The 45048-nt window shown below is 63.2% G+C and carries 45 protein-coding genes and 1 tRNA gene; 12 read left to right on the forward strand and 34 right to left on the reverse strand.

Annotation, left to right across the window (positions count from 1 at the left end; all coding sequences use genetic code 11):
- Positions 1–225 precede the first annotated feature (225 nt).
- The 4 genes from VGL01_RS10190 (at position 226) to VGL01_RS10205 (ending at position 3929) form a co-directional block, all read left to right on the forward strand.
- Positions 226–1431 (forward strand): DUF2863 family protein, encoded by a 1206-nt coding sequence (locus tag VGL01_RS10190; RefSeq protein WP_173256606.1) that lies wholly within the window; start codon positions 226–228, stop codon positions 1429–1431.
- A 188-nt stretch (positions 1432–1619) separates the two neighbouring features.
- Entirely contained in the window at positions 1620–2471 is an 852-nt protein-coding gene (locus VGL01_RS10195; RefSeq protein ID WP_331568881.1) for a response regulator transcription factor, read from the forward strand.
- Positions 2472–2537: 66 nt separating this feature from the next.
- On the forward strand, positions 2538–3212 hold the full coding sequence (locus VGL01_RS10200; protein WP_331568954.1) for an energy-coupling factor ABC transporter permease: 675 nt from the start codon (positions 2538–2540) through the stop codon (positions 3210–3212).
- Between the two features lie 177 nt (positions 3213–3389).
- Positions 3390–3929 carry a BspC domain-containing protein gene (locus VGL01_RS10205; protein ID WP_331568883.1) on the forward strand — a complete coding sequence of 180 codons (540 nt, stop codon included), beginning with the start codon at positions 3390–3392 and terminating at the stop codon, positions 3927–3929.
- 93 nt (positions 3930–4022) lie between these two features.
- On the opposite strand, the gene VGL01_RS10210 is transcribed toward VGL01_RS10205, so the two are convergent.
- Complete coding sequence (locus tag VGL01_RS10210; RefSeq protein WP_331568885.1) at positions 4023–5183, reverse strand: M14 family metallopeptidase; 1161 nt, start codon at positions 5181–5183, stop codon at positions 4023–4025.
- Between the two features lie 72 nt (positions 5184–5255).
- Positions 5256–6038 (reverse strand): peroxide stress protein YaaA, encoded by a 783-nt coding sequence (gene yaaA / locus VGL01_RS10215; RefSeq protein WP_331568887.1) that lies wholly within the window; start codon positions 6036–6038, stop codon positions 5256–5258.
- A 57-nt stretch (positions 6039–6095) separates the two neighbouring features.
- Between yaaA and VGL01_RS10220 the strand changes: the two genes are divergently transcribed.
- The 6 genes from VGL01_RS10220 to VGL01_RS10245 all read left to right on the forward strand — a co-directional run bounded on the left by VGL01_RS10220 (position 6096) and on the right by VGL01_RS10245 (position 11906).
- A complete protein-coding gene (locus tag VGL01_RS10220; RefSeq protein ID WP_331568889.1) occupies positions 6096–6587 on the forward strand; it encodes a putative toxin-antitoxin system toxin component, PIN family in 492 nt (163 codons plus the stop codon).
- Positions 6588–6677: 90 nt separating this feature from the next.
- Positions 6678–7856 (forward strand): pyridoxal phosphate-dependent aminotransferase, encoded by a 1179-nt coding sequence (locus VGL01_RS10225; RefSeq protein WP_331568891.1) that lies wholly within the window; start codon positions 6678–6680, stop codon positions 7854–7856.
- A 27-nt stretch (positions 7857–7883) separates the two neighbouring features.
- Positions 7884–8672 carry an oxepin-CoA hydrolase, alternative type gene (locus tag VGL01_RS10230; RefSeq protein ID WP_331568893.1) on the forward strand — a complete coding sequence of 263 codons (789 nt, stop codon included), beginning with the start codon at positions 7884–7886 and terminating at the stop codon, positions 8670–8672.
- Between the two features lie 47 nt (positions 8673–8719).
- A complete protein-coding gene (locus VGL01_RS10235; RefSeq protein WP_331568895.1) occupies positions 8720–9829 on the forward strand; it encodes a phosphotransferase in 1110 nt (369 codons plus the stop codon).
- Positions 9830–9849: 20 nt separating this feature from the next.
- Positions 9850–11091 (forward strand): acyl-CoA dehydrogenase family protein, encoded by a 1242-nt coding sequence (locus VGL01_RS10240; protein ID WP_331568897.1) that lies wholly within the window; start codon positions 9850–9852, stop codon positions 11089–11091.
- 122 nt (positions 11092–11213) lie between these two features.
- Positions 11214–11906 carry a glutathione binding-like protein gene (locus VGL01_RS10245; RefSeq protein WP_331568899.1) on the forward strand — a complete coding sequence of 231 codons (693 nt, stop codon included), beginning with the start codon at positions 11214–11216 and terminating at the stop codon, positions 11904–11906.
- A gap of 51 nt (positions 11907–11957) precedes the next feature.
- Here VGL01_RS10245 and VGL01_RS10250 read toward each other — a convergent pair whose 3' ends face one another.
- The 26 genes from VGL01_RS10250 to VGL01_RS10375 all read right to left on the reverse strand — a co-directional run bounded on the left by VGL01_RS10250 (position 11958) and on the right by VGL01_RS10375 (position 36697).
- On the reverse strand, positions 11958–12470 hold the full coding sequence (locus VGL01_RS10250) for a MaoC family dehydratase (RefSeq protein ID WP_331568901.1): 513 nt from the start codon (positions 12468–12470) through the stop codon (positions 11958–11960).
- Positions 12467–12940: a MaoC family dehydratase gene (locus VGL01_RS10255; protein ID WP_331568903.1), complete on the reverse strand. Its 474-nt coding sequence runs from the start codon at positions 12938–12940 to the stop codon at positions 12467–12469. The genes VGL01_RS10250 and VGL01_RS10255 overlap by 4 nt, the downstream gene beginning before the upstream one ends.
- A gap of 120 nt (positions 12941–13060) precedes the next feature.
- Positions 13061–13540: a DUF1178 family protein gene (locus VGL01_RS10260; protein ID WP_331568905.1), complete on the reverse strand. Its 480-nt coding sequence runs from the start codon at positions 13538–13540 to the stop codon at positions 13061–13063.
- A gap of 98 nt (positions 13541–13638) precedes the next feature.
- Entirely contained in the window at positions 13639–14253 is a 615-nt protein-coding gene (locus VGL01_RS10265; protein WP_331568907.1) for an NUDIX hydrolase, read from the reverse strand.
- 43 nt (positions 14254–14296) lie between these two features.
- Positions 14297–14593 carry a DUF2818 family protein gene (locus VGL01_RS10270; protein WP_331568909.1) on the reverse strand — a complete coding sequence of 99 codons (297 nt, stop codon included), beginning with the start codon at positions 14591–14593 and terminating at the stop codon, positions 14297–14299.
- A 102-nt stretch (positions 14594–14695) separates the two neighbouring features.
- Positions 14696–16177 carry an NADH-quinone oxidoreductase subunit NuoN gene (gene nuoN / locus VGL01_RS10275; RefSeq protein WP_331568911.1) on the reverse strand — a complete coding sequence of 494 codons (1482 nt, stop codon included), beginning with the start codon at positions 16175–16177 and terminating at the stop codon, positions 14696–14698.
- Positions 16178–16202: 25 nt separating this feature from the next.
- On the reverse strand, positions 16203–17693 hold the full coding sequence (locus VGL01_RS10280) for an NADH-quinone oxidoreductase subunit M (RefSeq protein WP_331568912.1): 1491 nt from the start codon (positions 17691–17693) through the stop codon (positions 16203–16205).
- A 15-nt stretch (positions 17694–17708) separates the two neighbouring features.
- The gene (gene nuoL / locus VGL01_RS10285; protein ID WP_331568914.1) at positions 17709–19775 is read right to left on the reverse strand and encodes an NADH-quinone oxidoreductase subunit L; all 2067 of its coding nucleotides are present in this window, start codon (positions 19773–19775) and stop codon (positions 17709–17711) included.
- Positions 19776–19792: 17 nt separating this feature from the next.
- The gene (gene nuoK, locus VGL01_RS10290; RefSeq protein WP_173256587.1) at positions 19793–20098 is read right to left on the reverse strand and encodes an NADH-quinone oxidoreductase subunit NuoK; all 306 of its coding nucleotides are present in this window, start codon (positions 20096–20098) and stop codon (positions 19793–19795) included.
- A 17-nt stretch (positions 20099–20115) separates the two neighbouring features.
- Positions 20116–20823: an NADH-quinone oxidoreductase subunit J gene (locus tag VGL01_RS10295; RefSeq protein WP_331568916.1), complete on the reverse strand. Its 708-nt coding sequence runs from the start codon at positions 20821–20823 to the stop codon at positions 20116–20118.
- A 119-nt stretch (positions 20824–20942) separates the two neighbouring features.
- Positions 20943–21431, reverse strand: coding sequence for an NADH-quinone oxidoreductase subunit NuoI (gene nuoI, locus VGL01_RS10300; RefSeq protein WP_331568918.1), 489 nt, complete (start codon positions 21429–21431; stop codon positions 20943–20945).
- Between the two features lie 14 nt (positions 21432–21445).
- Entirely contained in the window at positions 21446–22510 is a 1065-nt protein-coding gene (nuoH, locus tag VGL01_RS10305; protein WP_331568920.1) for an NADH-quinone oxidoreductase subunit NuoH, read from the reverse strand.
- Complete coding sequence (gene nuoG / locus VGL01_RS10310) at positions 22511–24850, reverse strand: NADH-quinone oxidoreductase subunit NuoG (protein ID WP_331568922.1); 2340 nt, start codon at positions 24848–24850, stop codon at positions 22511–22513.
- Between the two features lie 55 nt (positions 24851–24905).
- Positions 24906–26234, reverse strand: a complete 1329-nt coding sequence (nuoF, locus tag VGL01_RS10315) for an NADH-quinone oxidoreductase subunit NuoF (protein ID WP_331568924.1) — start codon at positions 26232–26234, stop codon at positions 24906–24908.
- A complete protein-coding gene (nuoE, locus tag VGL01_RS10320; protein ID WP_331568926.1) occupies positions 26231–26716 on the reverse strand; it encodes an NADH-quinone oxidoreductase subunit NuoE in 486 nt (161 codons plus the stop codon). Before nuoE ends, nuoF begins: the two co-directional genes overlap by 4 nt.
- Before the next feature lie 154 nt (positions 26717–26870).
- A complete protein-coding gene (locus tag VGL01_RS10325) occupies positions 26871–28124 on the reverse strand; it encodes an NADH-quinone oxidoreductase subunit D (RefSeq protein ID WP_331568928.1) in 1254 nt (417 codons plus the stop codon).
- Between the two features lie 9 nt (positions 28125–28133).
- A complete protein-coding gene (locus VGL01_RS10330) occupies positions 28134–28736 on the reverse strand; it encodes an NADH-quinone oxidoreductase subunit C (protein ID WP_331568930.1) in 603 nt (200 codons plus the stop codon).
- Between the two features lie 19 nt (positions 28737–28755).
- Positions 28756–29235, reverse strand: a complete 480-nt coding sequence (locus VGL01_RS10335; protein WP_027819582.1) for a NuoB/complex I 20 kDa subunit family protein — start codon at positions 29233–29235, stop codon at positions 28756–28758.
- A gap of 65 nt (positions 29236–29300) precedes the next feature.
- Positions 29301–29660: an NADH-quinone oxidoreductase subunit A gene (locus VGL01_RS10340; protein ID WP_331568932.1), complete on the reverse strand. Its 360-nt coding sequence runs from the start codon at positions 29658–29660 to the stop codon at positions 29301–29303.
- A gap of 156 nt (positions 29661–29816) precedes the next feature.
- Positions 29817–29901, reverse strand: a tRNA-Leu gene (locus tag VGL01_RS10345).
- Between the two features lie 123 nt (positions 29902–30024).
- Positions 30025–30390, reverse strand: a complete 366-nt coding sequence (gene secG / locus VGL01_RS10350; protein WP_331568934.1) for a preprotein translocase subunit SecG — start codon at positions 30388–30390, stop codon at positions 30025–30027.
- Between the two features lie 66 nt (positions 30391–30456).
- A complete protein-coding gene (gene tpiA, locus VGL01_RS10355) occupies positions 30457–31239 on the reverse strand; it encodes a triose-phosphate isomerase (protein WP_331568936.1) in 783 nt (260 codons plus the stop codon).
- 95 nt (positions 31240–31334) lie between these two features.
- The gene (locus tag VGL01_RS10360; protein ID WP_331568938.1) at positions 31335–32351 is read right to left on the reverse strand and encodes an NAD(P)H-quinone oxidoreductase; all 1017 of its coding nucleotides are present in this window, start codon (positions 32349–32351) and stop codon (positions 31335–31337) included.
- A gap of 185 nt (positions 32352–32536) precedes the next feature.
- On the reverse strand, positions 32537–34687 hold the full coding sequence (gene pnp / locus VGL01_RS10365; protein WP_331568940.1) for a polyribonucleotide nucleotidyltransferase: 2151 nt from the start codon (positions 34685–34687) through the stop codon (positions 32537–32539).
- Positions 34688–34976: 289 nt separating this feature from the next.
- Complete coding sequence (rpsO, locus tag VGL01_RS10370; RefSeq protein ID WP_173256573.1) at positions 34977–35246, reverse strand: 30S ribosomal protein S15; 270 nt, start codon at positions 35244–35246, stop codon at positions 34977–34979.
- A 143-nt stretch (positions 35247–35389) separates the two neighbouring features.
- Positions 35390–36697, reverse strand: coding sequence for a branched-chain amino acid ABC transporter substrate-binding protein (locus VGL01_RS10375; RefSeq protein WP_331568942.1), 1308 nt, complete (start codon positions 36695–36697; stop codon positions 35390–35392).
- Between the two features lie 189 nt (positions 36698–36886).
- Here VGL01_RS10375 and VGL01_RS10380 point away from each other — a divergent pair, with 189 nt between their 5' ends.
- The gene (locus VGL01_RS10380) at positions 36887–37387 is read left to right on the forward strand and encodes a hypothetical protein (RefSeq protein WP_331568956.1); all 501 of its coding nucleotides are present in this window, start codon (positions 36887–36889) and stop codon (positions 37385–37387) included.
- 103 nt (positions 37388–37490) lie between these two features.
- On the forward strand, positions 37491–37862 hold the full coding sequence (locus VGL01_RS10385; protein ID WP_331568944.1) for a hypothetical protein: 372 nt from the start codon (positions 37491–37493) through the stop codon (positions 37860–37862).
- A 90-nt stretch (positions 37863–37952) separates the two neighbouring features.
- Here the strand turns inward: VGL01_RS10385 and VGL01_RS10390 are convergent, their stop codons facing one another.
- From VGL01_RS10390 to VGL01_RS10415, 6 genes are all read right to left on the reverse strand, one after another.
- Entirely contained in the window at positions 37953–39503 is a 1551-nt protein-coding gene (locus VGL01_RS10390) for a 2-isopropylmalate synthase (protein ID WP_331568946.1), read from the reverse strand.
- Between the two features lie 276 nt (positions 39504–39779).
- Positions 39780–40694, reverse strand: coding sequence for a CDP-diacylglycerol--serine O-phosphatidyltransferase (pssA, locus tag VGL01_RS10395; protein ID WP_331568948.1), 915 nt, complete (start codon positions 40692–40694; stop codon positions 39780–39782).
- A gap of 21 nt (positions 40695–40715) precedes the next feature.
- Positions 40716–41354: a phosphatidylserine decarboxylase gene (locus VGL01_RS10400; protein WP_331568950.1), complete on the reverse strand. Its 639-nt coding sequence runs from the start codon at positions 41352–41354 to the stop codon at positions 40716–40718.
- Between the two features lie 150 nt (positions 41355–41504).
- Positions 41505–42521, reverse strand: a complete 1017-nt coding sequence (gene ilvC / locus VGL01_RS10405) for a ketol-acid reductoisomerase (protein ID WP_331568952.1) — start codon at positions 42519–42521, stop codon at positions 41505–41507.
- 93 nt (positions 42522–42614) lie between these two features.
- Entirely contained in the window at positions 42615–43106 is a 492-nt protein-coding gene (gene ilvN, locus VGL01_RS10410) for an acetolactate synthase small subunit (protein ID WP_173256566.1), read from the reverse strand.
- Between the two features lie 121 nt (positions 43107–43227).
- Positions 43228–44940, reverse strand: a complete 1713-nt coding sequence (locus tag VGL01_RS10415; RefSeq protein ID WP_331568958.1) for an acetolactate synthase 3 catalytic subunit — start codon at positions 44938–44940, stop codon at positions 43228–43230.
- Between the last annotated feature and the right edge of the window lie 108 nt (positions 44941–45048).

Below are 45048 nucleotides of genomic sequence, written 5' to 3' on the forward strand. Positions count from 1 at the left end.
TCAACTGGTTTTTGGCGCCACCTTGCTGCTATCCCAAAACCGGCCAGACCCGCGCTGCACATCGACTTCCCAAGCTCCGCGCCTCGTTGCCGAATGCGCGAAAGGGCGCAATTCTAGGCCCCTTCCGCGCACCTTGCAAGCACTACGCGCAGGCATGATTAAAAGCCGCGCGCAAGGGACTCGACTAGAATGGAGGGTTCATCGAATCCAACCTCACTCTCTCCTATGCGCTCGCGAATCGCCAAACGCCTCCCTCCCGATGCCGATAAGCTCGTCGGCTTGTCTCTGGCACTCTTTGCGTCGGGTAGCCGTGTCGAAGATCGCTTCTGGGAGGCCAAGCTCGATGCCTTGCTCGCGAAGATCGTCCGCAACGGCAATCAGACGACGCTCGACGCGGCGCTCGATCACCTTCAGCAAAACCACCCCGACGCCTATGGGGCGCTCGCCGACATGGCCGAAACGCACAGCGAATCGTTCGTCGTCGAACACGAAGGCGTCGCATACGAAGCGCTGCTCGTTGCGGCCCCTGTGCTCGCCTGGACGCGCTACGTCATCCCGTCGGGCCCGCTCAAGGCCGATTCGGTCGAGGCGTTGCGCGCGCACCTCCAGGCACACGTCCTTGCCGGCGAGACACGCGTCGCTCTCGCGCCGTTTCTTTACAGCATCGATCAGTTGCCGAGGCACCATGTGGAGACCTATCGCGTCGCCCAGCAACTCATCCAGGCCGCATTGAACAGCACGCCGGCAAAGATCAATTCAGGCGATCTGCCCGAAACCTCGCCCATCCTCGCCGATCCCCGCTTCTTGCTGGCGGTGGTCGCGGCCCCGGTCGGCGCGCCGCTCTTTCGCTGGCAGGAAGAGGAGAACGGCGTGCGCATCGAGCGCGGTCAGTGTCTGGAACAGTGGGCCACCCAGGGCGGCGCCAATCTCGCCCTCGTGCTGCCCGGCTGCGAATTCGAGTGCCTGTTGCCCGACGCCTACTACTCGGCCTGCCGCGATGCCGACGAGCGCGTACGTCCGCACACGGTGCGCACCGCGATCCGCTATCTGTTCGACACCACGGGCGCGGCACCGCAGGAGTTGCGCGCCGTCGTGGCCGGCTTCGGCGAAAGACGTATCGATGAATACCGCATCGGCTTCACGCGGCGTGGCAGCAACGACGTCGTCTACGGCGTCGTCTGGCCGCTCTACGGGCGCGAAAACGGCGAGCTTTCCGGCGACGAGGAAGCCGAGGATACGGACGGCCCGCTCGAGGAAATCATCGCGCTGCTCAAGGAAGCCGGCGTCAGCGACATCCGTCGGCACGCCGGACGCTTCGAACCCGAATACTGCGACGATTGCGGCGTGCCGCTTTACGCGGACCCGCTCGGTGAAATCGTTCACGCCGAAATGCCCGAGGACGCCGAGCCCGCTCAACCGCACTTTCACTGATCCGCACGCGGGACGGTGGCCGGGGGGCCATCGTCCCGCCATCGTCCGTACCCGTCCTATGCCGTCCGGCTAGCCGCCTCGCTGTAAGGAATTTGTCATTATTGCGTCGGCGGTGCATGAAGCCCGGCCGGCCCGCTCCCGGCTCGTTCCGACCCGCACCGCCTGATTGGACTACCCAGGAGGCAAGTATGCGGTTCGCAGTTCTCAGTACAGAAGCAGAACGACGCGACGGTCTGAAGGCGCTGTTGCGGCAAATCAACCGGCAGGCCCGCTTTTGCGAGGCCAGGGATTGGACGCAAATCTATCGGGCGCTGAGGCGCGCCCCCGTGGAGCTGCTCGTCGTCGACTGGCACGATGCCATGCGCGCGTTCGAAGTGCGCGCCGCGCTTGCCGAGCATCCAGGCCTGCGCGTCGCGGTACTCATCGACGATGCCTCGGCCGCGCGTGTACGTCCTTTGATGGACGAAGGTGGCGTGCACGGTGTCGTCCCGCGCACGACGAACCCGAAGCTGATCGTGCGGCTGCTGGAACTCGTACTGGCCGGCGGACATTACGCACCTCATTCCGCGTTTCTGCCCGACAACAAGACGCCCGCCGACCTCCCTGTTCCGATGGCGCGCATTCGCGAACTCGCCGCGCCGGCGCGCCGCACCCGATTCACGCCCATGCTTTCACCGCGTCAGGAGCAAATCATGCGGTGCGTTCATATGGGCAGCACGAACAAAATGATTGCGCGCACGCTCGGCATCAGCGAAGGCACCGTCAAGATCCATCTGGCCAGCATTTTCCAGCAACTGGGGGCGCCTAACCGCGCCGCGGCCGTCGCGATCTACAACGGCTGGCTCACGCCGCAGTTGCAAGTGTTGCGGCCGGAATGCGAGGGCGCGCGCAAACCCACGCTGGGACAAGCCGGGCCGATTCCGCTGCGTGCGGGCGGAGGATACAAATATCCTCTGCTCGCCAACGAGGACCCGCACGGACTGCCGATGGCGGCTGAGCCCGAAGTGCCGTTTCGCAAGACGATATCGCGTACCGGCTGACGGCAAAGCCCTACGCCCGCGCGCGGCGCTCGCACGATCGGCATTCCAACGAGTAATATGGACGATATGGGTTTCCTTTATACGCCGCTTCAGCCGTGGGTCGTCATCGGTGCGTGGGTCGCCGCGGTGGCGCTCGTCGCGCTCGCCCTGGCATGCAAGCCGTTCAAGCGCCTGCAGGATGCGACGCTGCAGCACGTGTGGCTCGCTGTCGTCGTGGCGATCTCGGTGCTATGGGCGACGAACGCATGGCTGGACGACGGTACGGTCATGCATCTGCTCGGGGCGACCCTTTTCGTCACCCTCTTCGACTGGGCGCTGGCGCTCGTGGCCATGGCAGCGGTCTCGGGAATCGCCGCCGTTGTCTTCGACGCGACCTGGCAAGGCGTCGCCCTGACCTTTCTCGTCTATGGCGCCGTACCCGTAGGCATCTCGGCGCTCATGCAGCGCGCAACCACGGCCTGGCTGCCGCGCAACCTTTTCGTCTTCATCGGCGTACAGGGCTTCATCTCGCCGGCCGTCGCCGTTGCCCTCGCCGCGGGCGCGGCCGTGGGCGTGCAGGTCGCGCTTGCCGGTGGCTCGCTCCTGGTGGTGCCGGCCGGATACGCGTTCGGCGTGCTGCTGCTCGCGCTCGGCGAAGCGTGGTTCACGGGGATGGCGACGGCACTCATCGCCGTCTACCGCCCCGCATGGGTCACGACCAACGATGTCAGACGCTACCGCCTCGGCGGACCGCGCACGTGAGCCACATCGCGGCTCGTTGCGGTGGACCGTCGCGCAACTTGCCGAGCGGATATGCGACGCGTCCTGCCTGTGTGAGCATTTCACGATCGATCATCGGCCGAAATATTCGCTCGCCGATTGAACTCCGTCAGCGAGTACGGCATCTTACGTGCCTGATGTCTCAATTCGATCGATTGGATGGATAGCTCCCTCACCTCGCGCCGCCTGCGCCAGCTCATTCGTTGGCTGACGGCAGCGGCCGCCAGCGTCACCGTCGTCACTGCAATGCCCGCGCGCGCCGATCTCATCGACGAGCGCAACGAGATGGTCGCCAAGTTCATCAACGACATGCATGCGGACCCGCTCGTCGCAGATTGCGCGGCGCATGGCGCATTCGTCGCCAGCACCTCGAACGTCATCGATCGTGTCGTCTTCCCGCCCGAGTCTTTCGACAACAGCCATGCGTCGATCAAACCGTGGAACGATTCGTTCGACGAAGGCAAGCAGCGGGTGAAGGTGGACAATATCGTGACGGTGACGGGACAAGGCATCGCCAAGGACAAGGATCACGCGCCGTACGCGTTGTCGTTCCGGTGCGGCTATGTCGGCCCGCAGATGCTGGCCTTCAGTTGGAACGATCCCGTGCCGGCCGCCAAGCCGCGGTCCGAACATTCGACGAGAAAAGGCAAGTCCAAGCACGGTGCGAAGAAATCGACGAGGAAATCCGCCGCGCAGTAAGCCGTGCGATGTGGAATCGTCCGGCGCCCGCATGGCGCGGCGCCCGGCATCTGGCCGGGAAGCGATGCGGGCGGCCGGCTCGTTACCGGAACGCTACCGGAACGCCTCGATGTGATGCAGCACAGCGCCGAGCATCGCCGCACCCAATGCAGCGCTGCGCTCGCCGTTCCAGCCCACGCGCTCGTCCGGTAAGTTCGCGTTGTCCTTGAAGGGCATCTCGAGCGTCAGAGAAAGGCAGCCGAACGCATTGCCGACGTACTTCGACGCAAGCTTGAGCGCATCCTCCTGATACTTCCCGGCCTCGTAACCGTGCTGGTCCTGGAAATCGGGGCTCGCCAGCTTGAACGCTTCGATGAATGCCGCCTGCTCGGTCGCTTGACTGGCCGTGAAGCCAGGCAGCATTTCGCAACCCGCGACGAAGACGTAAGGCAACGCCTCATCGCCATGGATATCGAAAAACATGTCGCACCCGATGGCATGCAGCGCATCGCGCACGGCGAACACTTCGGGGCTGCGCTCGGGATCCGGCTCCATCCATTCGCGGTTCAGGTTCGCACCTGCGGCGTTGGTCCGCAAATTACCGTGCACGCTGCCGTCGGGATTCATGTTCGGCACGATATAGAACACGGCATGTTCGTAAAGCTTGCGCGCAACCGGGTCGCCGGCCCAATCGCCCCATCCCGCGAGCCGCTTGACGAGTCCCTCGACGAACCACTCCGCCATCGTTTCGCCGGGATGCTGACGCGCGATGATCCAGACACGCTTCTTGGGCGGCGCTCCGCTCTCTTGCTCGGGCGTGCCCAATACCAAAAGCGACATCGGCCGTCCCTCGACCGTCCTGCCGAGCTCGGCCAACGTCGCATGCGGCATCTGCTGGATCGTACCGAGCAATTCCGCGTGCCGCTCTTGCGTGTATGGCTCGAAGTACGCGTAGTAGATCGAGTCGAATTCGGGGGTGTGATCGATCGTCAGCACGCGGCCGTCGTACGAGGTGGGTACGCGAAACCAATGGACGCGATCGTAGCTCGCCACGGCGCGATAGCCGGGCCACCCGTGGGGGAACGCGCATTGCGCCGCATTTTCGAACGTCATCACGCAGCGTTCGCCGCGTGCGCCGCTCAACCGGAAATAAAACCATTGCGCGAAGTCGGCACGATTGTCGGGCCTCACACGCAAGCGGATGTCCGCGGCATCGCGACAGGCCAGGACCTCGATCGCACCACCGTCAAAATTGCTCGTAATCGAAAGCGTCATGATGTTCCCTGGCCCAAGCCATAAGAGCGAATGAAAGTGCCGTCGCATGCGGCCGCGTGAGCGCGCCGCGCTTCAGTCGCCGGCGCGACGGCGGAAAACGTACGTGTTGTCGTTCGAAGCACCCGCGTCGAAGCGATAGCCTTCGGCCGAGAACGCCTTGAGCGCCTCGGGCGCTTCGAGGCGGCTTTCGACCACGAAGCGGGCCATCATGCCGCGCGCCCGTTTCGCGTGGAAGCTGATCACCTTGTAGCGTCCGCCTTTCCAGTCTTCGAAGACGGGCGTGATCACCGGCGCGTCGAGCCGTTTCGCTTTCACCGACTTGAAGTACTCCTCCGACGCGCAATTCACGAGTACGCGCGCGCCATGCGGCTTTTTGCGAAGCTGGACGTTGAGCGCCTCGGTGATGCGTTCGCCCCAGAAGGCGTATAGATCCTTGCCGCGTGCGTTGGGCAAACGCGTGCCCATCTCGAGCCGGTACGGCTGCAATAAATCGAGCGGCCGCAGCAGGCCGTAAAGTCCCGAAAGCACGCGCACATGCTGCTGCGCGTAGTCCAGATCGGCGGCCGAGAGCGATCGCGCGTCGAATCCTTCATAAACGTCGCCATTGAAGGCGAGAACCGCCTGCTTCGCGTTGCGTTTCGAAAAACGCGGCGACCAGTCCGCATAACGCTGGAAGTTCAGCGTCGCGAGCGCATCGGAAATGCTCATCAGCGAGGCGAGCTGCTGGGCAGACAAGCGGCGCAGGTCGTCGACGAGCAGTGCCGCATCGGCGGCAAACTCGGGAATCGTATGACGTGCAACGTGAGGCGGCGTCTCGTAGTCGAGCGACTTCGCCGGAGACAAAACAATTATCATGGAGCCTTGCCGGCACGCCGTGCCGAGCCGTGAATGCGAAAAGCCCGATTGTAGCGAATGCCTGCTCCTACCGATTCAGATGCCGTGTCCGGCACGCCGCGCGTGGTTCTCGATTCGAACGTCTGGATCGATATCCTCGTATTCGACGATGTCGCAACGCGCCCCATCCACGCCGCGCTCGCGAACGGCGCGCTCAATGCCGTAATCGATGCCCGATGCCTGGCCGAGCTCGCGCACGTGCTCGATTACCCGCATCTCGCGCGCCGCGCGTTCGACAAGGCCGCGGCACTCGCCGCAGTGGCGCGGCTCACCGTCATGAACGACGGCGTTGGCGAGGCGCCGAATGCGCCGCCGCTGCCCAAGTGCAAGGATCGCGACGATCAGAAATTCCTCGAGTTGGCGCACGCCGCCCGAGCCGACTGGCTCGTGTCGAAGGATCGCGCCCTGCTCAAGCTCGACAAGCGCACGTCCCGCGATTTCGGCTTCCGGATCGCCCAGCCGGCGCCGTTCGCGGCCGCCTGCGGTTTGGCGGCGCCCGCGCCCGCATAGCAGGGGCTCCGCGATTCGCCGCCGCACAAGCACCATGCTCAACGGAAACGGAACTCCCACGCAACCCTTATCGCCAAGACGCACCGCGCCATGAATGCCACGCCCGACCTGACGAATTCCGCGCCTTTTGCACTCGTCTCGCGTCTGCCCGATGTCGGCACGACGATCTTCACCGTCATGAGCGCGCTCGCCGCTCAACATGGCGCCGTCAATCTCGGCCAGGGGTTTCCCGATTTCGATTGCGATCCGCGCGTGATCGACGCCGTCGCGCATGCCATGCGCGCCGGGCACAACCAATATCCGCCGATGGCCGGCGTGCCCGCGTTGCGCGAGGCGATCGCGGGCAAGATCGCGCGCATGCACGAGCACCGCTACGATCCGGACACGGAGATCACGGTGACGGCCGGCGCCACGCAGGCGCTGCTCACCGCCATCCTTGCGACGGTGCATCCCGGCGATGAAGTGGTGGTGCTCGAACCGACTTACGACAGCTATCTCCCGTCGATCGAACTCGCGGGCGGCAAGCCCGTCTTCGTGACGCTCGAGGCACCCGAGTACGCGATTCCGTTCGACCGGCTCGCGGCGGCCATCACGCCGCGCACGCGGCTCATCGTCGTCAATACGCCGCACAATCCGACAGGCACAGTCTGGCATGCCGACGATATGCGCAAACTGGAGGCCATCGTGCGCGACACGAACGCGTTGATCGTGTCGGACGAAGTCTACGAACACATGGTCTACGACGGCGCGCCGCACGAGAGCGTGGCCCGCTATCCGGGGCTTGCCGAGCGCAGCTTCGTCGTCTCGAGCTTCGGCAAAACGTTTCATGTGACGGGCTGGAAGGTCGGTTACGTCGCGGCGCCGGCCGCGCTCACCGCCGAATTCCGGAAGGTGCATCAGTTCAACGTGTTCACGGTCAACACACCGATGCAGGTCGGACTGGCCGACTATCTGAAAGACCCCGCGCCGTATCTCGACTTGCCGGCCTTCTATCAGCGCAAGCGCGATTTTTTCCGCGACGGTCTGCAAAGCTCCCGTTTCAAGCTGTTGCCGTGCGAAGGCACCTACTTTCAATGTGTCGATTACTCAGCGATCAGCGACCTGCCCGAGGCCGAATTTTCGACGTGGCTGACGCGCGAGATCGGCGTTGCGGCCATTCCGGTATCGGCGTTCTACCATGAACCGCACGAGTCGGGCATCGTGCGCTTTTGCTTCGCCAAGCGCGAGGAGACGCTCGCGACGGCGCTCGAACGGCTCGCGCGCCTCTGATACCGAGACAATGAACCTGGAGACTCCATGAGCGCAGAACTGCTGGCGGCACGTCCGCCCGATAGCGACTCGACACTGGTTCTCACGCTGTCGAACCCCGGCGCTCGCAATGCGCTGCACCCCGACATGTATGCCGCCGCGATCGTGGCGCTCGAGACCGCCGAGCGCGATCCGTCCATTCGGGCAGTCGTATTGACAGGCGCCGACGACTTTTTCTGCGCGGGCGGCAACCTCAACCGGTTGCTCGAAAATCGCGCAAAGGACGCTTCGGTGCAGGCGCAAAGCATCGATTTGCTCGCGCAATGGATTCTGGCGCTGCGTACCTCGACCAAGCCCGTAATCGCTGCCGTCGAGGGCGCGGCGGCGGGGGCCGGATTTTCGCTTGCGCTCGCCTGCGACATGATCGTCGCGGCGCAAGACGCGAAGTTCGTCATGTCGTACGCCCGTGTCGGGCTGACCCCGGACGGCGGCGGCTCCTGGTTCCTCAGTCAGGCATTGCCGCGGCAGCTCGCAACCGAGTTGCTGCTCGATGCGAAGCCCATTACGGCCGAGCGGCTCCATCAGCTCGGTGTCGTCAATCGGTTGGTCAAGCCAGGGCAGGCACGCGAGGCCGCCATCGGCTGGGCCGATGAGTTGGGCCGCGGCTCGCCGAACGCATTCGCGCGGATCAAGACGCTCGTCGCGACGGCGCGCGAGGCGCCGCTCGCGGATCACCTGAGCACGGAGCGCGAGCACTTCGTGGCATCGTTGCATCATCGGGATGCGCTCGAAGGCATCACCGCCTTTCTGGACAAGCGCAGCCCCCACTATCGATAGACGAGTCCGGGACGCCGCCGCGCCGCCGGCTCGATTGGAGCGAAGAGATGACGCAGCGCGCAGCGCACGGCCCCCACTCGCACCAGGACTATTCGACGTTCATCGGAACGCGCGCTGTATCGGAGCGTCAACGCTTCGACACGGACGCGCTGTCGGTCTGGCTGCGCGAACACATCGACGGATTTGCCGGCCCGCTTACCGTCGAACAGTTCGCCGGCGGCCAGTCGAACCCTACGTTCAAGCTCGTTACACCGCGACGCTGCTATGTCATGCGCGCGAAGCCCGGCCCGAAGGCCGAGCTGCTGCCCTCCGCGCATGCCATCGAGCGCGAATATCGCGTCATGGATGCGCTCGCGGCGAGCGCTGTCCCCGTTGCGCGCATGCTGGCGCTGTGCGAAGACGAGACAGTGATCGGCCGCGCCTTCTATGTGATGGAGCATGTCGAGGGACGTGTCCTTTGGGATCCTTCGTTGCCGGACATGACACCGGCACAACGGGCATCGGTCTACGACGAGATGAACCGCGTCATCGCGGCCCTGCACCGAATCGACGTCGGCACGATCGGTCTCGCGGACTTCGGCAAACCGGGCCATTACCTCGCGCGCCAGATCGCGCGGTGGAGCAGGCAGTACGAAGCATCGGAGACTGAACCGATCGACGCCATGCATCGGCTCATCGAATGGCTGCCGGCACACCTGCCGGCAAGTGCCGAAACGGAGCAACGGGTGGCTGTCGTCCATGGCGACTATCGACTCGACAACCTCATTTTCCATCCGAGCGAGCCACGCGTATTGGCCGTGCTCGACTGGGAGCTGTCCACGCTCGGCGACCCTATCGTCGATTTCGCATATCACGTCATGGCGTGGCACGTCGAACCCCGAGCGTTTCGCGGCATAGCGGGCCTCGATCTCGCGGCGCTCGGTATTCCAGACGAGCGACGCTACATCGAACGGTATTGCGAACGCACGGGATACACAATCGGCGGCGATTGGAACTTCTACCTCGCGTTCAACATGTTCCGCATTGCCGCCATCCTCCAAGGCATCATGAAGCGCGTCACGGTGGGTACGGCAGCGAGCGCACAGGCCGTCGACGCCGGTCGGTGTGCGCGACCGATGGCGGAGCTCGCCTGGTCGTATGCACAGAAGGTCCGATAACTCCTTCCCGCGAGGTTCACATGAATTTCGACTACGCTCCGAACGTTCAAGCGCTGCGCGCGCGGCTTCTCGCGTTCTTCGATCAATACATCTATCCCAACGAGCGTGCATTTGCCGAGGAAGTGGCCCGAAATCGCCGCGACGGTAATCCATGGGTGCCGACGACGCTCGTGGAAACACTGAAAGCGCAAGCGCGCGACGAAGGCCTGTGGAATCTCTTTCTGCCCGATTCAACGCGGGGCGCGGGGCTGACGAATCTTGAATACGCGCCGCTTGCCGAGATCATGGGACGGGTGCCGTGGGCCCCCGAAGTATTCAATTGCAATGCGCCCGATACAGGCAACATGGAAACGCTGGAACGGTACGGCAGCGACGCTCACAAGCGAGCGTGGCTCGAGCCGTTGCTGGCTGGCGAGATCCGCTCGGCGTTCCTCATGACCGAGCCCGAAGTGGCATCGTCGGATGCGACCAATATCCGCACGCGGATCGAACGTGACGGGGACGACTATATCGTCAACGGACGTAAATGGTGGTCCTCCGGTGCGGGCGATCCGCGCTGCAAGCTCTACATCGTCATGGGCAAGACGAATCCCGACGCTCCGAAGCACGCCCAGCAATCGATGATCCTCGTGCCGGCCGAGACGCCAGGCGTCACCGTTCATCGTCCGCTCAATGTGTTCGGCTACGACGATGCGCCGCACGGCCATATGGAGATCACGCTAGAGAACGTGCGCGTCCCCGCGGCCAACCTGTTGCTGGGCGAAGGCCGCGGTTTCGAGATCGCACAGGGCAGGCTCGGCCCGGGCCGCATCCATCACTGCATGCGGCTCGTTGGATTGGCCGAGCGGGCGCTCGAGCTGATGTGCAGGCGTGCGTCCGAGCGTGTCGCGTTCGGCAAGCCCATCGCCGCGCAAACCGTCACGCAGGAACGCATCGCCGAGGCGCGCTGCGCCATCGAGCAGGCGCGCTTGCTCACGCTGAAGGCGGCTTACATGATGGATACCGTCGGCAACAAGGGCGCGCGCGCCGAAATTGCGATGATCAAGGTGGTCGCACCGAACATGGCATGCCAAGTCATCGATTGGGCGATACAAGCGCATGGTGGCGCAGGCGTCAGCGACGATTTTCCGCTCGCTTACGCGTACGCGTGTGCGCGCATGTTGCGCTTCGCCGACGGACCGGACGAAGTGCATCGCAATGCGATCGCCAAGCTCGAGCTTGCGCGCCATGCGCCGCTATCGGACACGACCGGACCGGCTTGAACGATGGTGTCCGTATCGTCGTCATGGCCTTTGCGCGGCCCTCTGCGAGCACGAAGCTTCTATGCTAATTTGCGACTCGATCGGTGCCCAACGTTCCGGCACCGGCCTTCCGAGGAGCTGCCATGATCGACGCTTACAGCTGGGCAACGCCGAACGGCCACAAAGTTCATATCATGCTCGAGGAGACGGGCCTCGAATATCGCGTACATCCCGTCGATATCGGCGCCGGCGACCAATTCAAGCCCGAGTTTCTTGCCATCAGTCCGAACAACAAGATTCCCGCCATCGTCGATTCGGACGGCCCCGAAGGCAAGCCGCTATCGGTGTTCGAGTCCGGGGCCATCCTCATGTATCTGGCTGAGAAAACGGGTCGATTCCTGCCGCAGGCGCCGGCCGCACGCTATGCGACGCTTCAGTGGCTGATGTTCCAGATGGGCGGCCTCGGTCCGATGCTGGGGCAGGCCCACCACTTCCGCATCTACGCGCCCGAGAAGATCGAATACGCGGTCAACCGCTATACGAACGAAGCGAAACGTCTCTACTGCGTCATGGATAAGCAACTCGGCAAGACGCAGTACTTGGCCAGCGACGAGTACACGATTGCCGATATCGCGAGCTTTCCATGGACGCGTTCATGGCAAAACCAGGGCATCGAACTGGCGGAGTTCCCGAACGTCAAGCGCTGGCACGAAGCGATCGCCGCGCGCCCGGCCGTGCAACGCGGGGTGGAAGTACTGGCATCCGCACGGCGAGCGTTGACCGACGACAAAGCGAGAGACATCCTGTTCGGCGCGACGCAATACGCCAAGCACTGACGCGAGGGCGGGCGCGCTTGAGCCGGAGCCGGAGCCCGAGCGAAACCGCGATCAGAAGTAATGCCGCGTGAGGAGTTGAGCGACGCACGCGGGTTTCGGCTCGCCCAGCGCCTCGACGGCGACATCCCAGGTGATTTGAAGTGCGCCGTCGGGCAGATCGCTTGCATCGACGACGGCGAAACGGGCCTTGAGCCGCGCACCGACACGCACCGCCGACGGAAACCGCACGCGATTGAGCCCATAGTTCACGCCCATGCGATGCGCGATGTGAACCGTTTGCATCAACAACGCCGGAATCAACGACAGGGTCAAGAAGCCATGGGCAATCGTGCCGCCGAAAGGCGACTCGCGCCGGGCGCGCTCGGCGTCGACGTGAATCCATTGGCGATCGCCGGTCACATCGGCGAACGCGTCGATCTGCGCCTGCTCGATCGTCACCGCGGCGCTCGCGATCGGCTCGGCGCCGATCAGCGCGCGCAATTGGGCCGCGCTGGCAATCAGGACCGGCCGGTTGGCGCCGTCGCCCTCGCTCTCGCCCCCGCCCACTCGCGCGGCGGTGCTCATGCGGGCGCTCCCGAGGCGCCGGGCTCCTCACCGCGCAACCCGAAGATCACTTTCGATCGCACGCTGACAGCGATTTCACCGGCCTGATTGACGCCTTCCCACAACATCGACGCAATGCCGCGGTCGGGACGGCTTGCAAGCACACGCTTATCGAGTACGGAGATGAAAAGATGGATCGTGTCGCCCGGCCGCACGGGCTTCACCCAGCGGATCTCGTCGACACCCGGCGAGCCCATCGAAGTCGAGCCTTCGAGCATCTTGTGCACGAAAATGCTCATGAGCACCGAGCAGGTATGCCAGCCGCTTGCAATCAGCCCGCAATAGGGTGAAGCATGCGCCGCGATTTCATCGACATGGAAGGGCTGCGGATCGTACCGGGTGGCAAATTCGACGATCTCTTCACGCGTGAACGTATGCGCGCCGATTTCCTTGCGCGCGCCGACTTCGAGGTCCTCAAAGCTCACACCCATCTCGCTGTCTCCCGTTGAATGCGACCCGCATCGCAAAAACCCGCGGTGTCTTCAAAAAGGTACACGAAGAGTATGGAGACGGCTCGAAAACTGCGCAAGACGCCGAACGGTCTTACCGAGCTATTGAAGTGTTTCCTTGGGCACCCAGGCACCGGGCACAGGCAGGACGTCGATGCCCTCTTCCACGAGCGAGCGCGCATCTTCGGGCGTGGCGACGCCGCGAATATTGCGGGCCGGCGCCTCGTTGTAATGGATACGGCGCGCTTCCTCGGCGAAGCGCTCGCCGACGTTCTCGGTTTTCCCGAGCACTTCGCGCAATGCACGCATCGCTTGCGCCTCGATCTCGCGTATGCGCTCCGGCACAGAACCGCCGCGCTCCTCGTCCCGCGAGCCTGCGGCATGGCGGGCGGCATCGTTCTGCGCATTCGTCGCGCCGGACAGATTCAGCCGCGGCGCCGACGGTAAACGGCTCACCTCAGTCGCGGCGCACATCGGGCATTCGACCAATTTGCGCGACAACTGGGATTCGAAATCATCGCCGGAAGCGAACCAGCCTTCGAACCGATGACCCTGCGAGCACTGTAAATCGAGGACCTTCATGGTGGATTGGGAGCAAACGTGCAGCCAAGTGTAGCGCGAAATCGTTTTTGGCGAGCGGGTTTGCCGAAAACCGGGCACGAGCGCGAGTGCGCGGCGCTTCAAGCGTCCGAGGCGGGCGTCGATTGCTGCGCGTCGGCCGGCCGCCAAGCGCCGGACAGCAGCTTCTCGAGCCACATCGTGCCAATGATCGTCTTCACGTCGCTGATTGCGCCGGTGCGGATCCATTCGAGCATCTGCGGCACATCCGTGATGAATGTATCGAGAAATTCGCCGTCGTCGAGCGCCGGTTCGCCTTCGATCAGGCCGCGCGCCAGAAAGAGATCGATAAACTCGGTCGAATAGGAAATGATCGGATGGATGCGAGTGAGAAAGAGGAATTCGCGCGCCGTATAGCCCGTTTCCTCCTGCAATTCGCGCTTGGCGCAAGCCAGTGCGCCTTCATCCGCATCGAGCTTGCCCGCCGGGTATTCGATCATCACGCGCCCGATCGGATACCGGTACTGGCGCTCGAGCAGCACGCGCCCATCGTCGAACATCGGAATCACCATGACGGCGCCCGGATGCTGCACGTACTCACGCGTGGCAAGCTTGCCGTCGGGCAGGCGCACGGTATCGCGTTTGACGTGAAGAAACGAGCCCTCATGGACCGTCTCGCTACCGATGCGCGTTTCCGTCAACGACGCGTCGTGATCGTGATCGGGCAATTGAGCCATCTGCTGCTCTCCGGTAAACGAGCCGTGTGACGGCACCCGGCCGTCAACGGCGCTTGACGAGATATTGGAACGTGAACCCGGGAAACGCGAACACCACGAACAGACAGAACGTGATGGCATAGAACTGCCAGCCCTGGTCGAATCGATTGCCCGCACGCGCTTCCAGCATAAAGCCAAGCGCGCCCACGACAAAATACAGCACGATCAATTCGCCAATTCGAATCCAGGCGCTTTTTTTTGCGGCGCCGAGCGGCGCGAGCGCAAAAAGCCGTTGATTCACGAACGGCAAGTTGGCGGCCACGACCGCCAACAACACGATGAACCAGCCCGCCGCGGACATCTCAGCCTCCTGTCCCCGAAAGGGACTTCCTTCGGTCGCCGGTTCCGGCCCAAGGGAGGCTGACGCCCCCTTCCTGGGCAGCGAACGATAGTGAGCGCCTCATCAAATTGCGGGCAGCGAGTGTGCGACTGCGTTCAGGCAAAGCTGCATCAGCGGGCCCGGCACGATGCCGAGCACGAGCACCGCAACGCCGTTGGCGGCGAGCAGCCAACGGTTGGCAGCCGGGCTCGCGATCGGGCTGGCGTCTTGCGGCGCGTCGAAGTACATGAGCTTGACGATGCGCAGATAGTAGAACGCGCCGAACAGCGAGGTGATCACCGCCAGCACGGTCAACCACGTGAGGCCTGCGTTCATCGCGGCCTCCAGCACGGCGAGCTTCGCGTAGAAGCCGACCGTCGGCGGGATGCCGGCGAGCGAGAACATCATTGCCATCATCACGAACGCGAACACAGGGCTGCGCTTGTTCAAGCCCTTGAAGTCGTCGAGCGTTTCGGCCTCGAAGTCGCGGCGGGCGAGCAACATCACGATACCGAACGAACCGAGCGTCGTGAGGAAGTAGATGATGCTGTAGAACATCGCCGAGCTATAGGCGTTGGCCATGCCTTCCGCCTTGCCGTCGACGACGCCGGCCAGCAGGCCGAGCAGCACGAAGCCCATGTTCGAGATGGCCGAGTACGCGAGCATCCGCTTGACGTTGCGCTGCGCGATACCGGTGATGTTGCCGACGATGAGCGAAAGCGCCGCGAGAATCACGAGCATTTCCTGCCAGTCGACCGCAAGCGGCAGCAGCCCCATCACGAGAAAGCGCAGGCCCCATGCGAACGCCGCCACCTTCGGTCCACCGCCGACGAGCAGCGTCATCGCGGTAGGCGCGCCGTGATAGACATCGGGCACCCACATATGGAACGGGACGGCGCCCATCTTGAACGCGATGCCGGCCACGATGAAGATCACGCCGAAAAGCAGCACGGCGTTGTTGATCCGGCCCGACGCCACGGCCTTCAGCACTTCGCCGAGATCGAGCGAACCCGTCGCGCCGTAAAGCATCGAAATGCCATAGAGCAGGAAGCCGGAAGCCAGCGCACCGAGAACGTAATACTTCATGGCCGCTTCGTTCGACTGCGATGCGTCGCGGCGCAGCGCGATAGCCGCGTACAGCGAGAGCGACATCAACTCCAGGCCCAAATACAGCGTGAGGAAGTTGCTGCCCGAAATCATCACGAGCTGTCCCAGCAGCGCGAACATGCCAAGCAGTATGTAGTCGCCACGGAACAGGTCGCGGTCCTCGAGGTACTGGCGCGAGTAGATCATCGTCACCGCGTAGCCCAGCGAGACGACGGCTTTCATCGCGCTCGCAAAACCATCGACGACGTACATATGCGAGAAGAAATACTGCGACTGCGCATTGGGATCGAAGACGAGCGTCGTGAACCAGACACCGGCGACGAGCGAACCGAGCACCGCAATCAGATAGGTGACGCGGCGGCCGCGATCGCCGACGAACGTTTCGTTCAGCCACGCAACGACGGCGGCCACCATGACCAGCGCGTCGGGCAGAAGGAGTGACATAGAGGCGTTTTGCATGATCGTTTCGTTCCTCCGCTCGGTCTTACTGAGACAGCGGCAGCTTGGACTGCGCGACGTGGGAGAGGAGGTTCTCCACGGACACGTGCATCACATCGGTAAAGGGCTTCGGATAAAGACCCATGAAAAGCGTCAGCGCGGCAAGCACGCCCAGAATCAGCAGCTCGCGGCGATTGATGTCCGTCAGCGACTTGACGTGATCGTTGGCGACAGCACCGAAGTAGACGCGCTTGTACATCCAGAGCGTATAGGCCGCACCGAGAATCAGCGTGAAGGCGGCGCCGAACGCGATCCAGAAGTTGTACTGGACCGATGCAAGGATGACCATGAACTCGCCGACGAAACCCGAAGTACCGGGCAGACCGCAATTGGCCATCGAAAACAGCATCACGAGCGCGGCGAACTTCGGCATCACGTTCACCACGCCGCCGTAATCGGCGATCTGGCGCGAGTGCATGCGGTCATAGAGCACGCCGATGCACAGGAACATGGCGCCCGAGACGAAGCCGTGCGAAATCATCTGCACGATCGCGCCTTCCACACCGAGCTGGTTGAAGATGAAAAAGCCGAGCGTGACGAAGCCCATGTGCGCAATCGACGAATACGCCACGAGTTTCTTCATGTCGGCCTGCACCATCGCCACCAGCCCGATATAGATCACCGCTGTCAGAGATAGCGCGATGATGACGGGTGCGAGCGTATGGCTCGCATCGGGCGTGATCGGCAACGAAAAGCGCAGGAAACCGTACGCGCCCAGCTTCAGCATGATCGCGGCCAGCACGACGGAGCCACCTGTCGGCGCTTCCACGTGCGCATCGGGCAGCCAGGTATGAACCGGCCACATCGGCACTTTCACCGCGAAGGCGAGGAAGAACGCGATGAACAGCAACACCTGCGGGGTCATCGCGAGCGGCGCCTTTTGCCATGTCGCGAGATCGAAGGTGCCCGTCACGACATAGAGATAGATCAGCGCGACCAGCATCAGAAGCGACCCGGCGAGCGTATAGAGGAAGAACTTGAACGCGGCGTAAATCCGGTTCGGTCCGCCCCATACGCCGATGATCAGATACATCGGGATCAGCGTCGCTTCGAAGAAAACATAGAACAGCAGACCGTCGGCCGCCGAGAACACACCGACCATGATGCCCGACAAGATCAGGAACGCGGCCATGTACTGCGAAACGTGCTCGGTGATGACCTCCCAGCCGGCGATCACGACGATGACCGTGATCAGCGCCGTGAGCACGACGAACCACATCGAGATGCCGTCGACGCCCAGGTGGTAGGTGATATGAAACCGCTCGATCCAGTTCGCCTGCTCGACGAACTGCAGGTCGGCCGTCGAAGGATCGAAGCCGCTGATGAGCGGCAACGTCGCGATGAAGCCGAGAATCGAGCCGATCAGCGCGAGCCAGCGTGCGGGCGCGGGGTTCCGGTCGGAGCCGACGGCGAGCACGGCGAGGCCGAAGACGATCGGCAGCCAGATTGCGGTACTAAGAATCGGAAAAGAGTGCATTAAGTGTCCCCCGCCTTATTTGCCGCCGAGCGTTACAAACAGGGTAAGGAGCCCCAGCATGCCGATAATCATGGCGAACGCGTAGTGGTAGATGTAACCGGATTGCAGGAAGCGGATCACTCGCGCGAACCAGCCGATGAAGCGCGCGCTTCCGTTGACGAGACCGTCGATGACCACGACATCGCCCTCTTTCCAGAGCCCGCGGCCGATCAGCACCGCGCCCTTGGCGAAGACGACTTCGTTGATCTTGTCCATGTAGTACTTGTTGTCGAGCAATGTGTAGATCGGCCCGAACGCGCGACGGATCACAGCCGGCAGGTCCGGGCGCTTGAGATACAGGAACCATGCCGTCACGATGCCGGCAAGCGCCAGCCACAGCGGCAAGGCCGATACCGAGTGAAGGCCCATCGCGAACCAGCCCTGGAATTCCTTCGACATCTCCTCGATGGCCGGATGATTCTCGCCGATGAAGATGACCTTCTCGAACGCGACGCCATGGTCGAAGAATCCGCCGAAGATCATCGGGCCGATCGCGATCGCACCGATGACGACCGACGGAATCGCGAGCAGCACGAGCGGCAACGTCACGACCCAGGGCGTCTCGTGCGGTTCATGCCCGTGGCCGTGATCGTCATGCGCGTCGTGACCATGGCCATCGTCATGGCCTGCGTGCGCGGACGCTTCGGCGCCATGACCGTTGCCGAAGTCCTGCGGATGGCGGAAACGCTCCTCGCCGTGGAAGACGAGGAAGTACATCCGGAACGAATAGAGCGCCGTCACGAAGACACTTGCGACCACCGCGAAGTAGGCGAAGCCCGCGCCCGGCAGATGCGAGAGCCCAACCGCGTCGATGATCGAATCCTTCGAGTAGAAGCCGGAGAAGAACGGCGTGCCGATCAGCGCGAGCGAACCGATCAGCGACGTGATCCAGGTGATCGGCATGTATTTGCGCAGGCCGCCCATGTTGCGCATGTCCTGATCGTGGTGCATCCCGATGATGACCGAGCCCGCGCCGAGGAACAGCAACGCCTTGAAGAACGCGTGCGTCATCAGATGGAAGACGGCGACCGAATAGGCCGAGGCGCCGAGCGCGGCGGTCATATAGCCGAGCTGCGAGAGCGTCGAGTAAGCGACCACGCGCTTGATGTCGTTTTGAACGATACCGAGAAAGCCCATGAACAGCGCCGTAATCGCGCCGATCACCATGATGAACGAGAGCGCCGTGTCGGAAAGCTCGAACAGCGGCGACATGCGCGTCACCATGAAGATGCCGGCCGTCACCATCGTTGCGGCGTGAATCAGCGCGGAAATCGGCGTGGGGCCTTCCATCGAATCGGGCAGCCACACGTGCAACGGGAACTGCGCCGATTTACCCATTGCGCCGATGAAGAGGCAAATGCAGGCGACGGTCAAGAGGCCCCAGTGCGTGCCGGGAAAGCTCAGCGCGGCAAGCTCCGTGCGCTTGGCGAACACCTCGCCATAGTTCATCGAGCCGGCAAACGCGAGCAAGAGGCCGATGCCGAGCAGAAAGCCGAAGTCACCGACACGGTTCACGAGGAACGCCTTCATGTTGGCGTAGATCGCGCTTTCCCGCGTGAAGTAAAAACCGATCAGCAGGTACGAGACCAGGCCCACCGCCTCCCAGCCGAAGAACAGCTGCAGGAAGTTGTTGCTCATCACGAGCATCAGCATCGAGAAGGTGAAGAGCGAGATGTACGAGAAGAAGCGCTCGTAGCCATCGTCGTCCGCCATGTAGCCGATCGTGTAGATGTGCACCATCAGCGACACGAAGGTCACCACGCACATCATCATGGCCGTCAGCGAATCGACGAGGAAGCCGACTTCGAACTTCAGCGAGCCGACGTTCATCCATTCGTAGACGGTGGCGTTGAAGCTCGCGCCATTCACGACGTCGAACAAGACGATCGACGAGAGAATGAACGAGATCAGCACGCCGAGGATCGTGACGCGGTGGCTTCCCTTGCGCCCCACCGCCTTGCCGGCAAGCCCGGCAATCAGCGAGCCGGCGAGCGGTGCGAGCGGGACCGCCAGCAGCAGGTTTTCATTGAGTGTCGTGGACATAACCGCAGTGCCTGAATTTAACCTTTGAGCTGATCGAGATCCTCGACGTTGATCGTGTCGAGGGTACGGAACAGAGTCACCAGAATCGCGAGGCCGATCGCCGCTTCGGCCGCGGCCACCGTCAGCACGAAGAAGACGAAGATCTGCCCGTGCACGTCGCCGAGGTAATGCGAGAACGCGACGAAATTCGTATTCACCGCGAGCAGCATGAGCTCGATCGCCATCAGGATGATGATGACGTTGCGACGGTTCAGGAAAATGCCGACGACGCCGATCGAAAAGAGGATCGCGCCAAGTACGAGGTAATGAGCCAGGGTCAACATGTTTTTCTCCTCGACGCTCAGCCGTTGTGGCCGACGGCACCGGCACCCACGTTCGCGCCCGCTTCACCCGGCGCCTGGGGGCCCTGAGCCGTTTCAAGCGCCTTCTCCGCGGGCATCTTCACGAGACGCACGCGGTCTTTTGCGCGCACCTTCACTTGGTCGGACACGCGCTGGCGCTTGCTGTCCTTACCCTTGCGCGCGGTCAGCGCGATCGCCGCGATGATCGCGACGAGCAGCACGAGGCCCGCGACTTCGAACGCGAACACGTAGTCCGTATAGATGACCTTGCCGATCAGATACGTGTTCGACATGACGGCCGCGCCACCCACCCCCGCGGCACCGCCGGCCGCCGTCACGTCGTGCACCGGCGTGGCCGTCGCACCGTAGCCGTGCCAGAGGATCAGCGCCGTCTCGACGACGATGATCGCGCCGACGATCGTCGCCATCGGCACGAAGCGCCTGAAGTCTTTGCGCAGCACGTCGAGGTTGATATCGAGCATCATCACGACGAACAGGAAGAGCACCATCACCGCGCCGACGTACAGCAGCACGAGCAAAATGGCGAGGAACTCCGCCTCGAGCAGCATCCAGATGGCGGCCGCATTGAAGAACGCGAGCACGAGAAAAAGCGCTGACCCCACGGGGTTGCGCGACGTGATCACCTTCAGCCCCGACACAGTCAGGAGCAGCGCGAAGATGTAGAACAGTACGGTAGTGAATTCCATGATTACCGGTTCATCGTTAGCCCATCGTCAGGCTGGGTTTCGTAGGCAGCACGCCGCACATGCCGCGGGAGTCGATGCCGGCTCCCGCGCCACGTCAACAACGGTCAGGCCAGTGCGTGTTACCGATACGGCGCATCCGCCGCCTTCGACGCGGCGATCTCCGTTTCATAGCGATCGCCGACTGCGAGCAGCATGTCTTTCGTGAAATACAGATCGCCGCGCTTTTCGCCGTGATATTCGAGAATGTGTGTTTCCACGATCGAATCGACGGGGCAGCTTTCTTCGCAAAAACCGCAGAAAATACATTTGGTCAGATCGATGTCGTAGCGTGTCGTGCGCCGAGTGTTGTCGGCGCGCGTCTCCGATTCGATCGTGATCGCCATCGCGGGGCACACGGCCTCGCAAAGCTTGCATGCGATGCAGCGCTCTTCGCCGTTTTCATACCGGCGCAGCGCATGCAGGCCGCGAAACCGCGGCGAGATCGGCGTCTTCTCTTCGGGGAACTGCACCGTGAACTTGCGCTTGAACGTGTAGCGACCCGTCAGCGCAAGCCCTTTCAGCAGCTCGGTCAGAAAAAACGTCTTGAAGAAGTTTTGGATTGCGTTCATTTGCTTCGCGCCCCTCATTTCCAGATGTTCAGCGGCGACATGATCCAGAACCCGACCACGACGACCCAGAGAATGCACACGGGCAGGAACACTTTCCAGCCCAGACGCATGATCTGGTCATAGCGATAACGCGGGAATGTGGCGCGCGCCCAGATGAACACGGACAGCAGCAGAAACACCTTCAGGACGAGCCAGAAAATACCCGGGATGAAGGACAGGAACCCGAACGGCGCACTCCAGCCGCCGAGGAAAAGCGTGGCCGCGAGCGCCGAGATCACGATCATGTTGATGTACTCGGCGAGGAAAAACAGCGCGAACGCCATACCCGAGTAATCGATCATGTGGCCCGCGACGATCTCCGACTCCCCTTCCACCACATCGAACGGGTGGCGGTTCGTCTCGGCGATGCCCGAGATGAAATAGACGACGAACACGGGCAAGAGCGGCAGCCAGTTCCACGAGAGGAACGTGATGCCGTGGCTCGCGAAGATGCCGCGCTCTTGCGAGGTGACGATGTCCGAGAGGTTCAGGCTGCCCGAAGTCATCAGCACGACCACCAGCGCGAAGCCCATCGACACTTCGTACGAGACCATCTGCGCCGCGGCGCGCATCGCGCCGAGAAACGCGTACTTCGAGTTCGATGCCCAGCCCGCGAGAATCACGCCGTACACGCCGATCGACGAGATCGCGATCACATACAGCAGACCCGCGTTGATGTCCCCGAGCACGGCTTTGGCCTGAAACGGAATGACGGCCCAGACCGCGAAAGCCGGCACCACCGTCATGATCGGCGCGATGACGTAGAGCCACCGGTTCGCCGCACTCGGCTGAATCACTTCCTTCAAAAGCAGCTTCAGCACGTCCGCGATCGGCTGCAGGAGACCGGCGGGGCCGACGCGGTTCGGACCGAGACGCACGTGCATCCAGCCGATGAGCTTGCGCTCCCAGAGGATCAGATAGGCCACGCAGAGCAAAACGGCGACCGCCACCACGACGATGCGCACGAGCGCCCAGACCGTGGGCCATGCCGCACCGAGCACCTCGCTGCCGCCCGCGTTGATCGTATCGAACAAGCTCATTTACGCCTTCTCCACCAGCAGTTCACCGATGAGGCCGCCGAGTGCCGCGCCGACGGGCGTCGCCGCCGACACGCGCACCGCCGTCTCAGCCAGGTCCGCGTCGCGCGTTGCGCTAGCCACCACGGCGCGATCGCCCTGGCGCACGCGCACGGCATCGCCCTCTTTCAATCCGAGCTGATCGAACAGCGCCGCAGGCAAGCCAACCGTATTCGCGACACGCGCGGCTGCTGTCAGATGCAGCGACGGTGCGCGGCGCACGAGCGGGTCCGCATGGTAGATCGGCACGTCCGAGATGCGCTCGAGCGCGCCCTTCTCCACTTTCAACGCGCGCGCGCCACCTTGGGCCAGCGCTGCGTTCGCGCGATTCGACAATTGCGCCGAGATCGCACCATCGGGCACTGCAGCGGCACGGACATCCTCGACCGTGTCGTAATCGAAGCCCGGCAGGCCCAACACATTGCCCAGCACGCGCAACACCTTCCATGCCGGCCGCGCTTCGCCAAGCGGGCGCACCACGCCGTTGAACGCCTGCAGCGTGCCTTCCGCGTTGACGAACGCGCCGGCCGTCTCGGTGAACGGCGCGATCGGCAGCAACACGTCGGCATATTCGGTGCCGGTCTTGAACGACGAGAGCATCACGACCGTTTCGGCTTGCCCCAGTGCCGCGAGTGCCTGCGCGGGGTTGGCCGTATCGAATTCGGGCTCGAGATTGAGCAGCACGTAGCCCTTGCGCGGCGAAGCGAATGCGTCGTGAGCATTGAGGCCGCCCGCACCGGGCAACGCGCCGACGATATGGCCGCCAACGGTATTCGCCGCTTCGGTCAGGAAACCGAGCGTCGCGCCGGTCTGATCCGCGATCCAGTGCGCCAACGCATGGATGCGGGCGAAGTCCGGGTGCTGGACCACGCCGTTGCCGAGCAGCACGACACGGCGCTCGCCGCTCGTCAATGCAGCGGCGACATCCTTCGCGGCGGAGTTTGCCTCGGTCCCACCCAAGCCTTCCGGCAGGGCGGCACCGCGCAGCTGCGAGACCGCCGCGGCGACACCGGCCAGCGCATCGAGCCAGGCCGACGGCGCGGCGACGATCGTCTTCGCGCTCGGGATCAGCGATTTATCGGCCGTTGCTTGCAGCAGATGCAGTTTCGCTCCGGTCCGTGCGGCCTGGCGCAGGCGCGCAGCCAACAGCGGATGATCGCGGCGCAGGAACGAACCGATGACGAACCCGCCGTCGACGAGCGACAAATCGGCGATCGGCATACCGAGCCACGGCGCTCCGGCCGACGCTGCCGAGAAATCGGATTGACGCAGGCGGAAATCGACGTTCGGGGTGCCGAGCGCGTTGCCGAGCGCCTTCAACAAGAACAGTTCTTCGACGGTGCTGTGCGGACTACCGAGCAGCGCGAGCGCATTGGCGCCGTGTTCCCCGCTGATACCCTTGAGCGCCTTGGCTGCATATTCGAGCGCCGTGGGCCAGTCCGTCTCGAGCCACTGGCCGCCTTGCTTGATCATCGGCTGCGTCAGACGCTCCTCGCTACTGAGCGCTTCGTACGAGAAACGGTCTTTGTCCGAAATCCAGCACTCGTTGATCGCTTCGTTCTCGAGCGGCAGCGCGCGCATCACGCGGTTGTTCTTCACCTGCACGACGAGATTGGCGCCCACGGAATCGTGCGGGCTCACCGACTTGCGGCGCGAGAGCTCCCACGTGCGGGCGCTATAGCGGAACGGCTTGCTCGTCAGCGCGCCGACCGGGCACAGATCGATCATGTTCCCCGAAAGTTCGGAATCGACGGTCTTGCCGACGAACGTCGTGATTTCCGAGTGCTCGCCGCGGCCGAGCATGCCCAGCTCCATGACGCCGGCCACTTCTTGGCCGAAGCGCACGCAGCGCGTGCAGTGGATGCAGCGCGTCATCTCTTCCATCGAGATCAGCGGGCCGACGTTCTTGTGGAACACCACGCGCTTTTCCTCGCTGTAACGCGACGCGGACTTGCCGTAGCCGACTGCGAGGTCCTGCAACTGGCACTCGCCGCCCTGATCGCAGATCGGGCAGTCGAGCGGGTGATTGATGAGCAGGAATTCCATCACCGATTGCTGCGCCTTGACGGCCTTCTCGGACGTCGTGCGCACGACCATGCCCGCCGAGACCGGCGTGGCGCAGGCGGGAACAGCCTTCGGCATCTTCTCGACTTCGACGAGACACATCCGGCAGTTGGCCGCGATAGAAAGCTTCTTGTGATAGCAGAAGTGAGGAATGTACGTGTCGACCTTATGCGCAGCCTGGATCACCATGCTGCCTTCGGGCACCTCGACCTTCTTCCCGTCTATTTCAAGTTCAACCATGATGGTGAATGGTCCTTAACCTATTTACCGCTCGATCGATCTTTCGCGCGCCGCGTCAAGCGAGCGCCGCGTCAGCCGCCGCCGGCACACCCGCGTGCGGCCCGACCAGGCAGCGCTTGTGCTCGACGTGATATGCGAATTCGTCCCAGTAGTGCTTGAGCATGCCGCGCACCGGCATCGCGGCGGCGTCTCCCAGCGCGCAGATGGTGCGGCCCATGATGTTCTCCGCCACCGAGTTCAACAGGTCGAGGTCTTCCTGGCGACCTTGGCCGTGCTCGATGCGGTTGACGACGCGCCACAGCCAGCCCGTGCCTTCGCGGCACGGCGTGCACTGGCCGCACGACTCTTCATAGTAGAAGTACGACAGGCGCAGCAGCGAGCGCACCATGCAGCGTGTCTCGTCCATGACGATGACGGCGCCCGAACCCAGCATCGACCCGGCCTTGGCGATCGAATCGTAGTCGAGATCGGTTTGCATCATGATGTCGCCCGGCACGACCGGCGCGGACGAGCCGCCCGGAATGACCGCCTTCAGCTTCCTGCCGCCGCGCATGCCGCCGGCCAGCTCCATGAGCGTGGCGAACGGTGTGCCGAGCGGCACTTCATAGTTGCCGGGACGTTCGACGTCGCCCGACACGGAGAAAATCTTCGTGCCGCCGTTGTTCGGCTTGCCCAGTTCAAGATAGGCCTGCGGCCCGATCTCGAGCAGAAACGGCACGGCCGCGAACGTTTCGGTGTTGTTGATCGTCGTGGGCTTGCCGTACACGCCGAAGCTCGCCGGGAACGGCGGCTTGAAGCGAGGCTGGCCCTTCTTGCCTTCGAGCGATTCGAGCAGCGCCGTCTCTTCGCCGCAAATGTAAGCGCCGTAGCCATGGTGCGCATAGAGCTCGAACGAGAAACCCGAACCGAGGATGTTCTCGCCCAGAAAGCCCGCGCGGCGAGCCTCGTCGAGCGCCTCTTCGAAGCGCTTGTAGACTTCCCAGATCTCGCCGTGAATGTAGTTGTAGCCGACCGTGATGCCCATCGCGTAAGCGCCGATGGCCATCCCCTCGATCAGCGAATGCGGATTCCAGCGCAGGATGTCGCGATCCTTGAACGTGCCGGGCTCGCCTTCGTCCGAGTTGCATACGAGATACTTCTGCCCCGGAAACTGGCGCGGCATGAAGCTCCATTTGAGGCCGGTCGGAAAGCCGGCACCGCCGCGGCCGCGCAAGCCCGACGCCTTCACGTCGGCAATGACCTGCTCCGGCGGAATCTTCTCTTCGAGAATACGGCGCAGTTGCTTGTAGCCGCCGCGCGCGACGTAGTCTTCGAGGTGCCAGTTCTCGCCGTTAAGGCCCGCGAGAATCAGCGGTTTGATATGGCGATCGTGCAATGACGTCATTTCGAAAGCTCCTCGAGCAGCTGGTCGATCTTCTCGCGGCTCATGAAGCTGCACATACGGTGGTTGTTCACGAGCAGTACCGGGGCGTCGCCGCACGAGCCCATGCACTCGCCTTCCTTGAGCGTGAACTTGCCGTCGGGCGTGGTCTCGCCGAAGTCGATGCCAAGCTTTTGCTTCAGGTACTCGGCCGCGCTCTCGGCACCGCCATCGGGACCGAGCTGGCAGGGCAGATTCGTGCAAAGCGTGATCTTGTGCTTGCCGACAGGCGAGGTCTCGTACATGGTGTAGAACGTCGCCACCTCCTGCACGGCCACGGCCGGCATCTGGAGGTAGTCCGCGACGAACTGCATGAGCTCGGGCGAGAGCCAGCCGTGCTCTTCCTGAGCGACGGCCAACGCCGACATCACGGCGGACTGTTTCTGATCGGCGGGATACTTCGCCACCGCGCGATCGATTTCTTTCAGGCCTTCAGCTGAGATCATTTTCAGACACGACTCTTTCAATACCTACCGAACGAAAACCCGCCACCCGTTTCCTGCTTGCCCAGCCGTGGCGGCGGACCCGGCGTTCTTTGCGACCCGCGGCGCTCGCCGTCTGCGGCGCCCCGCCTGGGACGCGCAACATACGGCCAGGCGCTCAGCGGTCGATTTCGCCGAACACGATGTCCTGCGTACCGATGATCGTGACAGCGTCCGCGATCATATGGCCACGCGCCATTTCGTCGAGCGCTGCGAGATGTGCGTAGCCCGGCGCGCGAATCTTGAGCCGGTACGGCTTGTTCGCGCCGTCCGAGATCAAGTAGATGCCGAACTCGCCCTTCGGATGCTCGACGGCCGCATACGCCTCGCCTTCGGGCACATGGAAACCCTCCGTGAAGAGCTTGAAGTGGTGAATCAGCTCTTCCATGTTCGACTTCATCGCAACGCGCGAAGGCGGCGCGATCTTGTGATTGTCGATCATCACGGGGCCGGGATTCTTGCGCAGCCATTCGATGCACTGCTTCGCGATGCGCGTCGACTGGCGCATTTCCTCGACCCGTACCAGATACCGGTCGTAGCAATCGCCGTTCACGCCAACGGGAATATCGAAATCCATCTGGTCGTAGACTTCGTACGGCTGCTTCTTGCGCAAATCCCATTCGATGCCCGAGCCGCGCAACATCGGCCCCGTCATGCCGAGCTGCAGCGCGCGCTCCGGACTCACGACGCCGATACCGACGAGGCGCTGCTTCCAGATGCGATTGTCGGTGAGCAGCGTTTCGTACTCGTCGACGCAGGTCGGAAAGCGCGTGAAGAAATCGTCGATGAAATCGAGCACCGAGCCTTGGCGCGCCTCGTTCATCCGTTCGAGCGCCTTCGCGTTGCGAATCTTCGACGCCTTGTATTGCGGCATCGCGTCAGGCAGATCGCGATAGACGCCGCCCGGCCGATAATACGCTGCATGCATGCGCGCGCCCGAGACCGCCTCGTAGACGTCCATCAGGTCTTCACGCTCACGGAACGCATAAAGGAACACGGCCATTGCGCCGACGTCGAGCGCGTGCGCGCCGATCCACATGAGGTGGTTCAGCACGCGCGTGACTTCGTCGAACAGCACCCGGATGTATTTCGCGCGGATCGGCACGTCGATGCCGAGCAGCTTTTCGATCGCGAGCACATAGCCGTGCTCGTTGACCATCATCGACACATAGTCGAGGCGGTCCATGTAGGGCACGGATTGAATGAAGGTCTTGCTCTCGGCGAGCTTTTCGGTCGCGCGATGCAGCAGGCCGATATGCGGATCGGCGCGCTGGATGACTTCGCCATCGAGCTCGAGCACGAGGCGCAGCACGCCGTGCGCTGCCGGGTGCTGCGGGCCGAAGTTGAGCGTGTAGTTCTTGATCTCTGCCATGGCGCTCTCTCAGTGTTTCATACCGCCGTAGCGATCCTCGCGGATCACGCGCGGCGTGATTTCGCGCGGCTCGATCGTCACCGGCTGATAGACGACGCGCTGCTCTTGCGGGTCATAACGCATCTCGACGTAACCGGAGACAGGGAAATCCTTGCGGAACGGATGTCCGATGAAACCGTAGTCGGTCAGAATGCGGCGCAGATCCGGATGGCCTTCGAAGACGATGCCGTAAAGGTCGAACGCCTCGCGTTCGTACCAATTCGCCGAATTCCAGATGTCGACGACGGACGGGACGATCGGCATTTCATCGTCGGGGGCGAACACGCGCACGCGAAGACGCCAGTTGTTCGATACCGACAGCAGATGGAGCACGGCCGCGAAGCGCGGGCCGTCGTAGGCGCCGTCGCCATAGGTCTGATAGTCGACGCCAGCCAGATCGATCAGTTGCTCGAACCCGAGCGCGCGGTCGTCGCGCAGACGCTTCGCGATATCCAGGAAGTCGTCCGCCTTGACGACGATCGTCAATTCGCCGACCGATTCGGTTAGGCTCGAAAGACGGCCGCCGAAGGCCGTCTCGAGGTTCGCTTTGAGGGTCTCGAGTTTGCTTGCCATATTGTGGGGAGCCTCAGGCTTATTGACGGGCGATGGTGCTGGTACGCCGGATCTTCGCTTGCAGCTGGATCACGCCGTAGACCAACGCCTCCGCGGTCGGCGGACAGCCGGGCACGTAGACGTCGACGGGCACGATGCGGTCGCATCCCCGCACAACCGAATACGAGTAGTGGTAGTAACCGCCGCCGTTCGCGCACGAACCCATCGAAATGACCCAGCGCGGCTCGGCCATCTGGTCGTACACCTTGCGCAGCGCCGGTGCCATCTTATTGCACAGCGTGCCGGCGACGATCATGACGTCCGACTGGCGCGGGCTCGGGCGGAACACCACGCCGAAGCGGTCGAGGTCGTAGCGGGCCGCGCCCGCATGCATCATCTCGACCGCGCAACATGCGAGACCGAACGTCATGGGCCAGAGCGAGCCCGTGCGCGTCCAGTTGATCAGCTTGTCAGCCGTGGTGGTGACAAACCCTTCCTTCAAGACCCCTTCGATACTCATTTGCTTTGCACTCCAGGCGGAACGACCGGCGCTTGGCCCTCCGCGAGACACCGGCGATTAACCCATCACTCCCAATCGAGTCCGCCCTTCCTCCAGATGTAGGCAAAGCCCAGCAGGAGTTCGAGCAGGAAAATCATCATCGCCATGAAGCCGGGCCAGCCGATGTCGCGCAGGGCAACGCCCCACGGAAACAGGAACGCGGTCTCGATATCGAAAATGATGAAGAGGATGGCCACGAGGTAGTAACGCACGTCGAACTTCATGCGCGCGTCTTCGAATGCCTCGAAGCCGCACTCGTAAGGCGAATTCTTTTGACTGTCGGGCCTGTTCGGACCGAGGATCTTGCCAATGCTGACAAGCGCAATGCCTAAACCCAGGCCCACGAGAAGGAATAACAGAACGGGGAAGTAGGCTGCGAGGTTCAAGACTATCCTCTATCGGTTGGTTCTGAGTGCCACGGAGAAACTGGTGCATCCGCGATCGAAAACCACTTCGTCATGGCATTGCAAGCATGCCGCAAGCAAACCCCAGAAGTGACAATGCCAGCCGAAGCGAAGCATGCGGCTGGCATTGGATAACTTTGGTGCCGACGGCGAGACTCGAACTCGCACAGCTTTCGCCACTACCCCCTCAAGATAGCGTGTCTACCAATTTCACCACGTCGGCACTAATTGCAATCCCGGACAAACTCGCACAACTTGTTCGAAGACCCGCGAATCGCTTCAAGACTTAAATTCTAACCCGTCTATCAAAATTGTTCAACGCACGAATGCGTCGCCCAACGAAAAATTACTTCGGTACCGTCTGACCGGGCACGGCCGGTGCTGGTGCCGACACGGGCGCCGCTGCAGACGCCGCCGAGGCGGGCGCACTCACCGTCGGGATCGCACCGAGGACACCTGCCGAGGGCCGCGACTTGTACGAGCCGATGTACGTCAACGCGAGCGTCGTCACGAAAAACACTGCCGCGAGAACGGCCGTCGTTCGTGACAGGAAGTTGGCAGAGCCCGTCGCACCGAACAAGCTTCCCGATGCGCCGCTACCGAATGCCGCACCCATGTCCGCGCCCTTGCCGTGCTGAAGCAGGACGAGGCCAATGATGCCGAGCGCCGACAACAGCTGCACGACGATGATCAACGTTTTGAAAAACAGCATGACACCCACCTAAGTTATGGTTTGACACGCGGCGCTCGGGCGCCCCGTGCTGCAGCGATCTGCACGTCACACGGCGCGAGCCGTGCTCGCCGCCATGCAGATCGCCAAAAAATCATGGCTCTTGAGCGACGCGCCGCCGATGAGGCCGCCGTCGATATCGGCCTGGCCGAACAAGGCTTCCGCGTTGTCCGGCTTCACGCTGCCGCCATAAAGCAGCGTGACGTCCGCCAGGCCCGCGTCTTTCGCCGCGAGGCGGGCACGCAGGAACGCGTGCACTTGCTGCGCTTCGTCGACCGTGGCGCTCTTGCCTGTCCCGATGGCCCACACGGGCTCGTAGGCCACGACGATGCGCGCCAGCTCCTGCACGGAAAGCGTGTCGAGCACGGCATCGATCTGCGCCCCGACAACCGCTTGCGTCGCGCCGGTTTCGCGCTGCTGGAGCGTTTCGCCCACGCAGACGATCGGCGTCAGACCCGCCGCCAGCGCGCGCTGCGCTTTGAGCGCGACGACCTCCGACGTTTCGCCGTGATAAGCGCGGCGCTCGGAATGGCCGACGATGGCAAGCGTGGCACCAAATTCGGCCGCCATTTCAGCCGCGGTTTCGCCTGTATAGGCGCCGTGCGTGTACGCCGAAACATCTTGCACGCCCCACGCCAGCGGCCCGCTGCGCAGCAGCGCTTCGGTTTGCGCGAGATACGGAGCCGGCACGCATACGCCAATGCGGACCGTCTCCGTAATGGAGCCCGCCTGCAGCAACGCGCGCAAGAGCGCCTCGTTTTCGGCGAGCCGCCCGTGCATCTTCCAGTTACCGACTACCCACTTTGTCCGCTTCGCCCGCTCGTTCGCCATGCCTGTTCTGCCCCCTCGGCTATCGTGCCGCCCGCCGCTGCCGCGGCTGCCGCGCACGCAAAACGCGCAATTTTACTGTGCGCGGGCGGACCGGGTCAAACCGTGAGCGTCCAGTCAAGCACGATTTTGCCGATATGCTCGCCGCTTTCCATCAGCGCATGCGCCTCCTTCGCCTCGTGCGCCGGCAGCACACGATAGACGATGGGCTTGATGCGGCCCGCTTCCAGGTGCGGCCAGACGTGCGTTTTGAGCTCGGCCGCCACGCGCGCCTTGAAGTCCACCGCCCGTGCCCGCAGCGTCGACCCCGTGATCGTGAGCCGCCGGCGCAGCACCTCGCCCAGGTTGAGCTCGGCCTTGGCGCCGCCCAGCAGCGCGATGATGACGAGACGGCCGCCGTCGGCCAGCGCCGACAGCTCGCGCGGCACGTAACCGCCCGCGACCATATCGAGGATCACGTCGACACCCCGGTCGTTCGTGAGCGACTTCACCACTTCGACGAAATCCTCGGACTTGTAGTTGATCGCGCGCTCCGCGCCGAGCGCCTCGCACGCCTTGCACTTTTCGGCGGTGCCGGCGGTTGCAAAGACACGGAACCCCGCGGCGTGGGCGATCTGGATCGCCGCCACGCCGATGCCACTCGAGCCGCCTTGCACGAGCAGCGTCTCGTTCGCGCCCCCTTCGCCCGCACCCAGTTGCGCGCGCTCGAAGACATTGCTCCAGACCGTGAAGAACGTCTCCGGCAGCGAGGCCGCTTCCACATCGGTGAGACCGGCCGGCACCGGCAGACACTGCGCGAGCGGCACGGCCACGTACTGCGCGTAGCCGCCCCCGGCGAGCAGCGCGCAGACGCGATCGCCCATCTTGAGCCCGAACGGATTGTGTTTCCCCTCGAGCGTGCCGCCGACGATCTCGCCGGCGACTTCGAGGCCCGGCAAGTCCGATGCCCCCGGCGGCGGTGCGTAAGCACCCTTGCGCTGAAAGACGTCCGGCCGATTGACGCCCGAGGCCGCGACCTTGAGCAGCACCTCGCCGGCTCTCGGTTCCGGCATGGGCCGCTCGGCCAGCGCGAGGACTTCCGGTCCGCCGAATTCGGTAATTTCGATTGCTTTCATCCGCATCACCCTTGGCTCAAATCTTCATCGATCGCGCACATGCGAGAAGCATCGTGCGCCTTCGCCGCTGGGCCCCAAGTATGCGCCGAAGCGCCGATCCCGGTCGGCCCCGCGCGGGGAGGAGCACGGCAAAAAAACGGCCGGCGTGCGCGAAGCACGGCCGGCCGTTTGCGCCCGTCACCGCATTACTGCTGCGGCGCGGACTCGGGCTGAGCGGCGCCCGACGCGGCGTCGTTCAACAGGGCCTTGGCCGACAGGCGCACGCGTCCCTTCTCGTCCGTCTGGATGACCTTGACCTTCACCTGCTGACCTTCGGAGAGGTAGTCCTTGATGTCCTTGATACGCTCGTTCGCGATCTCGGAAATGTGCAGCAACCCGTCCTTGCCCGGCAAGATGTTGACGATGGCGCCGAACTCGAGGAGCTTGAGCACCGTGCCTTCGTAGACCTGGCCTACCTCGACCTCAACCGTGATCGCTTCGATGCGGCGCTTCGCTTCGGCCATGCCTTCGCTGCTCGTGCTGGCGATCGTGACGACGCCGTCGTCCGAGATGTCGATCGTGGTGCCGGTTTCTTCCGTCAGGGCACGGATCACCGAGCCGCCCTTGCCGATCACGTCGCGAATCTTCTCGGGGTTGATCTTGACGGTGATCATGCGCGGCGCGAATTCGGAGAGCTGGTCGCTCGCACCGGCCACGGCTTCCTTCATCTTGCCGAGGATATGCATGCGCCCTTCTTTCGCCTGCGCGAGCGCGACCTGCATGATTTCCTTCGTGATGCCCTGGATCTTGATGTCCATCTGCAGCGCGGTCACGCCTTCGGCCGTGCCGGCCACCTTGAAGTCCATATCGCCGAGGTGGTCCTCGTCACCGAGGATGTCCGTCAGCACGGCGAACTTGTTGCCTTCGAGGATCAGACCCATCGCGATGCCAGCGACGTGCGCCTTCATCGGCACGCCCGCATCCATCAGCGCCAGGCAGCCGCCGCAGACGGACGCCATCGACGACGAGCCGTTCGACTCGGTGATTTCCGAGACGACGCGAATCGAATAGCCGAACTCTTCGGCCGTGGGCAGGCACGCCACGAGCGCACGCTTGGCCAGGCGGCCGTGACCGATTTCGCGACGCTTCGGCGAGCCCACGCGCCCCGTTTCGCCCGTTGCGAACGGAGGCATGTTGTAGTGAAGCATGAAGCGCTCGCGATATTCGCCTTCGAGCGCGTCGATGATCTGTTCGTCACCCCGCGTGCCGAGCGTGGCAACGACGAGCGCCTGCGTTTCCCCGCGCGTGAAGAGCGCCGAGCCGTGCGTGCGCGGCAGCACGCCCGTGCGGATCTCGATCGGGCGAACGGTACGCGTGTCGCGGCCGTCGATGCGCGGCTCGCCGTCGAGGATCTGACTGCGGACGATCTTTGCCTCGATGTCGAACAGGATGTTGCCGACGGCCGTCTTGTCGGTCGGCATCTTGCCGGCCGCCAGCGCTTCCTCGTCGAGCTTCACGCCGGTTTGGGCATAGATTTCCTTCAGCTTGGCCGAGCGCGCCTGCTTGTTGCGCAGCTGATAGGCGGCGACGAGTTCGCCATGCGCGAGTTCCGTCACGCGGGCGATCAGCGCCTCGTCCCTGGCTGCCGGCTGCCAGTCCCACTCGGGCTTGCCGCCCTCGCGCACGAGCTCGTGAATGGCATCGATCGCCGTTTGCATCTGCTCGTGACCGAAGACGACTGCGCCGAGCATGATGTCTTCGGGCAGTTGATCCGCTTCCGACTCGACCATCAGCACGGCACGCTCGGTGCCGGCCACGATGAGTTCGAGGCGCGATTCCTTCGTCTGCGAGCGCGTCGGGTTCAGTACGTACTGGTTATCGATGTAGGCGACACGCGCGGCGCCGACGGGGCCGTGGAACGGCAGTCCCGACACGGCAAGCGCGGCCGATGCGCCGATCAGGGCCGGAATATCCGCCGGGATCTCGGGATTCACCGACAGGACGTGGATGACGACCTGCACTTCGTTGTAGAAGCCCTCGGGAAAGAGCGGACGCAGCGGCCGGTCGATCAGGCGCGAGGTCAACGTCTCGTGCTCGGACGGGCGCCCTTCGCGGCGAAAGAATCCGCCCGGAATCTTGCCGGCCGAATAGGTCTTTTCGATGTAATCGACCGTCAGCGGGAAAAAGTCCTGACCGGGCTTGGCCGTCTTCGCACCGACGACGGTGGCGAGAACGACGGTGTCTTCGATGTCGACGATGACTGCGCCGGAGGCCTGACGAGCAACTTCACCGGTTTCGAGGCGAACGTTGTGCTGCCCCCACTTGAATTCCTTGACGACCTTATTGAATATGGACATGGTCACTCCTTCTCACTTTTTGTGTTCATCTTCAGCGCGCAAGCCGCAATCCGCTCGTTCGAGGGGCAGCTGGCGCGCCAGCGTGCCGACACACCTGCGGGAAGAGAAGTGTTATGCCATTCCAGCGCCATGCTCGCGAATCACGCGTGCGTCGTACTGGAATGACACAATGCTCCGCCCGCTTCGGGACGACTTGCCGCGCGGCCGATCCGCGCCGTCGCGGCACAAAAACAAAATGCCTGCATCAGCAACCTGACACAGGCATCTCGCACAAAACGACGTTTGCCGGTTACTTACGCAGACCCAGCTGCTCGATCAGCGAACGGTAACGGTCGGCGTCTTTATTCTTCAGGTAGTCGAGCAGCTTGCGACGGCGGCTCACCATGCGCAGCAGGCCGCGCCGGCTGTGGTGATCCTTCGAGTGCGACTTGAAATGGGACGTCAACTCGTTGATGCGCGAGGTCAGCAACGCCACCTGCACTTCGGGCGAGCCCGTGTCATTCGCGCCGCGAGCGAACTTCGCGACGACTTCGGACTTGTTGATATCAGCAACAGACATGTGATTTCCTTTGTTACGAACAAGCGGTCACGGAAGAAGGGCCGTGCCGTGGGTAATCGGACTACTACGAAACGGTACTACAAAAACGAAGCGCGTATTCTAGCACAGACCGTCGTGGCGGCCACCCGCCCGTAATGGGGGGCTCAAGGGCGTTTCATCCTGCACATGACAGGCGGCACCGTCTGGGCGCGCGGCAGCGCCAGGACCGTGCGAAAGCCGTAACCCGACCCCTCGTTGTCGAATCGAACGCCCGGCGTGCCGGCTTTGTCCATCTCCATCACATAAAGGGGCTGGATGAGCTGATGATCGTCGGCCCGCATCGTGACGTGTTGAAAGCCGTTTTCGTAATCCATGCCCTCGAGCGCCCGGGCGACGTCCTCGGCCCGAGTCGTATGCGCGCGGGAAATCGCCGCGGCAAGCATTTCGATCATGATTTCCATGCGCAAGACGGGGTAGTCGTCCCGCGCGGCCGGGAAACGCGTTCGGAAAGCGGCGTAGTAAGCGTCCGAGGCCGCCGGATTCGCCCCGGCCGCCCGATCCGGAAACAGGGCTGACGCGCCGGCGTTCGGATGCCAATCAGCCACCGCCAGCACGCGCTTCACTCCGGCATCGCCGAGCGCCGCCGGTGCTCCCAGGCTGTTGCCGTAAAACGTATAGAACTTGCCCGCGAAGCCCTGCTCCCGGGCCGCCTTCACGAGCAGCGTGAGATCGTTGCCCCAATTGCCCGTGACGACGGCGTCGGCGCCGCTCGCGCGGATCTTGGCGATATAGGGCGTGAAATCCTTGATCCGGCCGATCGGGTGGAACTCGTCGCCCACGATGGCGATGTCGGGGCGCTTTTCGCCGAGCGCGGCGCGAGCCAGCGCGCTCACGTCGTGCCCGAAGCTGTAGTCCTGATTGAACAGGTAGACCTTCCTGATCGCGCGGTCCCCGGCGATGACGGTCGCCAGCGCGTTCATGCGCATGCCCGCGTGCGCATCGAAGCGAAAGTGCCAGAAACTGCAGCCGGCTTCCGTCAATGCGGGATCGTCGGCCGAGTAGTTGAGGAACAATTGACGGTTGTCCGGCTCGCGAGCGTTGTGCTTGTCGATAGCCGCGATGAGCGCGGCAGCCACGGCCGAGCTGTTGCCTTGCAGGATGAACGGAATGCGCCGGTCCGCCGCGACGCGCTCTTCGACGAGCGCCTGCTCGACGCTGCCGCGGCTGTCCAGCACGACGAGTTCGAGCGGATGGGCGCCGTCGGCGAGCATCACGCCGCCGCGCTGGTTCACCCGCTCGATGCCGAAGCGCAGATTGCGCTCCACGGCCGCGCCGGCGTCGGCGAATGGCCCGGACATGCCCTCGATCAATGCCAGCCGGACGGGCTCGCCGCCCGGACCTGCCGCCGCCGCGGCCAACGCCCACGCCCCAGCCACGATTGCCACCGCCACACGGGCCGCCCATTGCATCATCGGTATGTCTTCCTCTTGCTCTGAATCGCTCGAAGCGCGGATCATAGGGCGTGCGGCGCCGCGCCGCAAGCGTGGACCGCTCGCCATGCACGGTGGCCGAACCCGTGATAAAACGCCGCTGGGATGCGCGAAGGCGCAATGCAACGAACTGCCGGCGAAACGCGAGGCAAATGGAGGATTTTCATGTCGATGCGAATGCGTCTTTACGCCACGCTGGCAGCCGCGGCGCTCTTGGCCGGATGCGTGCCGCCGTGGGAGCACTTTCAGCCCGGCGAGGACCAGTCGGCACTCGTCGCCCGTTTCGGGCCGCCGCGCGAAATCTACGATCTGCCCAGCGGCGGCAAACGTCTGATGTGGCCGACCCAGCCGATGGGCGAAATCACGATGGCGGCCGATGTCGACCCGACGGGCAAGGTACAGAGCCTGCGGCAGGTGCTGCAACCGAGCGAGTTCTATAAGGCCCAGATCGGCCAATGGACGCGGCGCGATGTGCTCGTCAACTTCGGCCGGCCCGTCGAGACCTCCTACTTTCCGCTGATGAAGCGCGAGGTCTGGACCTATCGCTATCTGGAAGCCAATGTCTGGTACATGATGTACAGCTTTTATTTCGACGATGCCGGCATATTGCGGCTCACCCAAAAGACCCCGGACCCGCTGCACGACCCCGATCGTCACCGCTTCGGGTTGTGATGTGGCGCAACGCGGTGGCATGAGGCATGCGCGCCTGATGGGTTTGCGCTAGGCACGCGGATTGCTCCCTAAAAAAGCATCCCCAGCTCGCAGGGAGGTGTCGATGGAGCCGTTCCGAATTCTCCTGACTGCAACGGTGCTTTTTGCCATTGCGGCCGTAGGCGGGGTGGTCATGGCCGGCATGCGTTTCGCCGGCAAGGACTACCCTCCGACTTCCCTGGCGATGCTGCACGGCACACTGGCAGCCGCCGCCCTCACTCTGCTCATCTACGGCGCCGCGACGGTAGGCGTGCCAGGCCTCGCGATCGCTGCCATTGTCCTGTTCGTGCTGGCTGCCGCGGGCGGAGCCTTCATGAATCTGAGCTACCACTGGAAGCATCTGGCGCTGCCGAAGGCCATCGTCATCGTGCACGCCGTCATTGCGGTGGTGGCCTTCATTTTGTTGATTCTCGCGACTGTGGCTGCGCACGGCTGAGCCGCGCGGGACGCTGAACAGCAAAAAGGCCTTCCGGGGAAGGCCTTTCGATCGCTGCGTGAAGTCGCGCCGCTGCACGGCGCGTCGTCGTCAAAGCTCGGGGCGTTGCGGGTTGACCTTGTCGGCTCCCGAATAGAGCTTGTTGAGCGCCGAGATATAGGCCTTTGCCGAGGCCGCGACGATATCGGGATCGGTACCGACACCGTTCACGATGCGCCCGCTCTTCGAGAGCCGCACCGTCACCTCGCCTTGGGCCTGCGTACCCGTCGTAATGGCGTTCACCGAGTACAGCAACAGTTCCGAGCCGCTCGCGGCCTGTGCTTCGATGGCATTGAGCGTCGCGTCGACGGGACCGTTGCCGTCAGCCTCGCCGACCACTTCCTTGCCGCCCACCGATATCACGATGCGCGCATGCGGCCGCTCGCCGGTCTCCGAGCGCTGCGAAAGCGAGACGAACTTGTAGTGCTCCCGCTCCTGCGCTTCGGCCGATTCCTCGGAAACGATCGCGATGATGTCTTCGTCGAAGATCTCGGCCTTGCGGTCCGCGAGTTCCTTGAAACGCGAAAATGCGGCGTTGACCTCGGTTTCGCTGTCGAGCGTGACGTGCAGTTCCTGCAGGCGCTGCTTGAACGCGTTGCGGCCCGAGAGCTTGCCCAGCACGATCTTGTTGGCCGACCAGCCCACATCCTCGGCGCGCATGATCTCGTACGTATCGCGAGCCTTGAGCACACCGTCCTGATGAATCCCGGATGCGTGAGCGAACGCATTGGCGCCCACCACCGCCTTGTTCGGTTGCACGACGAAGCCGGTGATCTGCGAGACGAGCTTCGATGCGGGCACGATCTGCGTCGCGTCGATGCCGAGTTCGAGACCGAAGTGGTCTTTGCGCGTCCTGACGGCCATCACGATTTCTTCCAGCGCCGTATTGCCGGCACGCTCGCCCAGGCCGTTGATCGTGCATTCGACCTGACGCGCGCCCCCGATCTTCACGCCCGCGAGCGAGTTCGCGACGGCCATGCCGAGGTCGTTATGGCAATGCACCGAGAACACGGCCTTGTCCGAATTCGGAATGCGCTCGCGCAACGTCTTGACGAGGTTGCCGTAGAGCTCGGGGACGCCGTAGCCGACCGTGTCGGCGATATTGATCGTGGTCGCGCCCTCGTCGATGACCGCTTCGAGCACGCGACACAGGAAGTCCATATCGGAACGGCTGCCGTCTTCGGGCGAAAACTCGACATCGTTCGTGAATTTGCGCGCGAAGCGCACGGCAAGCCGAGCCTGCTCGTAGACCTGTTCGGGCGTCATGCGCAGCTTCTTCTCCATGTGCAGCGGAGAAGTCGCGATAAACGTATGAATACGGAAACGCTCGGCCGGACGCAATGCATCGGCGGCCCGCTGGATGTCCTTGTCGTTCGCACGCGCGAGCGAGCAGACCGTGCTTTCCTTGATGATCGAGGCGATCGCATTGATGGCGTCGAAATCGCCATTGGAACTCGCCGCGAAACCGGCCTCGATCACATCGACCTTCATCCGCTCGAGCTGCCTCGCGATGCGAATTTTTTCGTCTTTCGTCATCGACGCGCCCGGCGATTGCTCACCATCGCGCAACGTCGTGTCGAAAATAATCAGCTTGTCTGCCATCTCGGGTCTCCAGGGACGATGATAGGTGCGTTCGATAAGGGGAATTGCGGCGTGGCCACCGCTGGCGACGCCGAACAACGAACGAGGCAGACGGGGGCGAAAACGGTCAGCGCGATAGGTGCGCGAGCGCAGGCGCGAGACCGCATAGCGGCGCACCGGCTAGAAACGACAGGAGGGGAAATGCGAATTTCGGCATGTCGCCGAATATAACGGCATTCGCAAAAACGTGCAATCGCCCGGCGCCGCGCGGAAAACCCCGAGCGGCGCCGCAGCGGATCAGTCGTGCGGAGCCGAGCGGGCAGGATTGGCACGACGGCGCAGTGACAGATAGGCCCAGAACGCGTAGCCGGAAAGGCCGTAAAGCACGAAAAGGCCGAACAGCATGAGGGGCGGATCGGACGAAACGAGCACGAACGCCATGACGACCAGCAAGATGGCCGCGAACGGCACGCGATGCCGCACGTCGAGCGCCTTGCCGCTGTAAAACGGTGCATTGGACACCATCGTCACCCCGGCATAAACCGTGAGGCCGAATGCCACCCACGGCAGCCACACGAGCTTGAGCGGCACCCGGTTATCGGTCGCGAGCCAGACGAAGCCCGCGATCAGCGCGGCAGCGGCCGGGCTCGGCAAGCCCTGGAAGAAACGCTTGTCGACCACGCCGATATTCGTATTGAAGCGCGCGAGCCGCAGCGCGGCGCCCGAACAGTAGACGAAGGCGGCAAGCCATCCCCATCGCCCGAGATCTTTCAAAATCCACTCGTACATGACGAGCGCCGGCGCGACGCCGAACGAGACCATGTCGGACAGGCTGTCGAACTGCTCGCCGAAGGCGCTTTGGGTATGTGTCATGCGGGCGACGCGCCCGTCCATGCCGTCGAGCACCATTGCGACGAAAATGGCGATCGCCGCAATTTCGAAGCGCACGTTCATCGCCTGTACCACGGCGAAGAACCCGCAGAAAAGCGCGGCCGTCGTAAACGCGTTCGGCAGCAGATAGATGCCGCGCTTGCGCAGGAACTGCTGGCGTGCCGCGCGGCGCCTTTCGGCCGGCGCGGGGGCACCGCCCGATCCGGCGTCCCCCATGGAGCCGTCCCGCTGGCCTTCCCCGGGAAACATCTTATGACGGCGAAACGGCCGCGGCAGCGCCGATTTTCCGGCGCGTGGGCGACGCGGTTTGAATGCGGCCATCGAACTCTCCTCGAGCCAGGCTCAAAGCTCGGCGAGGATCGTCGAGGAGGCATACACCTTCTCGCCGATCGAGACACGGGCGCGGCTGCCGAGCGGCAGATAGACATCGACGCGCGAACCGAAGCGGATGAAGCCATAGCGCTGCCCCCGCGCGAGCGGCTCGCCTGCACGCACGTAGCAGAGAATGCGCCGCGCGATGAGGCCGGCGATCTGCACCGCGGTCACCGTATGGCCGCTGCCTGTCTCGATGACGACCGCATTGCGTTCGTTTTCGAGCGAGGCTTTATCGACGGCTGCATTCAGGTAGGCACCCGGAAAGTACTCGACCTTCGTGATGGCGCCGTCAACGGGCGAGCGTTGCGAATGCACATTGAAGACGTTCATGAACACGCTGATTTTGAGCGCTTCGCGACCGGCGTAGGGATCGAGCGTAGTCTCGACTGCGACGATGCGGCCATCGGCCGGGCACAGCACCGCGTTCGGCTCGCTCGGAATCGGGCGCGGCGGATCGCGGAAGAATTGCACGACGAAGACGAGCAGCAGCCAGAAGAGCCACGCCACGCCGAACCCCGCGATCGCATGGATCACGAGCGCGAGGACAGCGGCAATCGCGATGAATGGCCAGCCTTCGCGCGCGATGATCGGATGAGGGTAATTCATGGATCGGTTCAGTCTTTTTGTAAAACCATAGGATAGCAAAAGCCGTCCGGCGCACGACGCGCGGGACGGCCTCAGGTATTGCACATTCCTTTCGCGAGCGGACCTTTTTCAGCGCTGTGCCGAGCGAGGCCCGCCATTGACGCGCGAAAATCAGTTCTTCGACTGGTCGACGAGCTTGTTCTTCGCGATCCAGGGCATCATCGCGCGCAGCTTCTCGCCGACCTGCTCGATCTGGTGCTCGGCCATCAGACGGCGGCGCGACTGCAGCGTCGGTGCGCCAGCGCGGTTTTCGAGGATGAAGCTCTTCGCGTACTCGCCCGTCTGGATATCCTTGAGCACGTCCTTCATGACCTTCTTCGTCTCTTCGGTGACGACGCGCGGCCCCGTCACGTATTCGCCGTATTCGGCGTTGTTCGAGATCGAGTAGTTCATGTTGGCGATGCCGCCTTCGTAGATCAGATCGACGATGAGCTTCAGCTCATGCAGGCATTCGAAGTAGGCCATTTCGGGCGCATAACCGGCCTCGACCAGCGTTTCGAAACCGGCCTTGATGAGCTCGACGGTGCCGCCGCAGAGCACGGCCTGCTCGCCGAAGAGGTCCGTCTCGGTTTCTTCGCGGAAGTTCGTTTCGATGATGCCCGCGCGTCCGCCGCCGTTGGCCGCCGCGTACGAGAGCGCGATGTCGCGCGCCGCGCCCGACTTGTCCTGCGCCACCGCGATCAGGTGGGGCACGCCGCCGCCTTGCGAGTACGTGCCGCGCACGGTGTGGCCCGGGGCCTTCGGCGCGATCATGATCACGTCGAGATCGGCGCGCGGAATTACCTGGCCGTAATGCACGTTGAAGCCGTGCGCGAAGGCGAGCGCCGCGCCTTCCTTGATGTTCGCATGCACTTCGGTCTTGTAGACCTCGGCGATCTGCTCGTCGGGCAGCAGCATCATGACGACGTCAGCGCCCTTCACGGCTTCGGCCACTTCCTTGACCGCGAGGCCCGCGCCTTCGGCCTTCTTCCACGATGCACCGCCGCGGCGCAGGCCGACCGTCACGCGCACGCCGCTGTCCTTGAGGTTCAACGCGTGGGCATGGCCTTGCGAGCCGTAGCCGATGATCGTGATGTCCTTACCCTTGATGAGGGAGAGGTCGGCGTCTTTATCGTAGAAAACTTTCATGTTCGTTCCTTCGCTTAATCGATTCGATTCAATGAACTGCTGGGCGGTGCCCTGGCTTCGCGTTTCGCAGGCAAGGCACCGGTCGTACCGGCCTCAGACCTTCAGTATCCGCTCGCCGCGGCCGATACCCGAGCTGCCCGTGCGGACCGTCTCGAGGATCACCGTCGTGTCGAGCGCCTCGATGAAGGCATCGAGCTTGTCGCTCGCGCCTGTCAGCTCGATCGTATAGGTCTTCTCGGTCACATCGATGATGCGGCCGCGGAAGATATCCGCCATCCGCTTCATTTCTTCGCGCTCCTTGCCGACCGCGCGGACCTTGATCAGCATCAGCTCGCGCTCGATGTGGGCGCCTTCGGTCAAGTCGACCACCTTCACCACCTCGATCAGGCGGTTCAAGTGCTTCGTGATCTGTTCGATCACGTCGTCCGAGCCAATGGAGACGATGGTCAGGCGCGAGAGCGAGCGATCCTCGGTCGGCGCCACCGTCAAGGTTTCAATGTTGTAGCCGCGTGCCGAAAAAAGACCGACGATGCGCGAGAGCGCACCCGGTTCGTTTTCCAGCAGGACGGAGATGATGTGTCTCATTTCGAGTTTCCCGTTTTATCCAGATGTCGATGCGAAGCGATGCCGCCGCTCCCGCTCGCCGCTTCGCGCCTTTCGTGAAGGCGGGCGGACGAACGCGGGCCGCGCGCGGCACCGGCCGTCGTTAGAGGTCCTCGGCGCCGAGCAGCATCTCGGTGATGCCCTTGCCGGCTTGAACCATCGGCCAGACGTTTTCTGTCGGATCGGTCTGGAAATCTAGAAACACGGTGCGATCCTTGAGACGCAGCGCCTCCTTCAATGCGGGTTCGACATCCGCCGTTTTTTCGACGCGAATGCCGACATGGCCATACGCTTCGGCCAGTTTCACGAAGTCCGGCAGCGCATCCATATAGGAATGCGAATAGCGCTTGCTGTATTCGATCTGCTGCCACTGGCGGACCATGCCCAGATAGCGGTTGTTGAGCGAAATGATCTTGACGGGCGTGTCGTACTGTTTACAGGTCGACAGTTCCTGGATGCACATCTGGATGGACCCTTCGCCCGTGATGCAGACGACCTCGGACTCGGGGTGCGCCATCTTGACGCCCATCGCGGCCGGCAGACCGAAGCCCATCGTGCCGAGGCCGCCCGAGTTGATCCAGCGGCGCGGCTTGTCGAAGCGATAGAATTGCGCGGCCCACATCTGGTGCTGGCCGACGTCCGAGCAAACGAATGCGTTGCCGTCCGTCAACTCCCACAGCTTTTCGACGACGTACTGCGGCTTGATGATCGTGCTCGCGCGGTCGTACTTGAGGCAGTTCTTCTCGCGCCAGGCCTCGATCTCTTTCCACCACTGCGCGAGGGCCTCCGTATCGGGCCCGTGCTCCGCATGCTGGAGCTGCTCGATGAGCTCCTTGAGCACTTCTTTCACGTCTCCGACGATCGGGATATCGACTTTCACCCGCTTGCTGATCGACGACGGGTCGATGTCAACGTGGATGATCTTGCGTGGACGCGACGAGAAATGCTGCGGATCGCCGATCACGCGATCGTCGAACCGCGCGCCGATTGCGATCAGCACGTCGCAGTTCTGCATCGCCATGTTGGCTTCGTACGTCCCATGCATGCCGAGCATGCCGAGGAACTTCCTGTCGCTCGCGCGATAGGCGCCGAGCCCCATCAGCGTGTTCGTGACCGGGTAGCCGAGCAGATCGACGAACTGGTTGAGCTCGCGCGACGCGTCGGCCAGCACGATGCCGCCGCCCGTATAGATATAGGGGCGCTTGGCCGACAGCAGCAGGGAGACCGCCTTGCGAATCTGCCCCGAATGGCCCTTCGTCACCGGGTTGTACGAGCGCAACGAGACGCTCTTCACGGGCTCGTACTCGCACGGCATTTTCGAGATGTCTTTCGGGATATCGATCAACACAGGGCCGGGGCGCCCCGTACGCGCGATGTAAAACGCCTTCTTGACCGTGGCCGCGAGCTCGCGCACGTCTTTCACGAGGAAGTTGTGCTTCACGCACGGACGCGTGATGCCGACCGTGTCGCATTCCTGGAACGCGTCCTGCCCGATCGCGGCCGTCGGCACCTGCCCGGTGATGACGACCATCGGGATCGAATCCATGTACGCGGTCGCGATACCGGTCACCGCATTCGTGACGCCCGGCCCCGAGGTGACCAGCGCCACGACGATCTTGTGCGACGAGCGCGAATAGCCGTCGGCCGCGTGGACCGCGCCCTGCTCGTGGCGCACGAGCACGTGCTTGACCCGCGTCTGCTTGAAAAGCTCGTCGTAGATGTTGAGGACCGCCCCGCCGGGGTAGCCGAAGACGTAGTCGACGCCTTCTTCCTGAAGACAGCGGATCAGGATCTCCGCGCCCGTCAATTCCATGATGTGTCCATGCCTTTGCGTATGCCGTCGCGCCGTCGCGGCGAACGGGTGAAAACCATCGGTCGCACTCGCGTGGAGCGCGCGCCCGCCAAGGCTCGATCGGGTAGAAAG

Source organism: Trinickia sp., from assembly GCF_036503415.1.
Lineage (GTDB): Bacteria > Pseudomonadota > Gammaproteobacteria > Burkholderiales > Burkholderiaceae > Trinickia.

Bases quoted from the DNA above. Each gene is read 5' to 3' on its own strand.
- VGL01_RS10240 (WP_331568897.1), top strand. From the start codon at position 9,850: ATGAATTTCGACTACGCTCCGAACGTTCAAGCGCTGCGCGCGCGGCTT.
- nuoH (WP_331568920.1), bottom strand. From the start codon at position 22,510: ATGAGCTTGTTCGATACGATCAACGCGGGCGGCAGCGAGGTGCTCGGT.
- VGL01_RS10360 (WP_331568938.1), bottom strand. From the start codon at position 32,351: ATGAAAGCAATCGAAATTACCGAATTCGGCGGACCGGAAGTCCTCGCG.
- VGL01_RS10210 (WP_331568885.1), bottom strand. From the start codon at position 5,183: ATGACGCTTTCGATTACGAGCAATTTTGACGGTGGTGCGATCGAGGTC.
- nuoN (WP_331568911.1), bottom strand. From the start codon at position 16,177: ATGCAAAACGCCTCTATGTCACTCCTTCTGCCCGACGCGCTGGTCATG.
- secG (WP_331568934.1), bottom strand. From the start codon at position 30,390: ATGCTGTTTTTCAAAACGTTGATCATCGTCGTGCAGCTGTTGTCGGCG.
- VGL01_RS10280 (WP_331568912.1), bottom strand. From the start codon at position 17,693: ATGCACTCTTTTCCGATTCTTAGTACCGCAATCTGGCTGCCGATCGTC.
- VGL01_RS10190 (WP_173256606.1), top strand. From the start codon at position 226: ATGCGCTCGCGAATCGCCAAACGCCTCCCTCCCGATGCCGATAAGCTC.
- VGL01_RS10335 (WP_027819582.1), bottom strand. From the start codon at position 29,235: ATGAGTATCGAAGGGGTCTTGAAGGAAGGGTTTGTCACCACCACGGCT.
- VGL01_RS10220 (WP_331568889.1), top strand. From the start codon at position 6,096: ATGCCTGCTCCTACCGATTCAGATGCCGTGTCCGGCACGCCGCGCGTG.
- VGL01_RS10230 (WP_331568893.1), top strand. From the start codon at position 7,884: ATGAGCGCAGAACTGCTGGCGGCACGTCCGCCCGATAGCGACTCGACA.
- VGL01_RS10225 (WP_331568891.1), top strand. From the start codon at position 6,678: ATGAATGCCACGCCCGACCTGACGAATTCCGCGCCTTTTGCACTCGTC.
- yaaA (WP_331568887.1), bottom strand. From the start codon at position 6,038: ATGATAATTGTTTTGTCTCCGGCGAAGTCGCTCGACTACGAGACGCCG.
- VGL01_RS10330 (WP_331568930.1), bottom strand. From the start codon at position 28,736: ATGGCAAGCAAACTCGAGACCCTCAAAGCGAACCTCGAGACGGCCTTC.
- nuoL (WP_331568914.1), bottom strand. From the start codon at position 19,775: ATGTCCACGACACTCAATGAAAACCTGCTGCTGGCGGTCCCGCTCGCA.
- VGL01_RS10255 (WP_331568903.1), bottom strand. From the start codon at position 12,940: ATGGGTGTGAGCTTTGAGGACCTCGAAGTCGGCGCGCGCAAGGAAATC.
- VGL01_RS10260 (WP_331568905.1), bottom strand. From the start codon at position 13,540: ATGAAGGTCCTCGATTTACAGTGCTCGCAGGGTCATCGGTTCGAAGGC.
- rpsO (WP_173256573.1), bottom strand. From the start codon at position 35,246: ATGTCTGTTGCTGATATCAACAAGTCCGAAGTCGTCGCGAAGTTCGCT.
- VGL01_RS10400 (WP_331568950.1), bottom strand. From the start codon at position 41,354: ATGAATTACCCTCATCCGATCATCGCGCGCGAAGGCTGGCCATTCATC.
- VGL01_RS10380 (WP_331568956.1), top strand. From the start codon at position 36,887: ATGCGAATGCGTCTTTACGCCACGCTGGCAGCCGCGGCGCTCTTGGCC.
- VGL01_RS10205 (WP_331568883.1), top strand. From the start codon at position 3,390: ATGGATAGCTCCCTCACCTCGCGCCGCCTGCGCCAGCTCATTCGTTGG.
- nuoI (WP_331568918.1), bottom strand. From the start codon at position 21,431: ATGAACGCAATCCAAAACTTCTTCAAGACGTTTTTTCTGACCGAGCTG.
- ilvN (WP_173256566.1), bottom strand. From the start codon at position 43,106: ATGAGACACATCATCTCCGTCCTGCTGGAAAACGAACCGGGTGCGCTC.
- pssA (WP_331568948.1), bottom strand. From the start codon at position 40,694: ATGGCCGCATTCAAACCGCGTCGCCCACGCGCCGGAAAATCGGCGCTG.
- pnp (WP_331568940.1), bottom strand. From the start codon at position 34,687: ATGTCCATATTCAATAAGGTCGTCAAGGAATTCAAGTGGGGGCAGCAC.
- VGL01_RS10200 (WP_331568954.1), top strand. From the start codon at position 2,538: ATGGGTTTCCTTTATACGCCGCTTCAGCCGTGGGTCGTCATCGGTGCG.
- nuoK (WP_173256587.1), bottom strand. From the start codon at position 20,098: ATGTTGACCCTGGCTCATTACCTCGTACTTGGCGCGATCCTCTTTTCG.
- nuoE (WP_331568926.1), bottom strand. From the start codon at position 26,716: ATGATCTCAGCTGAAGGCCTGAAAGAAATCGATCGCGCGGTGGCGAAG.
- tpiA (WP_331568936.1), bottom strand. From the start codon at position 31,239: ATGGCGAACGAGCGGGCGAAGCGGACAAAGTGGGTAGTCGGTAACTGG.
- VGL01_RS10195 (WP_331568881.1), top strand. From the start codon at position 1,620: ATGCGGTTCGCAGTTCTCAGTACAGAAGCAGAACGACGCGACGGTCTG.
- VGL01_RS10250 (WP_331568901.1), bottom strand. From the start codon at position 12,470: ATGAGCACCGCCGCGCGAGTGGGCGGGGGCGAGAGCGAGGGCGACGGC.
- VGL01_RS10235 (WP_331568895.1), top strand. From the start codon at position 8,720: ATGACGCAGCGCGCAGCGCACGGCCCCCACTCGCACCAGGACTATTCG.
- VGL01_RS10375 (WP_331568942.1), bottom strand. From the start codon at position 36,697: ATGATGCAATGGGCGGCCCGTGTGGCGGTGGCAATCGTGGCTGGGGCG.
- nuoF (WP_331568924.1), bottom strand. From the start codon at position 26,234: ATGACGTCATTGCACGATCGCCATATCAAACCGCTGATTCTCGCGGGC.
- ilvC (WP_331568952.1), bottom strand. From the start codon at position 42,521: ATGAAAGTTTTCTACGATAAAGACGCCGACCTCTCCCTCATCAAGGGT.
- VGL01_RS10325 (WP_331568928.1), bottom strand. From the start codon at position 28,124: ATGGCAGAGATCAAGAACTACACGCTCAACTTCGGCCCGCAGCACCCG.
- nuoG (WP_331568922.1), bottom strand. From the start codon at position 24,850: ATGGTTGAACTTGAAATAGACGGGAAGAAGGTCGAGGTGCCCGAAGGC.
- VGL01_RS10270 (WP_331568909.1), bottom strand. From the start codon at position 14,593: ATGTCCGCGGCGGGCTGGTTCATCGTGTTGTTGGCGGTCGTGGCCGCC.
- VGL01_RS10390 (WP_331568946.1), bottom strand. From the start codon at position 39,503: ATGGCAGACAAGCTGATTATTTTCGACACGACGTTGCGCGATGGTGAG.
- VGL01_RS10265 (WP_331568907.1), bottom strand. From the start codon at position 14,253: ATGGCTCAATTGCCCGATCACGATCACGACGCGTCGTTGACGGAAACG.
- VGL01_RS10385 (WP_331568944.1), top strand. From the start codon at position 37,491: ATGGAGCCGTTCCGAATTCTCCTGACTGCAACGGTGCTTTTTGCCATT.
- VGL01_RS10295 (WP_331568916.1), bottom strand. From the start codon at position 20,823: ATGGAATTCACTACCGTACTGTTCTACATCTTCGCGCTGCTCCTGACT.
- VGL01_RS10245 (WP_331568899.1), top strand. From the start codon at position 11,214: ATGATCGACGCTTACAGCTGGGCAACGCCGAACGGCCACAAAGTTCAT.